Raw genomic sequence first — 57671 nt, forward strand, 5'->3', positions numbered from 1 at the left:
CTTCGACATCGGCGGCGACAGCATCCGGGCCATCCGGGTCGTCGGGAGCCTCCGCGACCAGGGGCTCGACCTCACACGTCGGCCGCGCCGGCCGGCGGGCCCGAGCCCGGGGAGGCGTCGTGACCGTGGACCGTGGCCTCGACGTGGTCGACTTCCACCTGCACTTCCGCATCGGCACCGACGAGACGATCCAGGCCTGCGAGCACGCCGCCGGCATGCACCCCGGCGGCGAGCACGAACGGGCGGTCCGCGCCGCCGGTTCCGCCCCGTACGCCCGGCAGTGGCGCCAGGCGTGGGGCTTCCCCGAGCCGGAGCCGCCCGCCGCGCGCTGGCAGGACGAGGCGGACCGGTGGGCCGAGGAGCTGCGCGCGGTGCACGTGCGCCGGGCGGTCTTCGTCACCGGCGGCGGCAACGACACCGTCGCCGACGTGGTCGACCGGCACCCCGACCTGCTGCTCGGCTTCGCCCACCACGACCCGTACGGCGCGGGCGCGGCGGCCGAGCTGGAGCGCGCGGTCGTCGAGCGCGGCCTGCGCGGGCTGAAGCTGTTCGCCCCGCTGCTGCGCGGCCCGCTCGACGACGAGGCCCTCGACCCGCTCTGGGGCACCGCCCAGCGCCTCGGCGTGCCGGTGCTGATCCATATCGGTCACTACGGCAGCGCCGGCGGCCTGTCCCACGGCCGGTACGGCGGCCCGGACGAGCTGGCCCGGATGGCCCGCCGCTTCCCGGAGCTGGCCGTGGTGGTGCCGCACTTCGGCGTCCAGCACGTGCAGGACCTGCTCTTCGCCGCCTGGGGCTGCCCGAACATCCACGTCGACACCTCCGGGTCGAACCAGTGGGTGCGCTGGATGCCGTACAAGTTGACCCTCGACGAGCTGTTCCGGCGCTGCTACGAGACCATCGGCCCGCACCGGATCGTGTACGGCAGCGACTCGTCGTGGTTCCCGCGTGGCTACGTCACCCGCTACCTCGACGACCAGCTGCGGATCTGCCGCGAGCTGGGGCTGCCCGACGACCACCTACGCGCGATCTTCGCCGGGAACGCCGAGCGCCTGCTCGGCCTGGACGACTGACCGGCTGACGCCCGGGTGCGGCACACGACGCCGCGCCCGGCACGGAAGGAAGTAGAGAACCGTCATGAGCACACCCGCGCTGACCACCTACCAGCGGCACCACCTCCGGCCGACCTACGACCACCACGTCGGGCACCTCTTCCCGGCGATGGTGCGGGCCAGCCAGGCGCACGTGGTGATGCTGGTCGAGCAGGGGCTGGTGCCCGCCGAGCGGGGCGCCCGGCTGCTGCGCGGGCTGGCCGAACTGCGCGCCGACACCGCCGGTGCGCCGGAGTTCGACGGCACCTTCGAGGACACCTACTACCTGCTGGAGAAGCGGCTGGCGCAGGCGTGCGGCATCCCCACCTCCGAGCTGGACGTGCAGATGGCCCGCAGCCGCAACGACCTCGACGCCGGGGTGTTCCGGATGCTGCTGCGCGACCAGGCGCTCGGCGTCCTCGACCGGGTGCTCGCCGCCGGCACGACCGCCCTGGACTCCGCGCACCGGTACGCCGACGTGGTGATCACCGGCTACACCCACCGTCGACCGGCCCAGCCCACCACCATCGGGCACGCGCTGGCCGGCTACGCCGAGGCCCTCGCCGGGCAGGCCGTCGCCTACGCCGACCTGATCGACAGCCTCAACGTCTCGCCGCTGGGCTCCTGCGCCTTCGCGGGCACCGACCTGGACATCGACCCCGCCCGGGTGGCCGAGCTGCTCGGCTTCGGCGGCCTGGTCACCAACTCGTACGAGGCGGTGGCCGGCGCCGACCACCTCGTCCGGGTCGGCACCCTCAACGCCCAGGCCCTGGCGACCGGCGCCCGGCTGGCCCGCACCCTGATGGACTGGCTGAGCTGGCGCTGGGTGACCACGCCCGGCGACTTCACCCAGGGCAGCAGCATCATGCCGCAGAAGCGCAACCCGGTCGTGCTGGAGCACCTCGTCTCGATGGCCGGCGCCACCGCCGCCGACGCCGCCTCGGTGCTCAACAACGTCGGCGCCGCCTGGTGGGAGGACTCCAACAACGCCACCACCGACGTGCAGGTGCGGCTCTGGGAGAGCAACGACCGCACCGACCGGTTCTTCGCCCTGCTCGGCGGCTTCCTCGCCGAGATCGAGCCGCTGGAGCCGCCGTCGGCCGGGGAGATCGTCGCCTCCGGCGCCACCACCACCGCCGCCGCGGACGCGCTGACCCGGCACGGGGTGCCCTTCCGGGCCGCCCACTCGGTGGTCGGCCGGCTGGTCCGGGGCGGCGCACCGGACACCTGGACCGCGCAGACCGTGCGGGAGGCGGCCGAGGGAATCACCGAGCGGCTCGACGACGCCGCCGTCACCGACCTGATCGCCGCCGCCGTACGCCCGGAACTGGTGCTCGACCGCGCCCAGGTCGACGGCCCCGGCACGGACGCGGTGCGCGCCCAGGTCGCGGTGCTGCGCGGCACCTTCGACACCGTCGCCGGCCGGCTGGCCGCCGTCCGCGACCGCCTGGCCGGCGCCGACGAGGCGCTGGACGCGGTCGCCGCGCAGTGGGCGGCCCGGTGAGCGCGCGGGGCGTGGCGGCCGGGCACGCGGGGGTGGACCGGTGAGCGTGCGGCTGGCCGGCCGGGTCGCCCAGCCCGCGTCGCCGGCCGGCGACGCGGGGGTGCTGCTCGGCATCGACTTCGGCGGCACCAAGATGGCGGTCGGGGTGGCCGACGGCGAGGGCCGGCTGCTGGCCCGCGAGCGGGTCCCGACACACGCCGAGCGGGGCGCCCCGCAGGCCCTGGACCGGGCGCTGGAGCTGGCCGCGAAGCTGCTGGGGGAGGTCGGCGCGCCGGTCGTGGCGGCCGGGATCGCCTCGCCCGGCGTGGTCCGCTCCGACGGCATCGACCTGGCCCCGAACGTGCCCGGCTGGGACGGGCTGCGGCTCGCCGACGCGGTCCGGGACCGGCTGGCCGTACCGGCGGTGGCGGTGGACAACGACCTGAACGCGGCGGCCCTGGCCGAGCTGCGGATCGGCGCCCTGCGTGACGCCGACCCCGGCCTGGTGGTCGGGCTGGGCACCGGGGTGGCGGCGGCGGTCACCGTCGGCGGGTCGGTGCTGCCCGGGCACCACGGTGCGGCCGGCGAGATCGGGTACGCCGTGGCCGGCGGCCCGTGGCCGGGCACGATGCTGGAGGCGGGCTTCTCCGGCCGGGCGCTGGACCGGCTCGCCGACTCGCTCGGGATACCGGGTGCCGCGCCCGCGCTGGCCGCCGCCGCCGAGCGCCCCGGCCCGGCCCGGGACGCCCTCACCGCCCAACTGGACGAGCTGGCCCGGCACCTGGTCACCTGCTGCCTGCTGCTGGACCCGCAGCGGATCGTGCTGGTCGGCGGGGTGGCCGGCAACGCGCTGATCCGTGGCCTGCTGGGGGAGCGGCTGGCGGCGGTGCTGCCGTACCCGCCGGAGGTGGTGCTGTCCCGGTTCGCCGACGACGCCGCGCTGCTCGGCGCGGTGATTCTCGCCCGGGAGGCGGTGCCGAGGCCCCGGTGACCGGCGGCGTGCCGCCCGCGCGGGGTGGCCGTCGAGTATTGCAAGGAGTTGCAGGCCGCGAAGCCGGCGATCCATCGTGGATCGCCGGCTTCGCGGCGTTTACGGGTGATGAGCCAGGTCCGTAGCGATCACGCGGCAATGTTGCCATGAAATTTCGAGAAGTTTGCTGCAAGGTATTGCAGAGCCTGCCGGCAATCGAGCATTGTCTTTGCTACCCGGACGGCCGTCCCTTCTCGCCAGTGCCTCTTCGTCCCGGAAGAAGGTCCTCCTGTCATGGCCCGATCGACACCACCCCTGCGCGCCCGCGTCCCCCGCCTGTTCCTCGCCGCCGCGCTCGTCGCGGCCGGTGCCACCCCGGCCGTGCTGACCACCGCCGCCCCCGCCAACGCCGCCGTCGCGCTCAACGACAGCGAGGTGACGGCCAACCTGTGGGAGTGGAACTGGACCTCGGTCGCGGCGGCCTGCACCAACCACCTCGGCCCGGCGGGCTTCGGCGCCGTCCAGGTCGCGCCGCCGCAGGAGTCGGTCAGCCTGCCCAACAGCGCTGACGGGGTCCACCCCTGGTACGAGGTGTACCAGCCGGTGTCGTACAAGCTGGAGAGCCGGTTCGGCAACCGCCAGCAGTTCGCCGCCATGGTCAACGCCTGCCACGCCGCCGGCGTACGCGTCTACGTCGACGCGGTCGTCAACCACATGGCCGGCGTCAACAACCCCGCCGGCACCGTCGGCTACGCCGGCACCACGTTCACCGGCTACGACTACCCGGCCGTGCCCTACGGCTACGGCGACTTCCACCACCCCGGCGACAACTGCCCGACCTCCGGCGGCATCACCGACTGGAACAACGAGTCCCAGGTGACCAGCTGCGAGCTGCTCGCCCTGTCGGACCTGTACACCGAGAAGGAGCAGGTCCGCAACAAGATCGCCGCCTACCTCAACGACCTGATCGGCCTGGGCGTCGACGGGTTCCGCGTCGACGCGGTCAAGCACGTCAAGAAGGACGACTTCGCGGCGATCCTCGGCAAGCTGAACAACACCGTCGCGGAGAACAAGCGCCCGTACGTCGCCCAGGAGATCTTCGACGGCGCCTCGAACGACGCGCTCAAGGCCCGCGCGTTCATCGGCAACGGCGACGTCCTGGACTTCGCGTACGCCAAGGGCCTGCGGTCCAGCTTCCAGGGCTCGATCTCGAACCTCGCGAACATCGGAAGCTGGAACCTCGACGCGCCCAGCGCCAACGTCTTCGCCATGGTCACCAACCACGACCTGGAGCGGGACGGGGTGGTGCTGTCCTACAAGAACGGCACCGACTACACCCTGGCCAACTACTTCGCGCTGGCGTACCCGCACGGCAAGCCCTCGGTCTACGACAGCTTCACCTGGTCCAACCGCAACCAGTCGCCCCCGGCCACCGGCAGCGGCCACGTGACCGACACCGTCTGCGGTGGCGCCTGGACGTGCCTGACCCAGTCCACCGGCATCAAGGGCATGGTTGGCTGGGCCAACACCGCCCGGTCCGTCAGGACCGTCTCGGACTTCACGACCGTCAACAGCAACGTCATCGGCTTCCACCGCGGCGACCGCGCGTGGATCGGCATCAACGACTCCGGCAGCGCCAGCACCGCCCAGTTCGTCACCGGCCTGGCCGACGGCGCGTACTGCGACGTCATCTCGGGTGCGGCCGGCACCGCCGGCTGCACCGGCGGCACGGTCACCGTGACGGGCGGCCGGGCCACCGTCACCATTCCCGCCAACGGTGCCGTCGCCATCCACGCCAACGCCCGGGGCGGCCCCGCCGTCAAGGTCGCCACCACGTTCACCGCCACCGCCGCGCTGCCCGCCGACCGGACGCTGCACCTGGTCGGCAACACCGCCGGGCTCGGCAACGGCGACCCGGCCGCCTCGGTGCCGCTCACCCGCAGCGGCACCGGCACCTGGACCACGACCGTCGACCTGCCCGCCGCCACCGCCGTCTCCTACCGGTACCTGGCCAAGAGCGGCACCACCGTGGTCGAGCAGGAGGCCGACGCCCGCTCCTTCACCACTCCGGCCGGCGGGACGGCCAGCCGGACGGACACCTACGTGCCCGGGCCCGTCAGTGACGACGTCGCCACCACCTTCACCGTCACCGCCACCGTGACCGCCGGCCAGGAGGTCTACGTGGTCGGCAGCATCCCGGCGCTGGGCTCCTGGGCGCCGGCGAACGCGGTGCGGCTGCCCGCCGACGGCGGGGTCCACCGCGGCGTGGTCGACCTGCCCAAGTCCACCGCCGTGGAGTACAAGTTCATCAAGAAAACCGCGACCGGGACCGTGACCTGGGAATCCGGCGCGAACCGCGCGTTCACCACCCCGGCCGGCGGCAGCTACGCGGTCACCGAGACCTTCCGCGGCGACACCGCCGGGCCGGTCGCCGCCGCCTTCCACGCCACCGCCACCACCAGCTTCGGCCAGAACGTGTACGTCGTCGGCAACCTGCCCGCCCTCGGCGGCTGGAACCCCGCGAACGCCGTCGCGCTCTCCCCGGCCGACTACCCGGTCTGGCGGGCGACCGTCAGCCTGCCGCCGAACACGGCTGTCGAGTACAAGTACCTGAAGAAGAACCCCGACGGCTCCGTCACCTGGGAGTCCGGCGGCAACCGGACCTTCACCACCGGATCGGGCGGCACCCACACCCGTACCGACACCTGGCGCTGACCTCCGGCGCCCCGACCGGGCGGCCGGCCCTCCACCCGGAGGCCGGCCGCCCGGCGGCGTCCGGGCTTGTCGGTGCCCGCCGGTAGCGTGCCGGCCGTGACGCACACCGACTGGTCCGACATTCCCGGGCGGCTCGCACGACTGGCCGTCGACCCCGTCGCCGAGAAGGTCTTCGGCGCCCACGCCCACGAGTGGGCGCTGGAACCGCCGCTGCGCGCCGAGGAGTTGGCCGAGTTGGAGGGGCAACTGCGGGTCGAGTTGCCCGAGGAGTACCGGTCGTTCCTGCTCGCGGCGGGCCGGGGCGGGGCCGGGCCCGCCTACGGGCTCTTTCCGCTGCGCCGGCTCGACGACCGCTGGGCCTGGGAGGGCGACGGCGCCGACCTCACCGACCGCGACACCCTCGCCCGGCCCTTCCCGCACACGGAGGCGTTCAACCCGGCCGACGGGCTGCCCGAGCAGCCCGACGAGGAGGACTTCGACACGGTCGAGGCCTTCAACGAGGCCGAGGACGCCTACTGGGAGCGCTACAACGAGGTGGTCTACACCCCCGAGCACTCGATCGGGCTGATCTACCTGTGCCACCTCGGCTGCGCGCTGCGGGAGGGCCTCGTGGTCAGCGGCCCGGCGCGCGGCCATATGTGGGCCGACGACACCGCCGACGGCGGCGGGTTCCGGCCGCTGCGCGACGACGACGGCACGCCGCTGGGCTTCGCCCGCTGGTACCGGCGTTGGCTGGACGCGGCGGAGGCGGCGGAGCCGGCCACGGTGCGGGGATGACCGCCCCCGGAGACGTGCCGCCCGAGTTCCTCGACCGCCTCCGGCCGATCTGTCGTGGCCTGCCGGAGAGCTACGAGGAACCGGCCTGGGTGGGCGTCCGCTGGCGGATCCGCAAGCGGACCTTCGCCCACGTGCTCACCGTCGACCCCGGCCACCAGATGGCGTACGCCCGGGCCGTCGCCGCCGACGAACCGACCTGCGTGCTGACGTTCCGGTCACCCGTCGACGAGGTCCACGCGCTGGTGGCCGGCGGTCACCCGTTCTACAAACCCGGCTGGGGTGCCGACGTGCTGGGCATGGTCCTCGACGACGGTGTCGACTGGGCGGAGGTCGGCGAGCTGCTCACCGAGAGCTACTGCCTTCTCGCCCCGAAGAAGCTGGCGGCCCAGGTGCCGGGGCCTGCCGGCGGGGGCGGTGGCTAGCATGGGCGCCCATGGACGAGACCTGGCACGCGCTGGGTGCCACTCCCATCCGGGAGGTGCGCCGGCGCGCCGCGATCATCAGCGAACTCACCTTCCACAAGCCGACGGTGGTCGACGGCGCGGAGCGGTTCGCCTGGGACGACCACGGCGGGCAGTCGACCGTCTGGCACTTCCTGCCGGACGGGCAGGCGCTGCTGCTGACCCTTGATCCCGAGGCGGACCTGAGCGTGGGCTGGGACGACTACGCGGGGCAGGAGGCCCTCTACGGCGACGTCCCCGAAGAGCTGGTTCGCCTGGTCCGCGACCGTCCGGCGACCAGCCGGTCGGGCAACGTCACGGATGTGCCCACCGGCCGGACGATCCAGTGGGCCTGCGGCGTGTTCTGGTTCGACGGCGAGCGGTGGCGGGTGGCCGAAGGGCTGCTGGACCACTGCGACGAGACGGGCATCGACCCGATGATCGGGTCCGGGTTCGCCTACTGCCTGGGCGCCTACCGCTTCGGGGAGGACTTCCTCACCCCGGAGGCCGTCGTGGCGGACACGGAGCACAGCTGGTGGATCGACGCCGACGAGGGCGACGAGCTGGCCGTCGTCCAGGAGATCTTCGCTCGCTACCGCTAGGCCGCCGATGCGGTCCGTGGGTGCGGCCGGGTGCGCTGCGCCGGGCCGGCGGCGGGCAGGCCGGAGCGGCCCCGGCCGTCGGCACGCCCCGCGGCGGGCGACGGCTGCCGGGGCTCGGCCTGGGCCATGCGCAGCGCACGCTGGGCGTTGTTCCAGGCGGGACACGGCCACGACTGGCCCGCGCAGAGCAGGTTGTGGCACCCGCCGTCGCCGTCCGGCTCGTGGGCGTCGGCCACGTCCAGGGCGAGCTTCCACAGCAACGGGTCGGTCACCTCGGCGGGCCGGTCGAAGGTGGTGTCGGACACGAGTTGATCCCCCTTGAGCGCAGGTGCAATCTCCACCTTCTCCAGTTTCCACGCAGGCGAAACCCGGCACGCCTTCCAGAGTGCGCAGCGGGCGTGCCGGGGACGGCTCGCGCTCAGGTCAGGTCGAGCTGCACCGTGGCGATCTCCCAGGCCCGCATCGGTAGGCGGACGACCCCGTCGGCCGCCACGGCCAGCGGATCACCCGGGCGGCCGAGGAGATCCGCGCGCCACGCCCCGCGCAGGCCGGGGGCGTCGATGACGGCGGTGGTGTCCGTGGGCGTCTGCGCGACCAGCCGGACCTCGGTGCGTCCGTCGCGGTCCCGGACGCTGGTCAGCGCGACTCCGGGGCCGTCGACCGCCAGCCCCACGGCCGGGGCCGGCAGCGGGACGGTCGGCTCGGCGGTGCCGGGGAAGGCCAGCGGCTCGTGCCGGTACGCCTCGGTGGCCGCCAGCACCCCGGCCTCGTGCCAGGCACCGTTGAACGGCAGCACCGCCAGCTCGACGGTGCGGACGCCGCGGCACTGCGCCAGGGGCGTGGGGAGCTGCGGGCCGGCCGGCTCGTCGCGCAGGGCGTGCCGGTTGCGGGACAGCATCCCGATCGCGCGCAGCAGCGTGACCGCCAGCTCCCGGCCGGAGTCGGTCAGCTCGTACTCGGTCGGCTGGGTCAGCAGGACGGCGAGCGAGCCGTCCGGGCCGCCCGCGGCCACGAAACCGGAGGCCGGGAACGTGGGCAGCGGGACCTCCCCGCCGCCGCCCTCCGCGCTCAGGCCCCGCGCCACGACGGCGAACTGGCCCTCGGCGTACGACGTGTCGGCCGGTGACGGCAGCGGCAGGTGCAGCCGGACCCGGTGGTCGTCGCAGCGGTTGTCGAACTCGACCCGAAGCCGGACGAACCGCTCGCCGGAGCGCACCTCGACCCGCGTGGTGACCACGGTCGGTTCGTGGTCCACGGCGCGCGAGCCCGCGTCGACGTCGGCGCCCGACGGCCAGCGGTACTCGCGGACCACGTCGAGGACGGCGACCAGCGGCCCGTCGTGGCGCACCACGGTCCGCACCGCCCGGGGCTTGTCGACCAGCTCGTCGGCGACCGGTGGGGCGTAGTTGTAGCTGTCACCCACGTCGCCGCCGTCGACGATCCGGCCCACCCCGTCCACGCCGACACCGTCGGGGGTGGACAGCCGCAGCGTGCCGTCCTCGGCGACCTCGACCCGCAGCAGCCCGTTGTCGACCGTGCGGCCGGTCACCGTGACCGGCGTGGGCACCGGGCCGGCGGCCGGCGGCAGCGCCACCGGCCGCACCGCGGCCTGCCCGAGCGCGGGCAGGTCCACCAGCGCGGCGACCGTGGCCCGGGGGGCGGCGACGATGCGCACCCGCCACCGCTCGTGCCGCCCGGCGGCGGCCAGCGCCAGCCGGACGTCCTCGACGTCGAAGGCCGGGTCGCCGTGCCGGGCCACCTCGAAGGTGAGCGTGGCATCGGCGGTGGACACCGACCAGGCGGTGATCTCCTGACCGTAGAGTTCGCGCCCGTGCACCCGGGCGAGGACGGCCGGCAGGCCGGCCGCCGGCAGCACGTCGTCGGCCAGCAGCGTCCGGTCCCGGTCGAGCACCTGCGCGGCGACCGTACGGCCGTCCGCGTCGGCCAGTGCCACCCCGGCGTCGGCCGGCAGTTCCACGTCCAGCCGCACCAGGGCGGTGCGGGGCGCCGGGGTGGGGTTGAACACCAGGTAGCCGTCGCGGGGCACTTCGGCGGCCCGCCGCGCGCCGACGAGGTCGCAGACCGCCCGGCCGAGCTGGTCGGCCTCGGCGAGCCGGGCGGACACCTGCTCGGCGGTCTCGTCGCAGCCGCACCCGGTCACCGAGTCGTGGCAGCTGGCGTCGATGAGCCGGGTCCAGGCCATGTCGAGGAAGCGCTGCACGGACGCGTCGTGCGCCAGCGCGGCGAGGGGCTCGGCGTACCGCTCGACCCGCCGTTCGGCCTGGCCCATCGCCTGCTTGAGGTGGCCGCGTACGGAGATCACGCCGGGCAGGATGTTGGCCCGGGCGTGTGAGCGCAGCTCGCCGGTCACGACGGGCAGCCCGTCGACGTCGGCCGGCTGGGTGGCGAAGTACTCGGCGAGCGTGCCGAGCCGCAGCCGCGTGCCGTCGACACCGGCGGCGGCGAGCAGGTCGGGCGCCTCCGGCGCCGGGGCGGCGTGGTCGGCGCCGTACATGGCCAGCACCGGGGTGTCGTCCCCGGCCGGCCGCCACCTTCCGAGCCGGTCGGCGAGGTCGGTGGCCCGCCGGTTGACCAGCGCGGCGTCGTCCATCAGGCCGGCCGCGTTGCCGTAGCCGCCCGGCATGTACTCGGTGCGTACGGCGGTGCCGTCCGGCGCCTGCCAGGCGAAGGCACGCGTGTGCACCCGCTCCGGGACGCCCCGGAACAGGCAGGCGTGGGCGAGCCCCGCGCCGGCCAGGATCTGCGGCATCTGGGCGATGTGCCCGAACATGTCGGGCAGGTAGCCGACGGGCATCGCGCCGCCCAGGCCGGCACTGCGGGCCAGCCCGCGTTCGAGGTTGCGCACGATGTTCTCGCCGGAGCAGAGGAACTCGTCGAGCAGGATCTGCCACGGGCCCACGGCCAGCCGCCCGGCGCGGACCAGGGCGACCACCTGCTCCCGCCGCTCGGGGCGGACCTCCAGGTAGTCGTCGACGGCGGCGAGCTGCCCGTCCAGGGTGAACCGTTGGCGCGGGTCGCCCTCCATCCGGTCGAACACCTCGTCGAGCAGCGCCACCAGCCGCAGGCGGAACCGCTGGAACGGCTCGTACCACTCCCGGTCCCAGTGGGTGTGTGGCACCACGATGATCTCGGTCGGTCGTGTCATCAGCCCGCCGCCTCTCCGCCGACAACCGCCCCGGTCAGCTCACCGTAGCGGCGTACCACCTGTTGGCTGGTCCTCAGATCGGTCGCGCCCCCGGCGATGCCGGTCAGCGGCGCCGCGCCCTCGGTGACCATGGCGTGGAACGCGACCAGTTCCTGCTCGAACGCCTCGGTCACCGACCGGTACGCCGCCCGCCGCTCGCCGCCGGCGTGGTAGTCCACCACGGTCAGCGTCGTGGGCGCGTTCATCAGGTACGGCGACGGGAACGCCAGCTCCAGCGACCCGCGCGCGTGGTGCAGGGTGACCGTCTCCCGGTAGGCCGGGTACTCGGGCAGGTTGAGCCACCGGATGCCGTACCGGGTGCCGCCGGGCAGCCGGCCGCTGATCTCCACCGACGGCTCGACCGGGCCGTCCGGGGCGAGCGGCCAGGTCGCGACGTGCTCCACGGTGGCCGGTGCGCCGGTGAACAGCCGCAGCAGCGACAGGTCGTGCGAGATGCTGTTGATCAGGATCTGGTAGAGGGTGCGGGCGCCGGGATCGGCGCCCACGGCCGCGTCGAGCAGGCGCGCGCCGGCACCGGAGAGCCGGGCCGCCTCGTCGGGCGGCACGTCGGCCGGGGCCGGGGACAGGTTGGCGAAGCTGAGCTGCCGGTCACCGCCGGCGTGCAGCACGGTCACCTCGACCGCGTGCACCCGTTCCGGCCCGCCGAGTTCCGCCAGCAGCCGCGCCGCCTCCGCCACCGCCGGGTCGTACTGCTTCATGTAGCCGACCATGAGGGCCGCGTCCCCGGCACCCAGCTCGGCGAGCCGGGTCGTCTCGGCGAGGGTGACGGCGAGCGGCTTCTCGCACAGCACCGGCACGCCCGCCCGCAGCGCCAGCGCGGCGAGGTCGCCGTGCGAGCCGGAGGTCGCCAGCAGCACCGCGTCGCAGCCACCGTCGGTCACCATCCGGGCCGCGTCGGCGTACCGGCGCTGCGGGCCGACGCCGTAGTGCTCGCCCGCCCCGGCCAGCCGCGACGGCGACAGGTCGGCCAGCGCGACGATGTCGAACAGGTCCGCGCGCCGGCGCAGCAGCGGCAGGTGCGCCGTGTGGGCGATGATGCCCAGCCCGGCCACCGCGATCCTGATCCGCTTCGTCGGCCCGCTCATCGCAGCGCCTCGGCGAGCCACCGGTGGTTGGCCGACTGGTCGGCGCGGATCCGGTCGAGGTCCCGGTCGGTAGCGGGCGCGTCCTGCTCGATGAGCAGCCACCCGGTGTAGCCGGCGGCGTCGAGGCCGGCGAGCACCCCGGGCAGGTCGACGTCGCCCGCGCCGAGCGGACAGAAGCCGCCGGCGGCCACCACGTCGGTGAGGCCGCCGCCGGCCGCCCGCACCCGGTGGTGGACGGCGAGGTCGGCGTCCTTCAGGTGCACCTGGCCGATCCGCCCGGCCCACCGGCGGACCGCCGCGACCGGGTCGCCGCCGGCCAGCAGCAGGTGCCCGGTGTCCAGGCAGACCGAGATGTCGGTCAGCTCCAGCAGCCGGTCGGCCTCCGCCTCGGTCTCGACGTCGGTGCCCAGGTGGTAGTGGAACACCGGCTCCAGGCCGTGCTCGCGGCACCTGTCGGCGGCCTGCTGCACCCGGGCGGCGAAGGCCGGCCAGGCCGCGGCGGGCAGCGCCAGCTCCGGGGAAGGCGGGACACCCGGGCGGGCCATCCGGGCCGGGTTGGCGGGGCAGGCCAGCGTCGGCCGGGGCGCGAACCGGGGATCGTCCACCGGCACGGCGGCGAACACCTCCAGCGCCGCGTCGAGCGGGGCCAGGTCCTCGGCGAACCCGGCCGGGTCGGCGAAGCGCAGGTCCACCCAGCCGCCGGCGAGCCCGAGGCCCGCGTCGGCCAGCCGCCGGGTCAGGGCCGCACCGGTGCCGAGATAGCCCACCGGCCCGAAGTCGATCCCGGCGTACCCGTCGCGGGCCAGGTCCGCGAGCAGCTCGTCGGGCCCGACGGGCGCGCCGGCGGCCTGGTAGATGCCGTAGTTGACGGGTGCGCCGGCCACCCGGGTGCGTCCGGTCAGCTGCACAGTGCGATCACCTCCATGCGGTGGGACTCCAGGACGTGCAGCCCGTCGCCGGCCGGCAGCAGGCACCGGTCGCCGCGTACCAGCCGGTGCCGCCCGTCGGGATAGGCCAGCAGCGTGCCGTCGGCGTCGAGGGCCAGCAGCTCGTCGCCGAGCCGCAGCAGCAGCGGCCCGTCGCGGTCGGCGGAGACGGCGGTCCGGCCGCCGCGCAGCGCGTCCAGCGCGGCGGCCTCGGGCGGGCCGTCGCCGTCGGCGAGCAGCCAGGTCGTGGGGGCGCCGGGGAGCGCGTCGGCGTCGTGGTGGTGGAAGTCGCTGCCGCCGACCGGTACGACGTCCGGCCGCCACGCCCGCACCCAGGCCAGCGGGGCGCCCCAGGTGCGGTCCCACCAGCCGGAGTGCCACACCTCCACGAGGCGGGTACGGGCCGTCAGCGGCTGGCGCCACGCGCAGTCGGCGGCCAGCGGGTGGTTGACCGACATCAGCCCGCCGGCCCGTTCCGCCGTGGCCTGCCACTCGTCGGGCGGCCGGCGGAAGTCGACCCAGCCCACGGGGCCGAACACGTTGGCGTGACCCCGGTCGGTGGTCACCTCCTGGCCGGGCAGCAGCGTCACACCGTAGCGGGCCGAGGCGGCCGGCAGCCACGGGTGGTGGCTGACGGTGTTGTGGTCGGTCACGGCGAGGAAGTCCAGCCCCCGGCTGGCGGCGAGCGCGGCCAGCTCGTCGATGGTGAGCGCGCCGTCGCTGTGCACGGTGTGCGCGTGCAGGTCACCGGCGAGCCACCGCCGGCCGTCGACGTCGGGGAGGTCCCGGCGGGGCGGCCGGTCGGGGCGCGGCGGGGCCGCCGCCGTCTCGGGCGCCGGTGGCACGGTGGTGCTGGTGGTGGCGGTGACCTCGTAGTCCAGCCCGTCGGGCGGGATCCGGTGCAGCCGCAGCAGCACCTGCCACTCGCCGGGTTCCAGCTCGCCCGGCAGGTATCCGGGGGTGGCCCAGTCGGCGGCCACGGTGTAGCTGTCGCGGGCGCCGCCCGACCAGCCCCGGAAGCCGTCCGGCCCGAGGCAGCCGAGGTCCAGCACCCCGGCCTGCCGCGGGTAGTCGAGCCGTACGGTGAGCGCGGCCGTGCCGGGCGCGACGGTGACCGGCAGGGCCCGCAGCACGTCGTCGGCGCGGTCCCGCAGCGTCCACCTGCCCCGGTGCGTGACCACCGTCATCCCCCGAGGACGGCGCCGGCGCGGGGGGCCGGTGCGGTGGTCGCGGCGGCGGTGACCAGGTTCCCGTCGCGGTAGAGCAGGGACCGGCCCGGACGGGGCACCACCCAGCCGGTCTCGCCCGGCTCCGGTTCGCCGCCCTCGGGCACGACGACCTGGAGGCTGGTCCCCGGCCCGGCCGGGTCGTCGCCGGCACCGCCGGTCGCGTCCGCACCGGATCTCGGGGCTGTCGCGTCGTCACCGTCGCTCGGGTCGGTCGCCTGCGCCATGTCCAGGGAGACCAGCGAGAAGCTGCCCAGGTTCTCCACGACGACGACCTGCCCGGTCAGCGCGCCGTCGACCGGGGCGGGGGAGTAGTCGAGGTATTCGGGGCGGACGCCGTAGACGAGGCTCTCCCCGTCCGTGACCTGGCCGTCGGTGCCCTCGGGCAGGGGCAGCCGCGCGCCCGCCACGGCCAGTTCCCCGCCCCGGACCGTGGCGGCGACCAGGTTCATCGGGGTGGAGCCGATGAACCCGGCGACGAAGGTGTTGGCCGGGCGGCGGAACACCTCGGTGGGCGTGCCGACCTGGCGGATCCGGCCGCCCTCCATCACGGCGATCCGGTCCGCGAGGGCCAGCGCCTCGGCCTGGTCGTGGGTGACGAAGACGGTGGTGACGCCGAGTTCGCGTTGCAGCCGCTTGAGGAAGGTCCGCGCCTCCAGCCGCAGCCGGGCGTCCAGGTTGGACAATGGCTCGTCGAGCAGGAACACCTGCGGGTGGCAGGCCATCGCCCGGGCGAGCGCCACGCGCTGCTGCTGGCCGCCCGAGAGCTGCCCGGGGCGCCGCTCCAACAGCGCCGACAGGCCCAGCTCGTCGGCGGTCTCGGCGGCCTTCCCGGCCCGGCTGCGGCGGTCCACCTTCTTGATCCGCAGCGGGTAGGCGATGTTCTCCTGCACGGTCATGTGCGGGAAGAGCGCGTAGTCCTGGAAGACCATCGCCACGTCCCGCTTGCCCGGCGGCAGGTTGGTGACGTCGCGGTCGCCGATGCGTACGCTGCCGCCGGAGGAGACCTCCAGCCCGGCGATGGTGCGCAGCAGGGTGGTCTTTCCGCAGCCGGACGGGCCCAGCAGGGCGAAGAACTCGCCGTCGGCGATCTCCAGGTCGAGGGCGTCCAGGGCCCGCACCCCGCCGGGGTAGACCTTGGTCAGCTCGCGCATCGTGATGGCGGACATCAGCGCTTGATCCCTCCGTGGAAGCGGAATCCGTACCGGCTGCTGACGAAGACGAACATGAGCGCCACCGGCAGCGAGTAGAGCAGCGAGAAGGTGGAGAGCAGCCGCAGGTCGGCCTGCCCGCCCTCGGTGTAGAGGGTGTACATGATCACCGCGGCGGGCGCCTTCTCGGGGCCGCGCAGCAGCAGGAACGGCACCAGGAAGTTGCCCCAGACGTTGGCGACCGCCCACACGCCGACGGTGGCCAGGCCGGGGCGCACCACCGGCACCACGATGTGCCACATGATCTGCAACGGGCTGGCGCCGAAGACCCGCGCCGACTCCTCGTAGGACGTCGGGGTGGAGTCCATGAAGTCCTTGAGGATGAAGATCGCCGCGGGCAGCAGGCCGCCGCTGAGGATCAGGATGACGCCGAGCCGGGAGTCGATCAGGTTGAGCCGGAAGGCCAGCTCGAACAGGGGCACCATGGTGGCCGTGCCGGTCACGATCGACGACAGCAGCAGCAGCCCGTAGAGCAGCGCGTCGCGCCCTGGCACCCGGACCCGGCTCAGCGCGTACGCGGCCAGCGCCGCGAACGTGACCACCAGCGCCGCGGTGCCGCCGGCCAGGTAGACGGAGTTGAGCAGCGACTTCAGCGCGTACGGGTTGTCCAGCAGGGCGCGGAAGTTGTCGAGGGTGAACTGCGGCAGCGACGCGGCGATGGTCGGGGTGTCGTCGAAGGGTGCCGTCGCGAGCCACAGCAGCGGCAGCGCGAAGAACCCGAGGACGGCGCAGAGGAAGGTGTAGCGGCCGATCCGGGCCAGCATGTGGCGTACCGCGACGGCGGGCCGCTCGCCGGCCGGGTCGGTGGTGGGCGCGGGCCTCGCGGCGGTGGTGGTCACGCCGGCTCCTTCCGCCGGCCCAGCATGCGCAGGTAGACCAGCGCGATGACCAGGTTGATCAGCAGCATGATGAACGAGATCGCGGCGCCGAAGCCCAGTTCGCCGCCGGAGAGCGCCACCTTGTAGACGTAGACCGGCAGGATCTCGGAGCGCTGCTCGGGGCCGCCGGCGGTGATCAGGAACGGCGCGAAGTCGTTGAACGTCCACAGGCTGATCAGCAGCAGGTTGGTCAGCACGTGCCCCCGGATCCGGGGGAAGACCACGTCGCGCAACTGCTGCCAGGTGGACGCGCCGGCCAGCCGGGCGGTCTCCAGGTGCGAACGGGGCACGTTCTCCAGCGCGGCGGCGTAGAGCATCATCGAGAACGCGGTGCCCCGCCAGGTGTTGAAGATGATGATCGACAGCATCGGGTAGTCGAGCAGCCAGGCCATCCCAGGGATGCCGAGCATCGCGTTGAGCGTGCCGCCGTCGCGGTCGAGCAGGGCGATCCACAGGAAGGCGACCACCGAGCTGGGCAGGATCCAGGACAGCAGCACGAATCCCTCGACCAGCCGGCGCAGCGGGCCACGGCGGTCGCGCAGCGCGAAGGCGATGGCGAAGCCCAGCCCGGCCTGGCCGATGACCGCCGAGCCGAGGACGAACTGGAGGGTCAGCACGAGGGAGGTGCGGAACCGTTCGTCGCCCAGCGCCCGGGTGTAGTTGTCGAGGCCGACGATCTCCGGGTGGGCGGCGGCGAGGCCGGTCAGCCGGTAGTTGGTGACGCCCAGGTAGAGCGTCCAGGCGGCCGGCACCACGAGGAAGACCAGGATCAGCACCATGGCGGGGACGAGGAATCCGGCCGCCCGGGCCCGGCCGAGCCCGGCGGCGTCGGGGGCCGGGGAGGCGCCCGTGACCGGGCGCGCCCCCTCGACCACCTCGTCAGGAGATGACGTTGCCTGGACCACCGACGAACCCTTCGACCTTCTTCTGGTACGCCGTGGCCGCCGCGTCCGCGCCCTTGCCCGACGCCGCGTCGGCGGTGGCCTCCTGGAGTGCCACGGAGACCTGCGGGTAGACCGCCAGCGGCGGCCGGTACGCGGTGATCGGCAGCACCTTCTCGGCGACGAAGTTGAGCATCGGGTCGCCGGCGAGGACCTCCTTGTTGACGTCCGTGCGGGCGGTGATCCGGGCGGCGCCCGCGAGTTCGGCCTTGACCGCCTCCGCCGAGTGCATGAACGCCAGCAGCTCGAACGCCTGGGACGGGTACTTGGAGTTGGGGTTCAGCACCCGTACGCCGCCGCCGGACATGCTGACGAAGTCCTGCCCGCGGATGCCGGCGCCCGGCTGCTTGGCGGGGATCAGCGCGTACCCGACGGTGGTGTCCCGGTCGGCCATCTTGGCGATGCCGTCCTTGGGGTGCACGACGCTGCGCCAGAAGTAGTCGCCCTCGGCGAGAATGCCGATCTTGCCGGCGGCGAACTCCTGGAACGACTTGTCGCGCCCCTTCGCCTCCTGCTGGAGCTTGGGGTCGCCCAGCCCGCCACCGTAGATCTTGGCGTAGAGGTCGAGGGTGTCGCGCACCGGCTGGCTGGCGCCGGCCCACTTGCCGTCGGCGAAGATCTCACCACCGGCACCGGCCAGCAGCGGCAGCGCGCCCTGCATCGACGTCGCCTCGCCCATCGCCGTGCCGGCGTTGAGCTGGATCGGGGTCACCCCGGGCAGCGCCTTGAGCTTGGCGCCGGCGTCGAGGATCTCCTGCCAGCTCTTCGGCTGCCACTCGGCGGGCAGCCCGGCCTGCGCGAAGAGCTTCTTGTTGTAGTAGAGGACGCGGCCGTCGGTGCCGAGCGGGATGCCGTACCGCTTGTCCTCGAAGGACCCGAGGCCCTGCACGGTCTCGGGGATCTGCGACCAGCCCTCCCAGGAGTCCACCTCGGCGCCGGCCACGTCCGACAGCGGCTTGAGGTATCCGGCCTGGACGAACTCGCCGACCCAGATGCCGTCCACGGCGATGACGTCGGCGCCGCCCTTGGACCGCAGGTCGAGGGCGAGCTTGGTCTTGTACTGCTCGTCGTCGACGCCGCTGGGCACGAACGACACCTTGGCGGTGACGCCCTTGGCCTTCTGGGCCTCGACGAACCGGGGGATGACCCACTTCTCGATCCACTCCGCCCCGGCGGCGTTCTTGCCGCCGGCGATGGCGTTGGCGGAGATGGTGAGGGTGATGTTCTTGGCGTCCTTGCCGGCGGGCTCGTCCGAGCCGCCGCAGGCCGTGGCGGTGAGGGCGACGGCGGTGAGCGCGGCGAGCACGCCCGCCGCGTGTCTCGGTCTGGCTGACATGGGCTGTTTCCCTTCGCAAGGAGAGACTTCGAAGAGACTCGCGGGGTCGCCCGCCGGCCGCACGTCCGCTGCCGGCGGTGCTTGCGGCCACAATGTCATGACAGCCTGACGACGTAAATACCTGTCAGTGAAATGGGCGTGAAACATTCATCGTGGCCGTCGCCGTCATCGTTCGGCGACGGTCACCTCGAGCGAGTACCGGCTGGCCCGGTAGATGTGCGCGCCGTGCTCGACGTGGCGTCCCTCGTCGTCGTACGCGGTGCGCGTCATCGTGAGCAGCGGCGCGCCCCGTCGCTCGCCGAGCATCTGGGCCTCGGCGCTGGTGGCGGCCCGCGCCCCGATCCGCTGGTGCGCGCCCCGGATCCGGCGGCCGCCGGCGCGCAGGATCGCGTAGAGACCGCCGGCCTGCAACGCCTCCAGGCTCAGGCGCACCAGGTCCGCCGGGAGCCAGTTCTCCATCACCGCCAGCGGCTCCCCGTCGGAGAGCCGCAGCCGGCGCAGGTGCTGCACCTCGCTGCCAACCGGCACGCCGAGCGCGGCGGCCACGTCGGCGGGGCACGGCACGGTGGTCAGCTCCAGCACCGATGTGGACGGTCGCTGCCCGGCCCGCAGCAGGTCGTCGTGCAGGCTGGTCAGCTCGACCGCCCGCCGGACCTCGCCGCGCGCGACCTGGGTCCCCACGCCCCGGCGACGCACGATCAGTCCCTTGTCGACCAGGTGCTGGATCGCCTGCCGCACGGTCGGGCGGGACAACCCCAGCCGGTCGGCGAGTTGCAGCTCGCTGTCCAGGCGGTCGCCGGGGGTGAGCTCGCCGCGTTCGATCGCCGCGGCGAACTGCTCCGCGACCTGGAAGTAGAGCGGGACGGGACTGCTGCGGTCGACCGCGATCTCGGGGCCGGTCACGGAAACCTCCTCGCTTCGGCGACGCGGGATCGGGCGTGCTGGTGCGCGCCACTGTACCGAAGTCGTCACCGAGCGCAGAGCGAGGATGTCATGACAACACATTGACACAACTCACAGGGCACTGTTACCAATCATGGGCAGGACCGAGTCGGCGGGTACGCCGACGCCGGCCGGGACGAAGGGCGCCGCATGCTCGACGTGCTCACCATCGGCCGCATCGGGGTGGACATCTACCCGTTGCAGGTCGCCACCCCGCTGGCCGACGTCGAGACCTTCGGCAGGTTCCTCGGCGGCAGCCCGACCAACGTCGCCGTCGCGGCGGCCCGCCTGGGCCTGCGCTCCGGCGTCATCACCCGCACCGGCACCGACGCCTTCGCCGGCTACGTGCACAAGGCGCTGCGCGAATACGGTGTGGACGACAGCCACGTCCACCCCGTCGACGGCCTGCCCACCCCGGTGACGTTCTGCGAGATCTTCCCGCCGGACCACTTCCCGCTCTGGTTCTACCGCACGCCCACGGCGCCCGACCTGCAGATCCGTGCCGAGGAGCTGGACCTGGCCGCGATCGTCGCCGCCCGGATCTTCTGGCTCACCGGGACCGGCCTGTGCCAGCAGCCCAGCCGGGACGCGCACGCCGCCGCGCTGGCCGCCCGGGCCGGCCGCGCGCACACCGTGCTCGACCTGGATCACCGGCCGATGTTCTGGCCCGACGCACGCGCCGCCACGGCCGCGGTGGCCGAGGCGCTGCCCGGGGTCACCGTCGCCGTCGGCAACCTCGACGAGGTGGAGATCGCGGTCGGCACCCGCGACCCGGAGCGGGCCGCCGACCTCCTGCTGGAGCGGGGTCCAGGGCTGGCGGTGGTGAAGCTCGGCCCCGAGGGGGTGCTCGCCCGCACCGCAACGGAGTGCGTCCGGGTGCCACCGGTGCCCGTGGAGGTGGTCAACGGTCTCGGCGCGGGCGACGCGTTCGGTGGCGCGCTCTGCCTGGGGCTGCTGCGCGACTGGCCGCTGGAACGGACGCTGCGCTTCGCCAACGCCGCCGGCGCCATCGTCGCCTCCCGGCTGGCCTGCTCCGCCGCCATGCCCGACTACGCCGAGACCGCGGCCCTGGCCCGGGACGTGCCGCCGGACCCCGTCCCCGCGACCCCCGCACCGGGAGGAGAAGACCGGTGAGCACCGACTACGAGACGTTGACCCGCACCCGCGCCCACCGGCCGCAGGCGATCGCCGAGGCCGCCGCCGGCCGCGTCCGCCGGCCCTGGCCCGAGCCCGGGCGCCCGCTGTTCATCATCGCCGCCGATCACCCCGCCCGCGGCTCCCTGGGCGTACGCGACAAGCCGATGGCCATGGCCGGGCGGGCCGACCTGCTGGACCGCCTGCGCCTGGCGCTGTCCCGGCCCGGCGTCGACGGCGTGCTCGGCACCCCCGACGTCCTGGAGGACCTGCTGCTGCTCGGCGCGCTGGAGAACCGCCTGGCGATCGGCTCGATGAACCGCGGCGGCCTCGCCGGTGCCGCGTTCGAACTCGACGACCGGTTCACCGCGTACGACGCCGACAGCATCGCCGCGATGCGCTACGACGGCGGCAAGATGCTGTGCCGCATCGACCCGGCCGACCCGGGCAGCGTGTCGACCCTCCAGGCGTGCGCCCAGGCCGTCACCGGGCTGGCCGCGCACCGCACCGTGGCCATGGTCGAGCCGCTGTGGGTGGCGCGCAGCGGCGGGCGGGTCGCCGTCGACCTGCGCCCCGAGGCGATCATCCGGGGCGTCAGCGTCGGGCAGGCCCTCGGCGCCACCTCCGCGTACACCTGGTTGAAGTTGCCGGCGATCGACGAGATGGAGCGGGTGATGGCCGCGACCACCCTGCCGGTGCTGCTGCTCGGCGGCGATCCGGTGGAGGACCCGGACGTGGTCTACGCGCGGTGGGCGCGGGCCCTGCGACTGCCCGGCGTGCGCGGCCTGGTCGTCGGCCGGGCCCTGCTCTACCCACCCGACGACGACGTGGCCGCCGCCGTGGACCTCGCCGGCTCGCTGCTGCCGACCGGGCAGGCCGCGTGAGGACGGCCGACGCCCACCTGCCGTGGGGCGGCACCGCCCGGGGGCCGTGGGCGCTGGAGGTCACCCCCGAGCGGGCCGGCTGGACGTACGCCGGCCTGCGGGTGCTCACCCTGCCCGCCGACGGCGAGGTCAGCTTCGCCACCGGCGACGAGGAGATGCTGGTACTGCCGCTGGCCGGCGCCGGCACGGTGCGCTGCGACGGGGTGCTGTTCACCCTGACCGGGCGCCCGTCGGTCTTCGCCGCGGTCACCGACTTCGCCTACCTGCCCCGCGACGCCACCGTGACGATCCGGGGCGAGGGACGCTTCGCCCTGCCGTCGGCCCGGGCCACCCGCCGGCTCCCGCCCCGCTACGGCGCGGCCCGGGACGTGCCCGTCGAGCTGCGCGGCGCCGGCCCGGCCAGCCGGCAGCTCAACAACTTCTGCGCGCCGGAGGCCTTCGACTGCGACCGGCTGGTCGCCGTGGAGGTGCTCACCCCCGGCGGGAACTGGTCGTCGTACCCGCCGCACAAGCACGAGGAGGACCGCACGCACCACGACGGCCGGGTGGAGGCGGCACTGGAGGAGATCTACCACTTCGAGGTCGCCGGCGGGGCGCCCGGCGCGGGGCCGGTGGGCTACCAGCGGGTCTACGGCACCGTCGACCGGCCGATCGACGTGCTGGCCGAGGTGCGTACCGGCGACACGGTGCTGGTCCCGTACGGCTATCACGGCCCGTCGATGGCCGCGCCCGGCTACGACCTCTACTACCTCAACGTGCTGGCCGGCCCCGGTGCCGCCCGGAGCATGGCCTGTGTGGACGATCCCCGGCACGGTTGGATCCGCGCCGGCTGGACCGACCAGCCCGTCGACCCGCGACTGCCGTTGACCGGCCCCACCACCCGGGAGGCGTGATGCCCAGACTCACCGTGGCCCAGGCGACCGTGACGTTCCTGGCCCGGCAGTTCTCCGAGCGCGACGGGATACGCCGCCGGCTGGTCCCCGCCTGCTTCGGCATCTTCGGCCACGGCAACGTCGCCGGGATCGGCGAGGCGCTGGCCAGCACGGGCGCGGACCTGCCGTACCACCTGTGCCGCACCGAGCAGGGCATGGTGCACACGGCGGCGGCGTACGCCCGGATGACCGACCGGCTGAGCACCCTGGCCTGCACCACCTCGATCGGCCCGGGCGCGACGAACCTGGTCACCGGCGCGGCCGGCGCCACCGTCAACCGGCTGCCGGTGCTGCTGCTGCCCGGCGACATCTTCGCCACCCGGCCGGCCAACCCGGTGCTGCAGGAGCTGGAGGACCCGCGCTCCTACGACGTCAGCGTCACCGACGCCCTGCGGCCGGTCTCCCGCTACTGGGACCGGATCAACCGGCCCGAGCAGTTGCCGGCGGCGCTGCTGGCGGCCATGCGGGTGCTCACCGACCCGGCGGAGACCGGCGCGGTCACCCTCGCCCTGCCGCAGGACGTGCAGGCCGAGGCGTACGACTGGCCCGACGAGCTGTTCGCCGAGCGGACCTGGCACGTGCCGCGCCCCCGGCCCGACGACGCGGCGCTGGCCCGGGCCGCCGGCATCGTGCGGGCGGCCCGCCGGCCGCTGGTGGTGGCCGGCGGCGGCGTGATCTACAGCGGGGCCACCGAGGCGCTGCGCCGGTTCGCGGAGGAGCACGGCGTGCCGGTCGCCGAGACCCAGGCCGGCACGGGCGCGATGCCGTACGACCATCCGCTCGCCCTCGGCGCGGTCGGCGTCACCGGCACCACCGCCGCCAACGAGATCGCGGCCGGCGCGGACGTGGTGATCGGGGTAGGCACCCGCTACAGCGACTTCACCACCGCCTCCGGCACCCTGTTCGACGCCGCCGCGCGCTTCGTCAATCTCAACGTCACCGGATTCGACGCCGCCAAGCTCTCCGGCGCGCAGGTCGTCGGCGACGCCCGGGAGAGCCTCGCCGCCCTCGACGCGGCCTGCGCCGGCTGGGCCGCCGACCCGGGGCACCGGGCGGCGGTGGGGCGGCTGCGCGAGCGGTGGGCGGCCGTGGCGGACGCCGCCCGGCACGCCGAGCCCGACGCGCGGCCCACCCAGACGGCCGTCATCGGCGCGGTCAACGACGCCGCCGGGGAGCGCGGCGTGGTGGTCTGCGCGGCCGGGTCGATGCCCGGCGACCTGCACCGGCTGTGGCGCAGTGCCGACCCGAAGAGCTACCACGTCGAGTACGGCTACTCGTGCATGGGCTACGAGATCGCCGGCGGGATCGGCGTCCGGCTGGCCGCGCCCGACCGCGAGGTGTTCGTGCTGGTCGGCGACGGGTCCTACCTGATGCTGCCGAGCGAGCTGGCCACGGCCGTCGCCGAGGGCGTCAAGCTGGTCGTGGTGCTGGTCGACAACTCCGGCTTCGCCTCCATCGGCCGGCTCTCGGAGAGCGTCGGCGCGCACCGGCTCGGCACCGCCTACGCCGACCGGGCCGGGGCGCCGCTGCCGATCGACCTCGGCGCCAACGCGGCCAGCCTCGGCGCGGAGGTGATCCGGGTGTCGACCACCCGGGAGCTGCGCGCGGCGCTCGACGCGGCGAAGGCGTCGACCCGCACCACCGTGCTGCACGTGCTCACCGACCGGTTCGAGGCCGGCCCGGACGGCGGCGCGTGGTGGGACGTGCCCGTCGCCGAGGTCTCCAGCACCGCGCAGGGGCGGGCCGCCCGGGCCGCGTACGAGGAGGGCCGCAAGGGCCGGCACACCCGCCTGCGTCCCGCCTGACCGTATGGCGGCGGTGGTGCGGCCAGCGCGGGCGGCGCCGCCTGTCGGAAGCAGGACATGCCGGTCCTGCGGCGGCCGCAGCCGGGTGCGGTTGCGGATCTGGGCCAGGGACAGGAACGGCATGGTGATGTTCACACCAGCCCGAGGCCGATGGCGAGTTGGGTGATCGTCGTGGGGGCGTCCGGCTCGCGGGCGACCTGGGCGACCACCTTTCGTACCGCCGGCCGGTGCCGGACTTCGGCGGGTGCGGTGCTGTCGGCCTGCATCAGCAGCCGGGCGGCGTTTGCGGCGTCGCCGGTCTGAAGGTACGCGCGAGCCGCGTCGACCAGATGCGCCGCGCGGTGCTCGATCGGCAGGCACCGCCACCCGTCCCGCCCGACTGCCCTCTCATGCCGGGCGACCGCCGCCGGTCCGTCGCCCAGCTCGACCGCGGCGGCGACCCGAGCCAACTCGACGGCGGTCGGCCCGAACGAGGTGCGGTGATGGTCATGTCCGTCACCGACTCGGGCGGCCATCTCGGCAGCCTCGTCCAACAGATCGTCAGCCGCACGGTCGTTGCCGGATCTGGCTGCGATCAGTGCGGCCTGCACGAGCAGCGAGCCGCACAGCGCCAATCTCTGTGGTTCGCCCGACGTGAGGTCGGGCAGGGCGATCTCGTGGGCGGCGGCGAGCATGACCGCCCGCGTCCGTGCCGATGCCCTGAGCGCCTGGCCGAGTTGCACCGCCGCGCACGCCAGCGCTGTCCGGTCACCGGTCGCGGCGAACATCGCCCGGTCGGCGGCCAGCCAGGCGAGGCTGGCTTCGTTCAGCTTGACCAGCAGCGCCGCCGTGACGCGGTACGCCTCCACCACGGGCATCCGCACTGCTCCCGGGTCGTGGACGTGTACGCGTTGGACCTCGGTCAACAGTGTCGGTAACGACTCGATCAGGTGCGGGTAGCGGGCATGCTGGTAGGTGGTCCACGCGTGTTCCACCTCCCGGGCGAGCAGATCCGGCGGCATGGCCTCTCGACGGGCCGCCGGCTGGCCGTGTGCCATCGCGTACGTCGACAACGCCGCGCGAATTCGAGCGACACCCGCACAACGGACGGACATCCCGGCGGCGGGCTGGGCGTCGCCTCCGAGCAGGGTTGCGGCGTCGACCCGCAGCACGGCGGCGATGTCGCGGATGGTCGACACCCGCTCCAACGAGCGCACCCCACGCTCGACCTTGTCCACCCAGCTCTTCGACTTCCCAAGTCTGTCCGCGAACGACTGCTGCGACAGTCTCCGCCGCACCCGCAGATACGCCACCCGCCGACCGAGTGGCACCGGTTCATCGCCCACGACGCCACCGCCGATCCGGCACCGCCCGGGTCGTCTCCTCCGTTGGTATTCGTTCCGCCTCGGCCTGCGCGAGAATCCGCTGCTTTGCGGCCTCCCGCTCCGCCGCTTCCGCCTGCTCGCCCCGGCCGTTGCCCCGATCGAGTTCCGTACCGCCCACGTGTGACCCCTCGTCCGACAGGGCGCGACGGTGTCGTCGGGAGATCTCACCCACCGTCGGGCCGGCTCAACGGTGCGACCGCAGCAGATCGAGAAGGGACGAACGTGCGGCCGCGCTGTAATCAGGACGCTACGGACCGCACATCTGCAGGCTGGAACGCTTACGCACCACTACTGTGTGGTCAGGCTCATCCGCTCGCAAAGCCCTCGCAACTCCGGCGACGTCGCCCCCTTGCGCAGCAACGAGCGCGCCGTCTCCCGAGCCGACACCGAGGATCGGGAATGCTGTGGACCGACCCGTTCCGCGGCGAGCAGCATCCGCACAGCGTCACGATCGCGTCCGACCGCCTCTGCGGCACGGCCCATGTCGAGCCAGAAATACACCTGCCGCACCGCCGGCAGACCAGTCAACTCCACGCCCGCCGCCGTCTCCAATGCCGCCTCCGGACGGCCCGTGTCGAGCAGGAACGCCATACGCCACAGCGCGACGTTCCGTGGCCCCCAGGCGAGATCCCAACTGTCGGTCTCCCCGGTGCGGGCCGCGATCCGAGCCGCCTCCGAGAGATGCTCCTCCGCACCGATTTGATCGCGTAGGCCGGCGAGGTGATGGGCCCGCGCCAGGTGCAGGAACCCCAGCACGTCCAACGCCCCGGCCGCCCCGCTACCTGCAAGATCGGCCCCCGCCACCTCGCACAACTCCCGCGCCGGACCGTACGCACCCGAGTAGGCCGACACGCGCGCCCGGTTGGCTGCCGCAACCCCGGCTGCCACCGGGTCGTCAAGCAACTCGGCCGCCTCAGCACAGCGCTCCGCGGCGAGCCAGGCATGTGCCGGGTAACTGACGTTCAGCAGCGACCCCATCGCCACGCCATACACGGGCACCATCTCCGTCAACGCAGCCTGTCGATCGTCGAGTCCGTGCATCGCCGGCACGAGGTCCACGAGCCGCCGCAAGGCACCCGCGTAGTCGCACCGCCCGTACAGGCCACGCACGAGCGCCGCCTCCCGACGCACCTGCTCGACAGTCGCCGCCGCGTCGGAGCGCCGGGCCGTCGGCGTGTCCATCATGATCCGCCACACCCGTTCGGCATCAATGCGGGCGGCATCAAGCTGCCGATCAGCGGGGGTGTACGCCTGCCCGGTCAAGTCAACCACCGAACACTCGAGAGCGGCTGCAAGATCCACCACCATGTACCGGTCAGTGCGCTGCTGACCCCGCTCGATCCGCGACCACGACGTGTGGGAGATGCCCGCCCGGCTGGCTGCATACCGCACACTCCAGCCACGCAACTCCCGACGGGCACGAATGCGATCACCAATCGACGGATCAGCAGGTATGGGCCGGCGAGGCATGAGCGGCGCTCCCAGATGACATGAGATTCCTGCGGGCTTCTTTCGGCAGGCTGCCACATCGGACGGTACACGGTTGTGCACCGACGGTGCCTTCTGTGCCGATTGGTTCAGGGGCTGCGTCGCCATCGCGTCAGACCGATTCGCTAACCTCCGCTGCCGACCGACATCGGGGCATCCAACACCGCAATAGAGCGGCCTCCCTGGTCTGCGTGGGGGCGGTTCGGGAGCCAGACCGGGCCCAACCAGCGTCCAGGCTTCGTAGAGGGGCAAGGTGTGGCCGGTCAGCGTTGGTCAGGCATATCGCGAGGGGTCGGGCGGCGAGCGCGGTTGTCCGCTGCTCGATCCCTCGCTTGTCAGTCGCGTGCTTGTCTGGCGGAATCAAATCCGCCAATGTCGCCGATGCTCAGCTTGGCGTCGGGCACCGGCGTCGGTCGGGTTAGGCCCGGCCCAGGTGACGGGACAGGAACGTGTCGTCCACCCCGACCCACCGAGCGCTGTGGTGGTCGCCCGGCCTTGCGTGCAACGTCTTCTCCGCGTCCAGCGTCGCCTGCCATTCCGACACGGACTGTTCCGCGAGCGAGGCCGTGAAGCGGACGCTGGCCGCCGCGAACCGCGAGGTGTCACCCGACACCACGGCTTCCCGGATCTCCGTACGGGCCCGCTCCTGAAAGTCCGTACGCGGACGGTCGCCGTGTCGTGGGGCGTCGATCGCGGCGACGTTGAACCCCCAGGTGGTCACGGCGCGCAGGGCGCTGGCCAGGAGCCCCGACGCCTTCTTGTGCATGCCGCCGTTATGCCCCGAGAGCACGATCGGGGCATGGTCGGCGCCGGATGCGGGTGCCCAGAGCGCACCCGGGATCTCGCACACGAGGAAGTCCCGTTCGACGACACCGCCGGACGAGGTCTCGGCGGTGAAACGCACAGAATGCATGGTCTGGTGCCTTTCAGGAGTGCCATCCTGATGGGCGCTCCCGGCGGCGTTAGCGTCAGCCGCCCGCCCGCCCGCCCGCCCGGAAGGGAGCACCACGTGCGAACTGCGTTCACGGGGCTCACCTCCTCGGTCGGGTCGTTCACCCGGAGCCGTACGGGCGTCGCGGCGCCCGGTTCCCGCGCAGCCGCAGCGCGGCGACGGCAGCAACCGTCAGCAGGATCGCCAGGGCCGGCCCACCCGCCATGAGCATCAGGCCCGCTCCGATGTTGGCGCCGATCCCGCCGGCGGTCAGCACCCGCCAGGCGAAACCGACGAGGACGCCGGCCGCGACGAGCGGCAGCAGCACCCGCCACCACCGGCGATCGAGACGGCGGCGTGCCATGGCCCGGAGCAGCACCGCGAACGCGGCGACGGCGCCGACGCACGCCAGCGCGCCGACGATGCGGTCCCCGGCGGCGCCGAGGCTCACCGGCCGGACCGCGTAGTCCAAGTCGACGCCCTCGGCCGCGAGTCGGCGGGCCTCGTCGCCGGTGAGGTCGCCGATGAGCCACCAGGACGCCACCGGGACGCACAGGACCAGGACGAGCGCGGTGATCGGGATCGTCATCCGGCGCCGCCCCGTCATGTCTGCCGCCTTCTTCCCGCGATCCGCCCACCTTGCCTGCGTGAGTATGCGGCCGGAACGCCGACGCCCGCCACCGCGCACCACCGACCGATCGACAGGCGTGCCGGGGCCAGGCATCGACGGGGATTGACAGATGACTTTGTGCGCGCTGAGGATGACCCCAGCTCACGGACCCGACCGGAACAGCCGATCGTCCACCAGCCGGAGGGCGCTTCCGCGATCCGGCGGCGTCGGTCCGCCGCCCACACCAGAAGGGTCGACCCATGCGTGATCCCCTAGGTACCCGGTGGCGACGCCGCCTTCCCGTCCCGGCCGCGCTGGCCGCCGCCACCGCCGTGGTGCTGCTGGTCAACCCGGCCTCGGCCGTCGTACCCGCCGCCGAGCCTCCCATGGAGCTGGTGCGGGTCGCCGACGAGGAGGCGAACGTCGTGGAGGTGCTGCTGACCGGCACCGCCCAGCTCGACGCCCTCGTCGCCACCGGCGTCGACCTCGACCACCACGTCGAGCGCACCGCGGACGGCGTGGTGGCGCACGCGGTCGTCACCGCCAGCGAGGCCGCGGCGTTGACCAAGGCCGGTTTCACCCTGGGCGAGGTGCTGCACCGCCCCGCCGACGCCCGCGCCCGGGTCGCGGAGCGCGCGGCGACCATCGCCGGGCACGTGGCGCGCAACCGGGAGTTCGCCGCCACCACGGCCGGCCCGACCGCGTCCGCCGTCTCCGATGTCAAGATCATCCGGGCGGACTACTACACGTCCGGAACGAGCCAGGTCCTCTCGGTCGAGGCGAAGTGGGCGCAGGGACAGAGCGCCGCCGACGCGCTCACCGTCGAGCGGGACAGCGGCCCCGGCACCGAGTTCGGCTCCGGCGGCACGCAGACCATCTCCCGCTTCGTCGACGCCGGCGTCTACCTCTACCACCGGGGCGCCGCGACGGTGACCAGCCGGCCCGACCGGATCCGGATCACCAGCCCGACCGGCGACGTCGCCGTGGCCGAGGTCCAGGAGTGGCTGCCGACCCCGGGCGACGGCCCGGAGGGCCCGGGCTACCAGAAGGACTTCGTCACCAGCTACCTGACGCCCACCGAGCTGTACGCGCGGATCCACCAGCTCGCGGCCCAGTTCCCGCGCCTGGCCGAGATCGTCGAGCTGCCGTACCGGACCAACGGCTACCGGCGGCACGCCCAGGCGGTGCTCGGCACCGCCGCCGACAGCCGGGTCGCGGTGGACTCCCGGGCCTGGGGGCACGAGGGCGGCAACGACGTCTCCGTGGAACTCGCCGACCCTGGCGCGGCGGACAGCCCGCTGGCGGTGACCGTCGCCGGTTCCGCCGTGCGGGTCACCCTCGGCACCGGCGGCGCCGGGGCGGTGACCAGCACCGCCGCCCAGGTCGTCGCCGCGCTTAACGCCGGGGCCGGGGCGCTGCTGCGGGCGTACACCTATCGGGGCAGCCCGGGCACCGGCGTGGTCGCGCCGGCCGCGCGGACCCCGCTCAGCGACGGCCTGAGCGCCCCCGCGAGCGTCTCCCGCGACCCGCATCCGGTGTACGCCATCCGGATCGGCAAGCACCGCGACGGCTCGAAGCTCGGCGTGCTCGCGTACGCCCAGGAACATGCTCGTGAATGGGTGCCGCCGCTGGTCACGGTCGAGACCGCCGAGCGGCTGCTGCGCAACTACGCCCACGACGGCCGGACCCGGCAACTGCTGGACAACCTCGACATCTGGATCGCCCCGTCGATCAACCCCGACGGCGGTCACTACTCCTTCTACGACTTCAACTCGCAGCGCAAGAACATGACCAACCACTGCGACCCGTCGGTCGGGCCGGCCGACTTCCTGGCCCGCAACTCCTGGGGCGTGGACAACAACCGCAACTACACGGAGTACAGCCTCTTCGACGGCTACTCGGGCGCGTCGACGAGCTGCACCAGCGGCACGTACGCCGGGCCGAGCGAGCTGTCCGAGCCGGAGAACCGCAACCTCGACTGGCTGGCCGCCCGCCCGAACATCCGGTTCTCGATGAACCTGCACTCCTCGGGCAACTACTTCATGTGGTCGCCTGGGGCGTACGCGCTGCCCGACCGGGTCTCCGCGCCCCGCCCGACGCTCGCCGAGGAGTCGGCCTTCTGGGGCGCGTCGTCGCGGATCCTGGCCGCCATCAAGCGGCACCGCAACATGGCGGTCACCCCGGCGCGCACCGGGCCGATCTCCGACGTGCTCTACTCGGCGGCCGGCAACTCCGGCGACATGCTCTGGTACAAGTACGGCATCTACGCCTGGAACTTCGAGGTCGGCACCTCCTTCCAACCCGAGTGGGACGAGGCGCACGACGAGACGATGGAGTTCGCCAACGGCCTGGTCGAGCTGATGCGGGTGGCCCGCGACTTCGCCGAGGACAGGACCCGCCCGCGCAGCACGCTGACGGTCGCGCCCAGCGCGACGCCGGGCATGGTGGACGTGACCTTCTCCACGAGCGAACCGGCGGCGGTCTTCTACACCCTGGACCGGGCCGCCCCGACGTACGCGTCGAAGCTCTACGGCTCGGCCGGCATCCGGGAGGGCGGCGAGACGCTGACCGTCCCGGCAGGCACCCGGGTCCACTGGTTCTCGGTGGACTCGGCGGGCAACGTCGAGAACAACTACCGCCCCGACGGCAACGGCCGCAACTACCGCAAGGAGACGGCCGCGCTGCCGAGACGCTGACGGCCGAAGCGCGAACGGGGGTGCGTCGGGTTCCCTCCTCCCGGCGCACCCCCGCCGCGTGCGGCCCCGCCCCGCGTGTGTCCTCCGGGCCCCGGCAGGCGCGCCCCGACCAGCACCGGCGCATGATCGGCTACGGTGGTGCTCGAGGTTGCTGCCGACAGGGGAGGGACCAGCGGAGATGGGCGCGCTGCTGGCTCTGGCCCTCGGCGGCCTGGCCGTGGTCGTCCTGGCCAACGCGCTGGCCCGCCGCACCAACCTGCCGGCGTCGGTGCTGCTGGTCCTCGCCGGGATCGGCTACGGCTACCTGCCCGGCCCGAACCTGGAACTCGACCCCGAGGTCGTGCTCTACCTGGTCATCCCCCCACTGCTCTACGCCGCCGCCCTGCAGTCCAGCCTGACCGCGCTGCGCCGCAACGCCCGGACCGTGGTCGGCCTGTCGGTCGCGCTCGTCCTGGTCACGGCGCTGGCCGTGGGTTACGGGCTGCACGCGGTGGTGGCTGCCGTCCCGCTGAGCTTCGCCATCGCGGTGGGCGCGGCGGTCTCCCCGCCGGACCCGGTGGCGGCGCTGTCGATCGGCCGGCGGGCCGGCATGTCGCCCCGGCTGACCACGCTGGTCGAGGGGGAGGGGCTGCTGAACGACGCGACGGCCCTGACGATCCTGCAGGTCGCCGTGGCGACGGCGGTCGGCGGCCGGTTCTCCGTCGGGCACGCGGTGGGCGACTTCGTGTTCGTCGCCGCCGGTGGGCTGGGCATCGGCCTGGCCGTGGCGTGGGTCATCGCGCGCCTGCGGAAGATGTCCTCCGATCCGCTGACCGACAACGCCCTGTCCCTGGGCACCCCGTTCGCCGCCTACGCGGCGGCCGAGAGCCTGCACGTCTCCGGCGTCCTGGCGGTCGTGGTGGCCGGCCTCTGGTTGGGCCACCGCAGCGCGTCCCTGCAGTCCAGCGGCGCGCGGTTGCAGACCCGTTCGGTCTGGCACCTGGTGGAGTACCTCCTTGAGGGCTACGTGTTCCTGCTCATCGGCCAGCAGCTGCCCGCCGTCGTCCGCGGGCTGGCCGCCTACGACCTCGGCACCGTCGTCGCGGCGGGGGCCGTCACCGTCGGCACCGTGCTGCTGGTACGTCCGCTGTGGCTGCTGGCCGTCGCGCATCTGCCCGCCCGGATGCACGCCCGCCTGGGCGGGGATCCCCGGCCGGACAACCCGCCGCTGTCCGGCCGGGAACTGCTTGCGCTGAGCTGGGCGGGCACCCGGGGTGTCATCACCCTCGCGGCGGCCTTCACGCTGCCCGCGAGCACGCCCGCCCGGGACCTGCTGCTGTTCTGCGCGTACCTGGTGGTGCTGGTCACCCTGGTCGGCCAGGGGCTGACCTTCGCCCCGCTGCTGCGCCGGCTGCGGCTGCCGGGCACCGACGTCAGCCGGGCGCTCACCCGCAACCAGGCCCGTGCCGCGGCGGTGCAGGCCGCCCTCGACCGGCTGACCGCCCTCGCCGAGGCCGATCCGGGCGTACGCGAGGTCGCCGACCCGCTGCGTCGGGCGGCCGAGGGCCGCCACCGGCGCTACACCGAACGGGTGGCGCTGCTCTCCCACGTCGAGGACCAGGTGCTGCCGGTGGACGACCGGTACCGTGCCGCCCTGCGGGCCCGCCGGGAGATGATCGCCGCCCAGCGGGACGAGCTGCTCGCCTGGCGGGACGCCGGTCGCCTCGCCGACGCCGACATGCGCACCCTGGAGCGCGAACTGGACCACGAGGAGAGCATCCTGCCGGCGCCGCCCCCGTCCTGACCCGGCTGCGCCGGGAGCCGGGTGACGGCAAGGCGTTCAGTCCGGCAGCAGCGGCATCTCCAGGCCGGGGGCACGGCCGAGCAGCACCGCCCGGGTGAGCGCCGCCGAGCCGAACCGGTCGCGCACCGCGTCCACCGCCGCGTCCAGGTCGGCCCCCGGGTCGCGGTCGAACGGCAGCGGCGGCTGCACGGGCGAGTCGTCCAGGTTGCCGACGGACACGCCGATGAGGGTCACCCCGCGCCGCTCGATCTCCGGCAGGGCCGCGCGCAGCAGCGCCCGGGCCGCGCCGAGCAGCGGGACCGTGTCCGCGGTCGCCTTGGCCACGGTGCGGGAACGGGTCGCGCGGGTGTAGTCGCCGAAGCGCAGGCGCAGCGTCACCGTCCGGCCCGCCCGCGACGCCGCCCGCATCCGCCGGGTCACCCGGTCGACCAGGCCGCCGAGGATCGCCGCCAACTCGGCGGGGGAGTGCGGCCCGGCGCCTAGGGCGTGCTGCGCGCCCATCGAGGAGCGCCGGCGGCCGACCTGCACCGGCCGGGGGTCGCGGTTGTGCGCCAGGGCGTGCAGGTGCCGGCCGGCGCCCGCGCCGAGCAGCGAGACCAGGGTCGCCTCGCCGAGCCGGGCGACCTGCCCGACGGTACGCACGCCCCGCTCACGCAGCTTCGCCGAGGTCACCGGACCGACGCCCCACAGCCGCTCCACCGGCAGCGGATGCAGGAACGCCAACTCCCCGTCGGGCGGCACGACCAGCAGACCGTCGGGCTTGGCGACGCCGCTGGCCACCTTGGCGAGGAACTTCGTCCGGGCCACACCCACGGTGATCGGCAGGCCGACCCGCGTGCGCACCTCCCGGCGCAGCCGGGCGGCGATGTCGGCGGGCGGCCCGACCAGGCGCCACAGGCCACCGACGTCGAGAAAGGCCTCGTCGATGGAGAGACCCTCGACGACCGGGGTGGCCTGCCGGAAGATCTCGAACACCGCCCGGCTGGCCGCCGTGTAGGCCGCCATCCTCGGCGGCACGACGAGCGCCTCCGGGCAGAGCCGGCGGGCCTGCCGGCCGCCCATCGCGCTGCGTACGCCCCGGGCCTTCGCCTCGTAGCTGCACGCGAGGACCACACCGCCACCGACGATCACCGGCCGGCCCCGCAGGCGCGGGTCGTCGCGCTGCTCGACCGACGCGTAGAACGCGTCCAGGTCGGCGTGCAGGATGTGGGCTTCGCGCGACACGAACATATGTTCGCACGGAAGTCTGGCGTAGCGGCACTGACCTGCCCGAACAGCGCCGGTAAGGGCTACGGTTCGTCGAGCGGGCAGCCGTAGGCGAACTCCCCTGCGGGACCGGCGGCCGCCGGGCGTTCATCCCCGTCGTGCCGCCGAGGCGGCCTCGACGGGCGACCACCCGCCCGTCGAGGCCGCCCCGGCCGGTCCGGTTCCTTCCGCCGAGATCACCGCGGGGTTGCTCCGGGTGACGCCGTGACCCGTCGAAGCACCTCCGCCCGCAGGCGTCGGAGTTGGTCGAGCTGCCCCCGTCTGGACGTGTCCAGGACCGCGGCCTGCGCACGCCCCTGGGCCGCGCGGACGGCGGCGGTCATGCCGACCTCGTCCTGACAGTCGGCGTCGGCGGCGGCCGTGGCAAGCTCCTGTCTGACGACCGGCATCAGGTCGGAGCGGTTCTCGGCCGCCCTGGTGAAGGCGCCCTCGATGCGACCGCGCGCCTCGTCGAACGTCCGGGCCGGTTGCCCTGCTCGTTCCATGCATGCCGACCAGACGGACTGGGCGCCGCGGAACTCCGCATCCTGGCTCACCGTCTCGACCACCCGGTTGGCCAGCACCTGGAAGGTGTCGTACAACCGTTGCCAGTCGTCGCCGTACAGCGCGGCGGTGGCCTGGTAGGTGCATCCGTCGCTGTTGTAGTACATCTCGTGGTCTTCCGGAAGTTGCACGGTCACGCGGTGGGCTTCGGTGCCGAGAAGCGCCTCGTCCCAGCCCGGCGTCGACGTCGGCGCCTGAGCTGGTCGCGGCCGGGCCTGCGCGTCCCCTGCGAGGGAGCTGGTGATCCGGTACCCGTCGATCCTGGCCTCTTCCCTGCTGAGCAGCCCGTACGGATTGATGTCGCGCAGACGCGTCGCCGAGGAGAGCGGGGTCGGCCGGTACGCGAACCCCCTGTCCCTCATGCATCGCGTGACGAGCTCCTCGTACGCGTCGTGCAGGGCCGAGCTTTCGGCGCTGGTGAAGTAGGTGACACCGTCCAGTGGCTGGGGAAGGTCGACCGTGGCGGTGCGGCCGGGTGCGGCAGCGCACCCGACCACCCCCAGCAGGACGGGAAGCAGGACCACCTGCGCCCACCTCTGCGGATTCATCGGACGCCTCTCAGTAGAGGCACCACCGGTTGGAGCCGACGTGGTGATACAGGTTGCTGCCCAGGCGCTTCCAGCCGGTGCCCCGGTTCAGGTTGTAGGCCGGCGCCCGGTATCCGGTGTTGTAGTAGACGGTGACGTTGCACGAATTACCGTTGTTGTAGAGCGACGCGGCGTTGGCGAACTTCGTGTACTGCAGCAGGTTGGTGTTGTCGCCGTAGACCGTGCCGGGCGCGCCGCCCCAGTCGTACTGGGTGTACGCGCACAGCGCGCCACCGGGGCAGGGGTCCGCGCTGGCGGGCGCGGCCGTGAGCATGCTGCCGATCACGGCGGCCGCCGTGAGCGCGGCGAGCGAGGAACCGACTCGCGCGACCCGTCGTACCGGGTTGTGGGCCTCTTGTCGCATTGATGACTCCCTTTCGGACTCGCACCGGCGGTGCCGGCTGCTGTCCACTTGATGATGTGGTTCAGTCCTGGGTGTCGCGCTTGGTGCGTTCTTGGCGCGGGCTGGGGCGTCACAGGGCGTAGTGGATGCGCGGTGTGGTCGGACGGGGGCTTTGATGGACATTCGACTGCTCGGGCCGGTGGAGGTCTGGGCCGGCACGCGCGGGCTGGACCCCGGGCCACCGCAGCGGCGCGTCGCCCTCGCTGCCCTGGCGGTCGACGCCGGCCGCCCGGTGTTGACCGAGACCTTGATCGAGAGGATCTGGGGCGACCGGCCACCCGCACAGCCACGCGCGGCGATCCACGCCCACGTCACCCTGATTCGCCGCCTGCTCGACGAGGCCCACGCCGTCGACGGGCAGCGGCCACCGGTGAGCCTGGTACACCGCGGCAACGGCTACGTGTTACAGGCCGACCCGCGACAGGTGGACCTACTGCGATTCCGGTCCCTCGTCAGCGAGGCCCGGCGGCACCCCGACGGCGAGCGGGTCGGTCTGCTGCGCGCCGCCCTGGACATGTGGCGGGGCCCGGCCCTGGCGGACATCTCCGGCGAGTGGCCGGCGCGGATGCGGGACGGCTGGGGCCTGGAACGACTGGACGCGGCGGTGGAGTGGGCCCGGACCGCGCTCAGGCTGGACCACCACGCCCGGATAATCAGCCGGGTACGCGCCCTGCTGGACGACTATCCGGCCGCCGAGCCGCTGGTGGCGGTGCTGATGCAGGCGCTGGCGAAGACCGGTCGGCTGTCCGAGGTGTTCGACTGCTACGCGACGCTCCGGCAGCGGCTGGCCGAACAGTTCGGGGTCGACCCCGGCCCGGAGTTGCAGCGGTTGTACCAGGCGGTCCTGCACGGCGACCTCGACCAGGCGGCGCCCGCGGCCGCACCGCGGGAACGAACGGTGCCCGCCCAACTGCCGGCCGACGTACGCGGCTTCAGCGGCCGGGGCGACGCCATCACACAGCTCGACCGGATCCTGGACACGGCCGAGCAGCAGGTGACCTCCGGTGTCATCGCCGCGATATCGGGCACCGCGGGGGTCGGCAAGACCGCGCTCGCGGTGCGGTGGGCCCACCGGGTCGCGGACCGGTTCCCCGATGGCCAGCTCTTCGTGAATCTGCGGGGATTCGCCCCGGGCGGGCTGTTGGACTCCGCCGAGGCGGTGCGTGGTTTCCTCGACGCCCTCTGTGTGCCGCCCGAACGGATTCCGCTGGACCCCGATGCGCAGGCCGCCCTGTACCGCACTCTGCTGGCGCAGAAACGCGTCCTGGTCGTGCTGGACAATGCCCGCGACGCCGACCACGTGCGCCCCCTGTTGCCCGGCACCTCCACCGCCATGGTCGTGGTCACCAGCCGCAGACGGCTCACCGGCCTGGTCGCCGCCGAAGGCGCCCATCCACTGACCGTCGACCTGTTGTCCACACCGGACGCCAGCCGGCTGCTCACCCGACGACTCGGGTCGGACCGGATCGCGGCGGAGCCCGAAGCCGTCGGGCGGATCATCGACGCCTGCGCGCGGTTGCCACTCGCCCTGGCCATCGCCGCGGCCCGCGCTCACGAGACCGGCTTTCCGCTCGGGGCCATCGCCGATGAACTCGACCAGGCCGATCAACGGCTGGACTTCCTCGACACGGGGGATCCGGCGAGCCGTGTCCGGGCGGTCTTCTCCTGGTCGTACCAGGCGCTCCGGTCGCCAGCGGCCCGGCTCTTCCGGCTGCTCGGGGTGCACCCCGGCCCGGACGTCACCGTGTCCGCCGCAGCCAGCCTCGCCGGCATCCCGGTGCAGCAGGCGCGAGCCCTGCTGGCCGACCTGACCCGTGCGCACATGGTCGCCGAGCACTCCCCGGGCCGGTACACCCTGCACGACCTGCTGCGCGTCTACGCGTCCGAACAGGCCTCCGCACAGGATTCGGGCACCGAGCAGAGCGCGGCGATCCTCCGGATGCTCGACCACTACCTCCACACCGCCCACGCCATGGACCTGGCGTTGGATCCGCACCGGGACGCCATCGCCCTCGATCCGTGCCGAGCCGGGGTGACGGCCGACGTTCCTGCCGACGCCGCCCGGGCACTCGCCTGGTTCGAGGCGGAGCGACCCGCGATACTCGCCGCCGTCCGACAAGCTGTGGCGGCCGGCGAACACACGCACACCTGGTCGTTGGCGTGGGCTCTCGCGACATTCCTCGACCGCCAGGGGCACTGGCACGACCTGCTCGCGACTCAGCGCGCCGCCCAGAAAGCCGCGCGTCGCCTGGCCGACGGATCCAGGCAGGAGGCGTACGCGCACCGCAACCTGGGTCGGGCGTTCACCCGACTCGGTGACTACGACCGGGCGGATCGCCACCTCCGGAGCGCCCTCAAGACATACGCGGATTCCGGCGATGCGGTGGGCCAGGCCCACACCTATCGAGGGCTGAGCTGGGCCGCCGAGGGAGCGGGGAAGCTCCGCGACGCGCTGCGCAACTCCGAACGCGCCCTGGAACTGTTCCGGGCGGCCGACCACCGGGCGGGGCAGGCGGACACCCTCAACGCCGTCGGCTGGTACCGGGGGCTGCTCGGCGACTGCCATGGCACCCTCAGCTATTGCGGGAAGGCCCTCACGCTGCTTCGCGAACTCGACGACCGGTACAGCCAGGCGGCCACCCTGGACAGCCTCGGCTACGCCCACCACCACCTCGGGCACTACCCGCAGGCCGCGGAGTGCTACCAGGCAGCCGTCGATCTGCTGAGAGAGGCCGGCGATCGGCACCACGAGGCCGAGGTGCTCGTCCACCTGGGCGACACCCGGCAGGCCGGTGGTGCGGCCACCGCCGCCCGCGAGGCCTGGCGGGCGGCACTGGACATCCTTGTCGACCTTGGGCACTCCGACGCCGATGACGTGCGCGCCAAGCTCCGTCTTCTGCCGGGGGAGGACAACGGCCGCAACTACCGCAAGGGCTCCGCCGTCCTGCCGCGCTGATCGCCGGTACGTAGGCGCCGCCGAGCCGACCCGCGGGGAAGGCGGCCAGGAGCCGCCATATCGGTGCCGATCGGAGTCACGCCGATGGCAGCCGACGCCGCGCGCGGACGAGGGCGATCCGGTGCGCCGCCACCAGCGGCAGCACCCCGACGGGGTACCAGGCGAGATCGACGGGATCGAACTGCACCCCGAGCACGAGCCGGGCCAGCAGGCTGCGCGCCGACAGCGCCGCCGGTATCCCGGTCAGCTGTGCCGCCTCGACCGCCCAGCAGAAGGCGATCGCGCCCGCGCCCGCCACCGGCGGTGAGAGGCGCGGCCAGAGGAACAGCGTGCCGGCCCAGACCATGGCCGCGTACAGCGCGGTGCCGGAGTGCTGTTCGAGTCCGCCGTCAGCCAGTGCGCGGACGACGAGGGCGACGGCCAGGAAGAGGGCGGCTGCGGCGAGCAGCAGGATCCGGATCCGCCGAGGGGTGGTGGACATCCCGGCGATGGTAGCCCGACGGAGGGTCAGGACATCGCGGTCGGCGAGGGTGGTGCGGTGCCGCCCCGCGGGGCCTCCGCCGTCATCAGCCGGGCGATCTCCGCCCGGTCGGCGGCGGACGGCAGCCCCCACCCGGGCGGTAGCCGTACACCTCGTGCAGCGGGCGGGAGGTGGTACGGCCGCCGAGGATCTCGATCGCGTCCGCGTCGATCAGCCCCGGGTGCTCGACGCCGCACGCCTCGGCGACCTTGACCAGGTCCCGGCGCAGCGTCCGGACGTAGTTGGCCGCGCGCACCGACTTCGAGGCGGGGTCCACGCCCCGGACGAGCCACGGGTTCTGCGTGGCGACGCCGGTGGGGCAGGTGTCGGTGTGGCACTTCTGCGCCTGGATGCAACCGATTGCCAGCATCGCCTCCCGGCCGACGTTGACCATGTCGCAGCCGAGCGCGAACGCCACCACCGCGTTGTCCGGCAGGCCGAGCTTGCCGGACCCGACGAACACCACCTGCTCGTGCAGGTCACGCTCGGCGAAGATCCTGTAGACCCGGGCGAAGCCCTGCTGGAACGGTAGCGACACGGAGTCGGTGAAGATCAGCGGGGCGGCGCCGGTGCCGCCCTCGCCGCCGTCGACGGTGACGAAGTCGACCCCACGCCCGGTGTCCCGCATCAGGGTGGTCAGCTCCTCCCAGAAGCCCAGGTCGCCCACGGCGGACTTGATGCCGACCGGCAGGCCGGTCTCGGCGGCGAGCAGTTCCACCCAGTCGAGCAGGCTGTCGCAGTCGGAGAACTCGGCGTGCCGGGACGGGCTGACGCAGTCCCGCCCCTGCGGGATGCCCCGGGTCGCCGCGATCTCCGCGGACACCTTGGCGGCCGGGAGCAGGCCGCCGAGGCTGGGTTTCGCGCCCTGGCTGAGCTTGATCTCCAGCGCCCGCACCGGCGCGCCGGCGACCAGGTCCCGGAGCCGGTCCAGGCTGAACCGGCCGTGCTCGTCCCGGCAGCCGAAGTACGCGGTGCCGATCTGGAAGACCAGGTCACCGCCCTTGCGGTGGTACGGGGACAGCCCGCCCTCGCCGGTGTTCTGCAGGCAGCCCGCCAGCGCGGCGCCCCGGTTGAGCGCCTCGACGGCGTTGCCGGAGAGCGACCCGTAGCTCATCCCGGAGATGTTCACCACCGATTCGGGACGGAACGCGCGGGCGCGGCCCCGGGCGGCGCCGAGCACCTTCGCGCCCGGCAGTCGCACGTCGTGTCCCGCGCCGGGTGCCGACGGCGGCACGGCCGGGCCGAAGGTGCGGTGTTTGATGATCGGATAGCCGGGGGTGAACTCGATGTCGTTGTCGGTGCCGAAGCCGAAGTAGTTGTTCTGCTGCTTCGCCGAGGCGTACACCCAGCGGCGCTGGTCGCGGGTGAACGGCCGCTCCTCGTTGTTGCCCGCGACGATGTACTGGCGCAGCTCCGGCCCGATGGACTCCAGCAGGTACCGGGCCCGGCCGAGGACCGGGAAGGTGCGCAGCAGCGCGTGGTCGCGTTGGATCAGGTCCCGCGCGGCGAGGGCGGCGACGGCGGCGACGGCGGCGGGTACGACTCGGCTGGCCCACTTCATGCCCGCCACTCTTTCCGCGATCGTCGGGCGCCAAACGGACCGGCGTACGGATTCCCGGCGGATCGGCGCGAACCTTCCGCTCACCCCGCCGACGGGTGGCCGACGCCTGGAACGTGACACCTTTCCCATCCGCCACTGATGCCGGACGATCGACAGGTGGGGAAGGCCGCAGGTGGACCGCCTACAACTCGTCGAACGGGCGGGCGTAGGTGAACCCGCCCCGGATCGACGGCTGCCAGGCGGTCAGCGGGCGTGCCATGAAGTACTGCGGCCCCCACGGCTGCGGTGGGGTGACGCCGAGGTCGACGGCCGGGCGGAACCCGAAGCGCGGGTAGTAGTCGGGGTGCCCGAGCAGCACCACGAGGGGCTCGTCGCGCGCGTCGGCCGCGCCGAGCACCGCGTGCATCAGCGCGCAGCCGACGCCGCGCCGCTGCCGGTCCGGCAGTACGCCGAGCGGGCCCAGCCCCAGCGCGACGGGTTCGCCGGCCACCCGGGCCCGGGTGGCCACCACGTGCCCCACGACCTGCCCGCCGTCGACCGCCACGAGGGAGAAAGCGGGCAGCCAGCCGTCGTCCGCGCGCAGCGCGTCCACCAGCCCGGCTTCGACGGGTACGGCGTCCGGCTTGGCCGGGTCGGCGAAGGCGGCGAGGTGCACCGCCCGGATCGCGTCGGTGTCGGCGGGGGTCTCACGTCTGATCAGCACCGGGCGAGGATAGGTGAGCCGGGGCACGTACGCTCGCCAATATCAGCGCTCTCCGGCCCGCCGGGTCACCACCTCGCCGATCATGGCCAGGGCGAACTCGAACTCGTCGTCGTGGTCGCACCTGGCGAGACCTGGCGCTGCCTCCGCGAGGGTGGGCCACGGCGCGATCACGCACGGCCGGTGACCCACGCCGACCAGGAAGTACGCCACCCTCACGCCTGCCACAGGGAGCACCCGTGAAGCAGTTCGACATCCCCGCCACCGAGATCCTGAGGACGCGGCAGAAGCTCGTTCTCGACCACTTCCACGACGAGGTGGTCCAGCGGTGGGACGACGTGCTGGCAACGTTCCCGCACCCGCACTATGAGCTCGTCGCCACCCTGACCGTCCACGACGGAGACTCCGCGGTGCGCGGCTACTACCACGACACGCGTGTCGCGTTCCCCGACCAGCATCACGAGATCATCGCGCTGCGGCACAGCCACGACGCGGTCATCGTCGAGTTCTGGCTCATGGGCACCCACCTGGGACCGCTGGGGAAGATTCCGCCGACGGGGCAGACGTTCCGGGTGCGGATGACGGCGTACTTCCTCTTCGACGAGCAGGAGAACCTGGTCTGCGAGCGGATCTACTTCGACACCCTGACCATGCTCAAACAACTGCTCGGCGGCCTCGACCTGCGCAACCCCCGACACTGGCCGACGGCGGTCAGAGCCGTCCGCGGCCTGCTGTCCATGGCGGGTGAACCCGACCCCCGCCTGCTCGCCACCACGCCACCGGACCTGGGCACCCGGCCCTGAACACGGACAGTCTGGCTCAGCACCGCCGGCGGGTGGCCGACGCCTGGAGCGTGGGCCGGCGGACCACCGCGATCCGGTCGCCCCGGGCGCGCAGCGACGTCCGCCCGCCGCGCCCGCGGCGTACGGTCAGGTCGACCGTGCGACCGCCGACCCGTACGCCCTCCAGCACGAGGTCCGGCAGCCACTCGGGCAGATGCGGGTCGACGAAGATCGTCCGAAGCGGGGCGGCCGGGCGCAGCGCCAGCAGTGCCTGGACCAGCGCGACGACGGCGCTGGCCGACCACGCCTGCGGCGAGCAGGAATCCGGATAGACGCCGGGATGCGGGTGGGCGGCGTCGCGGGGCAGCCCGCTGAGCACCTCCGGCAGGCGGTGCTCGGCGAAGATCGCCGCCCCGGCGAACATCCCCTCGGCGAGCCGGTGCAGGTGCTCCCAGCAGCCGTAGCGGGCCAACCCCAGCCCGATCGTGCCCGCCTCCACCGGCCAGACGCTGCCCCGGTGGTAGCTGAACGGGTTGTACGCCGGGTGGGCCGAGGACAGGGTGCGGACCCCCCAGCCGCTGAACATGTCGGGGGCCAGCAGCCGGTCGGCGACGAGCGGGGCGATGCGGGCGGGCACGATCCCGGTGGCCAGCAGGTGACCGTCGTTGGAGTTGACCGAGCGGACCTGCCGCTTGTCGGGCCCGAGGGCCATGGCGTGGCAGCCCTCGTCCGGCATCCAGTAGGCGCGGTGGAAGCGGCGGCGCAGGGCGGCGGCCCTGCGGACCAGCCCGGCGCCGAAGGCGGGATGGCCGGTCGCGGCGAACACCGCTCCGGCGTGCCGCAGCGCCGCGTACCAGTACGCCTGCAACTCGCTGCTCGCGATCGGGTTCGGCACCACCACGCCGTGCTCGTCGACGACGGCGCTCTCCGAGTCCTTCCACCCCTGGTTCTTCAGGCCGACGGGGGACCGGCGGTGGTATTCGAGGAAGCCGTCCCGGTCGAGGTCGCCGAACCGGTCGATCCAGCCGAGGACGCGCCGCGCGGTCGGCAGCAGGTCCCGTACGGTGTCGAGGTCGCCGGTCCAGGCCAGGTACTGGCCGAGGAAGATCAGGAAGTCGGGCGCGGTCGACCAGTCGCCGTAGTAGCCGTCGAACGGGTCGATCCCGAGCGTGGACACCGGGCCCCGCCGGGCCTCGTGCAACGGCTTGCCGGGTTCCTCGTCGCGCCAGTCGTCGATGCGCCGCCCGATGTGGTGGGCGTTGAGCCGCAGGCTGTCGGCCAGCATCGTCGGCCCGGCGAGCAGCGCCTGCCACGACGCGGTCATCGTGTCGCGGCCGAAGATCTCCTGGTAGATCGGCAGGCCCGCCATCGGCGCCGTCGGGCCCTCCGGTTCGCCAAGCGGCAGCACGGCCAGGTCGTCGACCGCGCACCGCCAGGCGGCGGTGACGTCGAAGTTGCTGCTGTGCAGGCGGGCGAGTTCCCGGGCCAGCGTGCCGCGGGCGCGGGCGGCGGCGTCGTCCGGCTCGTCGAAGGCCGGCGGCGGTGCGGTGAGGCGCCGCCCGTCGAAGACGGGTTCGACGAGGAGTTCCACCCGGCGGGATCCACCGGGCGGCACCGCGACGTCGACGGTCAGGGTGCCGTCGGCGTACCGGACGGGCGAGTCGGCCCGTACGCCGATCGCCACCGCTCGGTCGAGGCCGTCGCACCGGTAGGTCAGGCGCAGCTCCCGGCTCCCGTCGTCCCAGCTCGCGTCCACGGCGCCGGACTGCACCCGGTGCCCGGACTCGGCCTCGCTGGTGTCGGCGAAGTCGGCGTCGAGCTGGATCCGCAGCCGCGGCTCGATCGGCGTCGCCGCGTAGCTGGACACGGTCAGCCGGGTGCGCAGCCCCTCGCCGACGAAACGCTCCACCAGCAGGTACGCCGCCTGCGACGGCAGCGTCTCACCGTCGCCGAGGGCGGCGTACGAGAGCTGGGCGTGCCCCGCCACGTTGGCCGTGCTGAACGGGACCGGCTCCCGGCCGTCGACGCTGAGGCGTTCCGTGCTGAGCACCCGCGTGTTGCGGGCGAAGAAGCCCTGCGGATCGGCGCCGGTGATCCGCCCCCGGACGTCGGTGACCAGCGTGCTCCAGCCGCTCGCCACGTAGAGCAGGTCCGGGCGGACACGCAGGTTGCGGACCCGGGTCATCGCGGCCGGGGTGCGCTCGCCCTTGGGCGGGCGCACCGGGCGGGCCGGGCGGGCACAGGCGTTGACAGCATCGGGCGCACCCCCTGGCCGGCGGCTGCGGGCCAGGGCACACCGTGGGCGTGGCCCGGGCCCGCCGGACAGCGGTCCCTACCCGCTGGTGGCCGGCGTACACCTGCGGCTGCGCCGCGTCTCCCGCGTCGGGGGCCGCCCGGCAAGGCTCAGCCCTGGGCCGGGCTGATGTTCACCATCCAGCCGATGCCGAACCGGTCGATGCACATGCCGAACTCGTCGCCCCACATCTGCTTGTCCAGCGGCACCGTCACCGTGCCGCCGTCTGCGAGCCGCTCCCAGAAGCCGCGCAGCTCGTCGGAGTCGTCGCCGCTGAGGCTCACCGCGACGTTGTTGCCGGGGTCGTGCTCCATGCCGGGCGCGGTGTCCGAGCCCATCAGGGCGAAACCCTGGTCGGTCTCCAGCAGCGCGTGCATGATCTTGTCGGCGAGCGTCGGGTCGTCGGTACCGAACTCGCCGAAGGTGCTCGTCGACAGCGAACCGCCGAACACCCGCTGGTAGAACTCCATCGCCTCGCGGGCGTTGCCGGGGAAGCTGAAGTACGGGTTGAGTCGAGACGCCACAGCACCCTCCTCCGCTCGTGACCGCCTCATCGTCGCAGATCAGGCGGTTGGTGCGGGTCAGGTGCGACCGCGTTTCGCCGGCCCGTGGGGCGAGGGCTCCCACGGGCCGGCGACGATGGTCAGTCCCGGAACGACCGGCGTACGACGCCGCCGACGACCGCGCACCAGGTGTCGAGGTCGAGCTTGCCGTGGGCGGGCAGGCGGTGCAGACGCTGGACGTCCTTGACGGCCGTCCTGGTCGCGTGGTCGTACTCGCCGGTGACCGCGACCTCGGGGTAGCCCCGGAAGTTGAGCAGGAACTGCGCGGCGGTGACCGGCGCGCCGCTGGCGTCGGTGCCCAGCTCCGGCACCAGGGTCTCCCAGGTGGGCGTCGTGACGGTGGCGTCGACGTCTACCGGGATGCCGTTGCGGTACTGCCAGTCCTGCACGGCGGCGACGGTGGCGGCGTCGAAGACGCTGTTGACCGGCACGGCGTAGCCCCGGTGGGCCAGCAGGTACTGCACCACCCGGACGGACGGGGAGCCGACGAACCGCCACAGGTCCGGCCAGCGGCGGGCCGGCACGTCGGCGAGGTCGGTGCCGAGCGAGTCGAAGACCCGGCGGCGCAGCGTGGGGAACTGCCGGTAGAAGGCGGCGCCGGGGCACAGCGTGGTGCGGAAGTCCCAGTGGCCGAAGATGTCGTGGGCGTGCAGCCCGTACTGCCGGCAGATGGTCGTGCAGAGCTTGACCAGCGAGTCGAGCAGGGCCTCCGGCGGCGTCTCGGTGACGTACGTGCCCTCGTTCTCGATGCCGATGGCCCGGCCGTTCTCGCCCGGGCAGTGGGCCGAGATCATCTGCCGGTCGCCGGCCTGTAGCCGCTCCAGGCTGCCCCGGCGTCCCTCCAGGACGTGGCCGCCCCGGCTGACGGTGAAGTGCTGGCCGGTGTCGGACCAGCCGTTGCCGTCCATGTGCAGGTTCTGGCAGTCGCGGGCCAGCTTGATCGCCTGCGCCTCGGAGTAGTCGGTGACGTTCGGGAACGCCATGTGGTGCACGATGATCTTGTTGGTGGGGATGGCGCTGACCGCCAGTGGGTCCTTGGGCGGGCGCGCGCCCCACTCGTCGCAGCTGTAGATCCAGTCCAGGTCGGCGCCGGGGTCCGCCTGCGCGGCGGACGGGAAGGCGAGTTCGCTCCCGACGACCGCGACCGTGGCGGCGCCGAGGCCGGCTCGCAGCAGCGTCCGGCGGTCCAGTGCGGATTGTTCGACGTGCACGACATCTCCTCTGTGGCCAGGGCACCCAGGTGAAAATGACCTTCATGGGTGCGGGCGTGCACTGGAGGATATTGCCAAGTCTCGGCGCTGCGCCAGGGGTTGCGCGTCCTTGATCAGGCCGGAATGCCGGGCGCGGTTGACATGAAGTCCGCTTCAGCTCCTACGGTCGCGGCGTAGCCCAAGGAAGAGAAGACACCTTCTTCCGTCGAAAGGAACCTGATGCGACTGCCCAGCCTGCTCCGCCCGCGTACCGCCGCGAGCGCCCACTGCGACCTCCCCTGCGGGGTATACGACCCCGCGCAGGCCCGGATCGAGGCCGAGTCACTCCGGGCGATCTGCGAGAAGTACCAGGCCAGCGAGGACCCGGAGTTCCGGACGCGAGCGCTGGTCATCAAGGAGCAGCGGGCCGAGCTGGTCAAACACCACCTGTGGGTACTGTGGACCGACTACTTCAAGGCGCCGCACTTCGAGCGGTACCCGCACCTGCACGGCCTGTTCAACGAGGCCACCAAGCTGGCCGGCGCGGGTGGCGCGAAGGGCTCCGCGGACCCGGCCGTGGCGGAGCAGCTCCTCGCGAGGATCGAGGAGATCTCGAAGATCTTCTGGGAGACCAAGCAGAACTGAGCCGTGGGCGCCGGGTGGTGCCCGGCCGCCGAGCCTCCTGCCGGCCGGGCACCACCCGGGCGTCGTCGCCCCCGCTCAGAGCACCTGGGACAGGAACCGGCGCAGCCGGGGATGCCGGGCCCCTTCGAAGATCGCGGCCGGTTCGCCCGCCTCCAGCACGACGCCACGGTCCATGAACGCGACGGTGTCGGCGACCTCGCGCGCGAAGCCCATCTCGTGGGTGACCACCACCATCGTCATGCCGCCGGCGGACAGCTCGGCCATCAGCCCCAGCACGCCCTTCACCAGCTCCGGGTCCAGGGCCGAGGTCGCCTCGTCAAAGAGCATCACCTGCGGCCGCAACGCCAGCGCGCGGGCGATCGCGACCCGCTGCTGCTGCCCGCCGGACAGGTGCGCCGGCCGGGCGTCGGCCTTGGCGGCGAGCCCCACCAGCTCCAGGTGGCCGCGGGCGACCGACACCGCCTCGTCCTCACCGAGCTTGCGGGTGCGGCGCAGCGCGAGGGTGACGTTGCGCAGCACGCTCATGTGCGGGAAGAGGTTGAACTGCTGGAAGACCATGCCGACCCGCTGCCGCAGGGCGTCCGGGTCGTCGCGCAGCACGCTGCGCCCGTCGAGCAGCACGTCACCCTGGTCGGGCTCGATCAGGCGGTTGATCGTGCGCAGCAGGGTGGACTTCCCCGACCCGGAGGGGCCGATCACGCAGGCCGTCGCCCCGCGCGCCACGTCCAGGTCCACGCCGCGCAGCACCCGGTGCGCCCCGAAGGCCAGGTGCACGTCGCGGACGCTCAGGCTCACCGAGGTGGCCGTGTCGATGCTCATCGCTGGTTGCCTCCCGCCGCCCCCGGCAGCGCCAGGTCGAGGTCGTCGTCGGTGTCGGCGGCGGACGCGGCGGCCTGCCGACCGTGCCGCAGCCGCCGGTCGATCCAGTTCACGGTGTGCGTCAGCGGCACGGTCAGCGCCAGGTAGAACAGCCCGGCCAACAGCAGCGCCGACTGGTTGCCGGTGTTCGCCGCGTAGTCCTGCCCGATCCGGAACAGCTCCCGCTGGCTGGCCAGCAGGCCCAGGAAGTAGACCAGGCTGGAGTCCTTGATCAGCGCGATCAGCTGGTTCACCCAGGCCGGCAGCACCCGCCGGATCCCCTGCGGGACGATCACCAGGCGCATCGCCTCGCCCCAGGACAGCCCCAGGGCCCGGGCCCCCTCCAGCTGGGTGGCCTCCACCGACTGGATGCCGGAGCGGAAGATCTCGCCGATGTAGGCCGCCGCGATCAGCGACAGCGCCAGGATGCCCAGCGGATACGGGTTGGGGCCCCACACCCGCATCCCCAGCGGCGCCAGGCCGACGCCGATGAGCAGGATCGTCGCCGCGGCCGGCAGGCCGCGGAACACGTCGGTGTAGACCCGGGCCGGCCAGCGCAACCAGCGGGTACGCGAGATGCCGGCGACGGCCAGCCCCATGCCCAGCACCGAGCCGAGCAGGGCGGCGGAGAACGCCAGGATCAGCGTGTTGGGCAGCCCGACGGTCACCATCTCGGGTAGCGCCTCGCGCATGGAGTCCCAGTCGAAGAAGGTCTCCCACAGGGTGCTCAACGGATCCATCGGTCGCCTCTCCTACCGCCCCGCTCGCTCGTCATCCGTACGTCTCAGGAACTCGCCGACGGCGACGGCGCCACCACCGCGCCGCTGCCCGGCCTGAAGTCGGCCGGGATCGGCCGGCCCGGGTAGTACTGGGCCTGCAGCCGGCTCCATGTGCCGTCCGCGATCACCTCGTCGAGGCCCTTGTCCAGCGCCTCGCGCAGCTTGTCGTTGCCCTTGGCGAACGCGTACGCCGTGGGAGCCGGGCTGAGCAGCTTTGCCGCCACCTTGATCTTGCCGGCGCTGTCGGCGGCCGACTTGTCACCGATCTCGGCGGGGGCGATCCAGGCGTCGGCGGTGCCGGCCTTGAGCTGGTTGATCGCGCCGTTGTAGTCGGGTACCCGGACCGGGTCGAGCCCCTCGCCGGTGGCGTAGTCGTCCTGGACGGTGCCCTGCACGACGACCACCCGCTTGCCGGCGAGCTGGTCGAAACCGGTGATGGACGAGCCGGCCGGCACGTCGAGCCCGAAGTGGCCGAAGTCGTAGCCGTTGCCGAAGTCGACGGTCTTCTTCCGGGCCTCGGTGATGGTGATCGAGGAACTGCCGATGTCGAACTTGCGGTTGTTGACCTGGGCGAGCAGGGCGGAGAAGTCGGTGCCGACGAACTCCACCTTCAGGCCGACCTTCGCGGCGACCGCAGTGAGCAGGTCGTTGTCGAAGCCGGTGAATTTGCCGTCCTTGAGATAGACGTTCGGCGGCGCGTCGGTGAGCGTGCCGGCGCGCAGCACGCCCGGCTGGAGCAGGCCGTACGGGTTGTCGGCCGAGGCGGTGGACGCGTCCTCGCCGCCGCAGGCGGCCAGCGCGGTGGCGGCGAGGACGGCGGCCACGCCGAGGGCGGCGGCCCGGGTGAGGGCAGGAAGAATTCGCACAGGTGTCTCCGAATGGGTGTTCCGGCGGCGGGAACGGGCGTGCGCCGCCGACGGTGCGCCCGGTGGGCGTACCGCTGGGATGGTCCGGGGAAAGAAGAGGTGCCGCGCCTAGCGCGGGGCGCCGGGGCGACAGGAGGTGGCGCAGACCCGCATCATGTCGACGTGGCGACGGCGGGTCAGGGCCGGCGACGCCGGACCCACGGCGGGAACCGCCGGTGGGGCACCGCTGCAGATGATCATGGCTCTCCTCGGTCGGGATCGACCTGGGAACCAGGCCGCACTTGCACCGGAGCAACTCCGGTGCCTGGTCTTCACCCGGGGCACCCCTGCGCGGACGAGGGTTGCCGGCCAGCGAGCCGGGGCTTGACGCTGACGCTCATGACCTGCCGCCGAGGCTAGCAGCCCGCCGGGGTGGGCCGTCCAGCCGCTATGACGACCCTCACCCGGGGCCGACGGACCCGCGGCCGGGCGTCACTCCTCGATCGCCCCACCGACGTGCCGCAGGTGCCGCCGGAAGGTGTAGGCCGGATCGGCGGCCCGGCGGGCCAGGTAGTCGGCGAAGGCCGTCTGCTCCCGCAGCGTCTCCCCGGCGCGGATCCGCCGCGCCTGCACCCGCTCGACGTCCCGGATGCGTTCCGCCGCCGCGCACAGCTCGGCGGCGCGCCCGGCCGGGAGGAAGAGCACCCCGTCGTCGTCGGCGACGACCAGGTCGTCGGGGCCCACCGGATGCGGCCCGACCCGGGCGCTGGTGAGCGTCTCCGGCTCCCGAGGGTCGAGCCGGGTCGGGCCGAGGGGGAGGCTGCCGTAGCTGAACACGGGCAGGCCGATCTCCACCAGCTCGGGCGTGTCCCGGTGCAGGCCCCAGACCACGAGGCCGGCGATCCCGGCCGCGACGCCCTCCAGCACCGCCAGGTCCCCGACGCACGCCTCGTCGGTCCGGCCGCCGTTGTCGATCACGAGCACGTCGCCCGGGGCCGCGCCCGCGTACGCCTCCAGGAACACGTCCACGCTGCCGTGGTGGCGTACGGGCAGCACCCGGCCCGCGAGGCGGTGACCGGGCACGACCGCCCGGATCCCGGCCGGCGCGGCGCGCGGCGGCACACCGAGGCGTACGCAGGCGTCGGCGATCAGCGGCGTGGACAGGTCGGCGAAGCGCTCCCGCATGACGTCCTCCCGGCGGTTGCCCGAGTCGTGGGCGGTCATCGTAGGGAGGGCGGTCGGCCCGGTGGCGAGGGCCAATCCGGCGCGGCTGGCCCCGCGCGGTGGCGGCGTCCGGGTCTAGACTGTCCACCGTGATCCCGTCGCACGCCGTCGCCGCCGCGCACGGCCGCTGGATCACCCCGGACGTTCCGCTGTACGGCGACGGCCACGAGCGGTCCGACTACATTCCCTGACCAGGCTGGTGCTCCGCCCTCATCCGGTCCATCTCCGCCCTGATCTGGGAGCGCCGAACCATGCCCATTTCCGACGACACCAGAGCCGTGCCGCCCGCCGACCGTCCATCCGCCGACGGGCCGCCCACCGACTCCACCGATCCCACCGATCCCACCGATCCCACCGAAACCTCCGCCCTCGCGGTGCTGCGGGTGCCGCAGGTCGCCCGGGTCCTGGCCGCCAGCCTGCTCGGCCGGATCCCGCTCGGCGCGGCCCCGCTGGCCCTGCTCGTCTTCGCCCGGGAGACGATGACGCTGACCGTGGCGGGCCTGCTGGTCGGCGCGTTCACCGCCGGCACGGCCGTGGGCCAGCCGCTGCTCGCCCGGATGGCGGACCGGTGGCGGCAACCGCCGGTGCTGTGGCTGGCCGTGGCGGCCTCGACGATCGGCTTCGCGCTCACCGCCGCGCACGTCAACCTGCCGGTGACCGTGTTCGCCGCCGTCCTGGCCGGACTGGGCGCGCCGCCGTTCGAGTCGTGCCTGCGGGTGCTCTGGCGCGACCTGCTCCCCGCGCACCGGGTGCAGACCGCGTACACCCTGGACATCGCCGTACAGGAGGCGATCTTCATCCTCGGGCCGGTGGTCACGCTCGCCGCCGTGGGCCTGGTCGGACCGACCGGCGGGCTGGCCGCCGCCGCGCTCTTCCAGGCCGCCGGCACCGTCTGGTTCGCCACGACCGACGCGGTCCGGCGCTGGCGGGGCGAGCACGCGGCACGGCACTGGGCCGGGCCGCTGCGCGCCGGCCGGCTCCGGCTGGTGCTCGCGGCACTGCTGCTGGTCGGCGCGGCCGTGGGCAGCGTGACCGTCGCCGCGACCGCGTACGCCGAGTCGGCCGGGGCCCGGTCCTGGGCGGGCTGGCTGCTCGCCGCGCAGGCCACCGGGGCGCTGGTCGGCGGCCTGCTCCTCGTCCGCTTCGGCGGGCTGCGCCGGTACGCCACCCTGCCCCGGGCGGTCGCGGTCTTCGCCGTCGGCTACCTGCCGCTGCTGCTCACCCCCGCCCCGCCGGTGATGCTGGTGCTGATGGCGGTCAGCGGGCTCGCGCTGCCGACGGTGCTGACCATCGCCTTCGTCGCGCTCGACGACCTGGCACCCGCGGGCACGGCCGCCGAGGCGTTCGCCTGGGCGGCGACGGCCTTCTCGGCCGGCAGCGCGGGTGGCGCGGCGGCGGCCGGGGCGCTGCTGGACGCCGCCGGCGAGGTGACCGTCGGTTTCCTGATCGCCCCGCTGAGTGCCCTCGCGGCCTGCGGGATCGCGCTGCTGGGCGCCCGCGGCGCCGCCCGGGCCGGCGCCGGACGATAGCCCCGGCGCAGGTCGCCCGACCTGCCACCCCGGCCGGACGTCGGGATCCGGCTTTCCCGGCCGGGGGTCGGGTCTCTCCCGGCCCGGGGTCGGGCTTTCCCGGCCCGGGGTCGGGCTTTCCCGGCCCGGGGTCGGGCTTTTCCGTCCCGGGCGGGCCCTCCCGCTCCGCCCGGCTCACGGCCCGCGCGGTCCAGGACGCGCTGATCGCCGATCCTGGGACTACTTCCCGCCGGGACGGGAAAGGGCCGGCCCGGGGAGCCGCGCGGAGTCGGGGGTGCCGTGGAAGCCGTGGTGATCGGCCTGGTGATCGTGATCGTGTTCGTGGCGCTCGTCGGCGCGTTGAGTGTCCGGCTGGTGCAGCAGTACCAGCGCGGCATCGTCTTCCGGTTCGGCCGGGTGCTGACGCCGGTCCGGGAGCCCGGCCTGCGGCTGATCGTCCCGGTCGCCGACCGGATGGTGCGGGTCAGCATGCAGACGACCGTGATCGGGGTGCCCCCGCAGGGGGCGATCACCCGGGACAACGTCACCCTCACCGTCGACGCGGTGGTCTACTACCGGGTCGTCGACCCGGTGAAGGCGCTGGTCAACGTCCGCGACTACCCCTCGGCCGTGCTCCAGGTGGCGCAGACCGCGTTGCGTTCGGTGATCGGCAAGGCCGACCTGGACACCCTGCTGGGCGACCGGGAACGGATCAACGCCGAGTTGAAGGCCGTCATCGACGCGCCGACCGAGAAGCCGTGGGGGCTGCTGATCGAGCGGGTGGAGGTCAAGGACGTCGCGCTGCCCGAGGGGATGAAACGGTCGATGTCCCGCCAGGCCGAGGCGGAACGCGAACGCCGCGCCCGGGTGATCGCCGCCGACGGCGAGTACCAGGCGTCCCGCCGGCTCGCCGACGCGTCCCGGGCGATGGCGGGCACGCCGGGGGCGTACCAGCTGCGGCTGTTGCAGACCGTGGTGGACGTGGCGGCGGAGAAGAACAGCACCCTGGTGATGCCGTTCCCGGTGGAGCTGCTGCGCTTCTTCGACAAGTTCACCCGCGGCACCGAGCCGCTGGCCGCCGAGCAGCCGCAGTCCGAGCGTCCGCAGACCGAGCAGCCACCGGCCGGGCGTACGGAAGCCGCGGTGCCCGCCTCCGGCGACGGCCACCGGCACCCGCCGGCCTGACCCACGGCGGCGTGGCCGCCCCACACCCGACTTGCCTGCGGGTGGTACGAGTGGCGTGTGTCCGTAACCGACCATGTCCCCGTTCGCCGGGACGACCCCGGACGTCCAGGGGCCGGAAGCAACCGTTGCGCCGATTGCCCCACCGGCCTCCGTGACCACAATGGCCACCGGAGGCGGCTTCACCGTCCCAGCGACGGGGAGGTGGACGCGTGACGGGCTGGCAGGTCTCCGGCTACCGCGCGGTGCGGCAGCTCGGTGCCGGCGCGTCCGGTCGGGTGGACCTCGCCGTGCACGACGCGACGGGCACCCCGGTCGCGATCAAGTACCTCACCGGCGGCATCGGCGACGACCCGTCGTTTCGTACCGCGTTCCGCGCCGAGGCCAGGCTGCTGGCCGAGATCGACGATCAGCACGTCTCCCGTCTCTACGAGTACGTCGAGTCGCCCACCGGCGCGGCGATCGTCATGGAGCTGGTCAACGGGGTGTCGCTGCGGCAGATGCTGCGGGCGCACGGGCCGACCGCCCCGGAGTCGGCGCTCTGCGTCCTCAAGGGATCCCTGGCCGGGCTCGGCGCGGCACACGCCCGGGGCGTCGTGCACCGCGACTACAAGCCGGAGAACGTGCTGGTCACCGCCGAGGGCACCAGCAAACTCGCCGACTTCGGCATCGCCATGCCGGTGGGCGGCAGCTCGGGGGTCAGCGTCACCGGCACTCCCCGGTACATGGCACCCGAGCAGTGGACGGGCGCGCCGGCCAACCCGGCCTGCGACATCTACGCCGCCACCGCCACCTTCTACGAGTGCCTGACGGGCCGGCCACCCTACGACGGGCGGGACCTGCTGACCCTGCGCCAGCAGCACGCCCACGCGCCGATCCCCACCGAGGCCGCCCCCGAGCCGGTGCACGACCTGCTGCGGCACGGCATGGCCAAGCAGCCGGCCGAGCGGCCGCAACCCGCCCAGGTCTTCCTCGCCCTCCTGGAACAGGTCGCGGCCGAGGCGTACGGGCAGCGGTGGGAGGAACGCGGCCTGCGCGAGCTGGCCCGGCGGGCGGCACTGCTCGCCGCTCTCTTCCCGTTCCCGGACGGCACCGGGGGTGCCACCAGCCTGGCCAGCACCGCGTTCGACGAGGGCAGCAACCGCTGGACGTGGCTGCGTGCCGGAAAGGCCCGCGCGGTGCTGGTCGGCGGCGGGTTGGCCGCCGTGCTGGTCGTCGGTGGCGCCGGGCTGAGCTACGCCGGTCGCGACGAGCCGTTGCCCGCCGCCGGACCGGCCGCGCCGGAGGTGACGACGGCCCCGACCGGCGAGCCGTCCCCGTCGGTCGCCGCCCAGTCCCCGACGCCCGCGTCGACCCCGACGCCCTCGGCCGCGCCGACCGGGACGACGGCGGCACCGGACCCCGACGACACCGGGGCGCCACCGTCGTCGACTCCCGTCACGCCGACCGCGTCGGCCAGCACCAGCCCGCCGCCACCGGGCGACACCGTCGCGCCGTCCGTCGGCAGGGTCGCGGCCAGCCCGACCAGCCTGGACCCCGGGGGCTGCCGGTACGGGCCGACGTCCAGCACCGTCTCCGCGGTCGCCTCCGACGACCTGACGCCGGTCGAGAAGCTGCGGGTGAGCCTCCGGTACACCCTGGACGGTCGCACCGTCGAGGTGGCGATGCGCGCGGGTGGGCGCGGGGTGTTCCAGGGCGTCCTCGGCGACCTGCCCCGGCCGGAGGGACCGACCGAGATCCCGGTCCGGGTCGTCGCCGTCGACGAGGCCGGCAACGCCTCCTCCAAGGGCTCGACGGTGTACGTGATGCTGCGCGACGACTGCACGCCGGGCTGAGCCCGGACAACCGGATGACGACCACGACGACGGAGGGCGGGCCGCCGTGACCCAGCCGAACGACCCGACCGAGGCACTGCCCACCCACCGGCCGCCGGCCGACGGCGCGGCGAGCGCCCACCACCCGCACCCCTCGGCCGACCCCACGGTGCACCTGACCCCGGGCGACGCCACCGTTCACCTGGCCTCGGCCGACGCCACCGTCCACCTGGCCTCGGGCGACGCCACCGTGTATTTGGCTGCCGACGAGTCGACGGCACCTCTGGCCACCGCCGACCAGACCGTCCACCTGGCCGCCAGCGAGCCCACGACGACCCTGGCCTCCGGCGAGCCCACGACGACCCTGGCCTCCGGCGAGCCCACGACGACCCTGGCTTCCGCCGACGCCACGGTGCACCTGGCGACCGGTGAGCCGACGGTGCCGTTGCCCGCTGGCGAGGCGACCGTGTACCTGGCCGCCGGTGCGCCGCCGGCCCACCCTGCCACGGGGGAGCCGACCGTCTACCTGGGCGCCGGCGAGTCGACCGCGCCCCTGCCGGGGGCGGCGGTGGTGGCCGGGGCGATGGCCACTGCCGACGAGACCGTCCGCCTGGCCACCGGGGAGCCCACGACGCGCCTGACCCCTGGCGGGCCGACGACACCGGGGCATCCGATGGGCGGGCCGACGACGCCGCGGCATCCGATGGGCGGGCCGACGACGCCGCGGCACCCGGCGGGCGGGCCGACCGGGTCGTGGCAGCCGGCGCAGACCGCCACGGGGGACCGGACCACCCCGATGGCGGCCGTCGAGACCGGGCACACCGCCGGCGCCGGCTTCACCACCACGGTGGGGCCCACCGCCGGAGCCAGGCCGTTCGCCGGGGCAGGGTCCTCCGCCGTGGCTGGGCCTTTCACCGGGGGCGGGCCCACCGCCGGGGGCGGGACGGGAACCCCCTTCGCCGGGCCAACGGGCGGGGAGCTGCGGTTCGGGCCGGGCGTACCGACGACACCGCCGCCGGCACCCGCGTGGCCGGCACCGGCCGCGCGAATGCCGGCACCCCGGCGGCGCTCGACGTGGCGGATGGTGACCTCGGTGCTGTCGACCCTGCTGACCATCGCGCTGCTCGCCGCCGTGGGCCTCTATCTCTGGCAGCGGATCAGCCCGCTGGAGGTCACCGGGGTGGCGGTGGCGGTACCCCGGCCGGCCGGGGACCGGTGCGACGTCACCGTCGACGTGGTGGCCACCGTGTCGACGAACGGCCGGGCGGGGGAGATCCGTTACCAGTGGCTGCGCAGCGGCAGCGCGCCCGGCAGCCCGCTGACCGAGCGGGTCGGACGGGGGCAGCGCACCGTCGAGCTGACGCTGCGCTGGACCTTCAGCGGCGTGGGACGCACGACCGAGACCGCCACGGTCACCATCACCTCCCCGTCCCCGGTGCAGGCCCAGGCCCCGGTGTCCTACGACTGCCGGCGCCGCTGACCGGTGTTTCCCCGCGCGCCGTGGGGGGTAGGTCGGCCCGGACGAACCAGATCCGGTGTGGAGGACTACCGATGAGAGACAACTTCGGCGACGCGGTGGGGGACGCCCTCGGGTCGGTGATGCTTTTCCTGCCGAAGGCCGTCGCCTTCGTGGCCATCCTGGTGGCCGGATGGCTGATCGCCAAGGCCGTGCTGAAGATCGTGGACAAGGTGCTGGAGCGGGTCGGCTTCGACCGCGCCGTGGAACGCGGCGGGATCCGCCGGGCCCTGGCCCGCTCCCGGTACGACGCCAGCGACATCGTCGCCAAGCTCGCCTACTACGGGGTGCTGCTGGTGACCCTCCAGTTGGCCTTCGGCATCTGGGGGCCGAACCCGATCTCGGACCTGATCGCCGGCGTGATTGCCTGGCTGCCCCGCGCCTTCGTCGCGATCGTCATCGTCGTGGTCGCCGCGGCCATCGCCAACGCGGTGAAGGACATCGTCAGCGGCGCCCTGGG

General features: G+C 73.7%; 49 protein-coding genes and 1 riboswitch (1 of these 50 running past the window's edge). Of the genes, 21 read left to right on the forward strand and 28 right to left on the reverse strand.

What is annotated here, in order from left to right; all coding sequences use genetic code 11:
* Positions 1-119: 119 nt before the first annotated feature.
* The 7 genes from ABZ809_RS21220 to ABZ809_RS21250 all read left to right on the forward strand — a co-directional run bounded on the left by ABZ809_RS21220 (position 120) and on the right by ABZ809_RS21250 (position 8078).
* The gene (locus ABZ809_RS21220; RefSeq protein WP_357564289.1) at positions 120-1073 is read left to right on the forward strand and encodes an amidohydrolase family protein; all 954 of its coding nucleotides are present in this window, start codon (positions 120-122) and stop codon (positions 1071-1073) included.
* A gap of 64 nt (positions 1074-1137) precedes the next feature.
* A complete protein-coding gene (locus tag ABZ809_RS21225; RefSeq protein WP_357564290.1) occupies positions 1138-2595 on the forward strand; it encodes a lyase family protein in 1458 nt (485 codons plus the stop codon).
* A 40-nt stretch (positions 2596-2635) separates the two neighbouring features.
* Positions 2636-3565, forward strand: a complete 930-nt coding sequence (locus tag ABZ809_RS21230) for an ROK family protein (protein ID WP_357564291.1) — start codon at positions 2636-2638, stop codon at positions 3563-3565.
* Positions 3566-3838: 273 nt separating this feature from the next.
* Positions 3839-6259: a carbohydrate-binding module family 20 domain-containing protein gene (locus ABZ809_RS21235; protein WP_357564292.1), complete on the forward strand. Its 2421-nt coding sequence runs from the start codon at positions 3839-3841 to the stop codon at positions 6257-6259.
* A 96-nt stretch (positions 6260-6355) separates the two neighbouring features.
* Positions 6356-7036: an SMI1/KNR4 family protein gene (locus ABZ809_RS21240; protein ID WP_357564293.1), complete on the forward strand. Its 681-nt coding sequence runs from the start codon at positions 6356-6358 to the stop codon at positions 7034-7036.
* Positions 7033-7458: an MmcQ/YjbR family DNA-binding protein gene (locus ABZ809_RS21245; RefSeq protein ID WP_357564294.1), complete on the forward strand. Its 426-nt coding sequence runs from the start codon at positions 7033-7035 to the stop codon at positions 7456-7458. The genes ABZ809_RS21240 and ABZ809_RS21245 overlap by 4 nt, the downstream gene beginning before the upstream one ends.
* Before the next feature lie 11 nt (positions 7459-7469).
* Positions 7470-8078 (forward strand): hypothetical protein, encoded by a 609-nt coding sequence (locus ABZ809_RS21250; RefSeq protein ID WP_357564295.1) that lies wholly within the window; start codon positions 7470-7472, stop codon positions 8076-8078.
* Here ABZ809_RS21250 and ABZ809_RS21255 read toward each other — a convergent pair.
* The 10 genes from ABZ809_RS21255 to ABZ809_RS21300 form a co-directional block, all read right to left on the reverse strand.
* A complete protein-coding gene (locus tag ABZ809_RS21255) occupies positions 8075-8383 on the reverse strand; it encodes a hypothetical protein (protein WP_357564296.1) in 309 nt (102 codons plus the stop codon). The two genes, ABZ809_RS21250 and ABZ809_RS21255, sit on opposite strands and share 4 nt — an antisense overlap.
* A gap of 113 nt (positions 8384-8496) precedes the next feature.
* Positions 8497-11244, reverse strand: a complete 2748-nt coding sequence (locus ABZ809_RS21260; protein WP_357564297.1) for a hypothetical protein — start codon at positions 11242-11244, stop codon at positions 8497-8499.
* On the reverse strand, positions 11244-12389 hold the full coding sequence (locus ABZ809_RS21265) for a Gfo/Idh/MocA family oxidoreductase (protein WP_357564298.1): 1146 nt from the start codon (positions 12387-12389) through the stop codon (positions 11244-11246). Before ABZ809_RS21265 ends, ABZ809_RS21260 begins: the two co-directional genes overlap by 1 nt.
* Entirely contained in the window at positions 12386-13297 is a 912-nt protein-coding gene (locus ABZ809_RS21270) for a sugar phosphate isomerase/epimerase (RefSeq protein WP_357564299.1), read from the reverse strand. The genes ABZ809_RS21265 and ABZ809_RS21270 overlap by 4 nt, the downstream gene beginning before the upstream one ends.
* The gene (locus tag ABZ809_RS21275; protein WP_357564300.1) at positions 13288-14502 is read right to left on the reverse strand and encodes a CehA/McbA family metallohydrolase; all 1215 of its coding nucleotides are present in this window, start codon (positions 14500-14502) and stop codon (positions 13288-13290) included. Before ABZ809_RS21275 ends, ABZ809_RS21270 begins: the two co-directional genes overlap by 10 nt.
* The gene (locus ABZ809_RS21280; protein ID WP_357564301.1) at positions 14499-15710 is read right to left on the reverse strand and encodes an ABC transporter ATP-binding protein; all 1212 of its coding nucleotides are present in this window, start codon (positions 15708-15710) and stop codon (positions 14499-14501) included. The genes ABZ809_RS21275 and ABZ809_RS21280 overlap by 4 nt, the downstream gene beginning before the upstream one ends.
* Positions 15710-16591 carry a carbohydrate ABC transporter permease gene (locus ABZ809_RS21285; RefSeq protein ID WP_357564302.1) on the reverse strand — a complete coding sequence of 294 codons (882 nt, stop codon included), beginning with the start codon at positions 16589-16591 and terminating at the stop codon, positions 15710-15712. Before ABZ809_RS21285 ends, ABZ809_RS21280 begins: the two co-directional genes overlap by 1 nt.
* Positions 16588-17535 carry a sugar ABC transporter permease gene (locus tag ABZ809_RS21290; protein ID WP_357564303.1) on the reverse strand — a complete coding sequence of 316 codons (948 nt, stop codon included), beginning with the start codon at positions 17533-17535 and terminating at the stop codon, positions 16588-16590. Before ABZ809_RS21290 ends, ABZ809_RS21285 begins: the two co-directional genes overlap by 4 nt.
* A complete protein-coding gene (locus ABZ809_RS21295) occupies positions 17510-18907 on the reverse strand; it encodes an extracellular solute-binding protein (protein ID WP_357564304.1) in 1398 nt (465 codons plus the stop codon). The genes ABZ809_RS21290 and ABZ809_RS21295 overlap by 26 nt, the downstream gene beginning before the upstream one ends.
* 165 nt (positions 18908-19072) lie before the next feature.
* On the reverse strand, positions 19073-19810 hold the full coding sequence (locus ABZ809_RS21300) for a GntR family transcriptional regulator (protein WP_357564305.1): 738 nt from the start codon (positions 19808-19810) through the stop codon (positions 19073-19075).
* A 189-nt stretch (positions 19811-19999) separates the two neighbouring features.
* On the opposite strand from ABZ809_RS21300, the gene iolC reads away from it, so the two are divergent.
* The 4 genes from iolC to iolD are packed head-to-tail and all read left to right on the forward strand — an operon-like array spanning position 20000 to position 24604.
* A complete protein-coding gene (iolC, locus tag ABZ809_RS21305) occupies positions 20000-20983 on the forward strand; it encodes a 5-dehydro-2-deoxygluconokinase (protein WP_357564306.1) in 984 nt (327 codons plus the stop codon).
* Positions 20980-21867 carry an aldolase gene (locus tag ABZ809_RS21310; protein ID WP_357564307.1) on the forward strand — a complete coding sequence of 296 codons (888 nt, stop codon included), beginning with the start codon at positions 20980-20982 and terminating at the stop codon, positions 21865-21867. The genes iolC and ABZ809_RS21310 overlap by 4 nt, the downstream gene beginning before the upstream one ends.
* Positions 21864-22760 carry a 5-deoxy-glucuronate isomerase gene (gene iolB, locus ABZ809_RS21315; protein ID WP_357564308.1) on the forward strand — a complete coding sequence of 299 codons (897 nt, stop codon included), beginning with the start codon at positions 21864-21866 and terminating at the stop codon, positions 22758-22760. Before ABZ809_RS21310 ends, iolB begins: the two co-directional genes overlap by 4 nt.
* Positions 22760-24604 (forward strand): 3D-(3,5/4)-trihydroxycyclohexane-1,2-dione acylhydrolase (decyclizing), encoded by a 1845-nt coding sequence (gene iolD, locus ABZ809_RS21320; protein WP_357564309.1) that lies wholly within the window; start codon positions 22760-22762, stop codon positions 24602-24604. Before iolB ends, iolD begins: the two co-directional genes overlap by 1 nt.
* Before the next feature lie 131 nt (positions 24605-24735).
* On the opposite strand, the gene ABZ809_RS21325 is transcribed toward iolD, so the two are convergent.
* The 4 genes from ABZ809_RS21325 to ABZ809_RS21340 form a co-directional block, all read right to left on the reverse strand.
* Positions 24736-25929 (reverse strand): helix-turn-helix domain-containing protein, encoded by a 1194-nt coding sequence (locus tag ABZ809_RS21325; RefSeq protein ID WP_357564310.1) that lies wholly within the window; start codon positions 25927-25929, stop codon positions 24736-24738.
* A gap of 327 nt (positions 25930-26256) precedes the next feature.
* The gene (locus tag ABZ809_RS21330; RefSeq protein WP_357564385.1) at positions 26257-27405 is read right to left on the reverse strand and encodes a helix-turn-helix transcriptional regulator; all 1149 of its coding nucleotides are present in this window, start codon (positions 27403-27405) and stop codon (positions 26257-26259) included.
* Between the two features lie 469 nt (positions 27406-27874).
* Positions 27875-28369 carry a hypothetical protein gene (locus ABZ809_RS21335; protein WP_357564311.1) on the reverse strand — a complete coding sequence of 165 codons (495 nt, stop codon included), beginning with the start codon at positions 28367-28369 and terminating at the stop codon, positions 27875-27877.
* A 139-nt stretch (positions 28370-28508) separates the two neighbouring features.
* Positions 28509-28994 (reverse strand): hypothetical protein, encoded by a 486-nt coding sequence (locus tag ABZ809_RS21340; RefSeq protein ID WP_357564312.1) that lies wholly within the window; start codon positions 28992-28994, stop codon positions 28509-28511.
* A 263-nt stretch (positions 28995-29257) separates the two neighbouring features.
* Here ABZ809_RS21340 and ABZ809_RS21345 point away from each other — a divergent pair, with 263 nt between their 5' ends.
* Together ABZ809_RS21345 and ABZ809_RS21350 are read left to right on the forward strand one after the other, a co-directional pair.
* Positions 29258-31693, forward strand: coding sequence for a M14 family metallopeptidase (locus tag ABZ809_RS21345; RefSeq protein ID WP_357564313.1), 2436 nt, complete (start codon positions 29258-29260; stop codon positions 31691-31693).
* 178 nt (positions 31694-31871) lie between these two features.
* Positions 31872-33476, forward strand: coding sequence for a Na+/H+ antiporter (locus tag ABZ809_RS21350; RefSeq protein ID WP_357564314.1), 1605 nt, complete (start codon positions 31872-31874; stop codon positions 33474-33476).
* 36 nt (positions 33477-33512) lie between these two features.
* Here ABZ809_RS21350 and dinB read toward each other — a convergent pair whose 3' ends face one another.
* The 3 genes from dinB to ABZ809_RS21365 all read right to left on the reverse strand — a co-directional run bounded on the left by dinB (position 33513) and on the right by ABZ809_RS21365 (position 36236).
* A complete protein-coding gene (dinB, locus tag ABZ809_RS21355) occupies positions 33513-34700 on the reverse strand; it encodes a DNA polymerase IV (protein WP_357564315.1) in 1188 nt (395 codons plus the stop codon).
* Between the two features lie 218 nt (positions 34701-34918).
* Positions 34919-35833 carry a hypothetical protein gene (locus tag ABZ809_RS21360; protein WP_357564316.1) on the reverse strand — a complete coding sequence of 305 codons (915 nt, stop codon included), beginning with the start codon at positions 35831-35833 and terminating at the stop codon, positions 34919-34921.
* Positions 35834-35843: 10 nt separating this feature from the next.
* Complete coding sequence (locus ABZ809_RS21365) at positions 35844-36236, reverse strand: peptidase inhibitor family I36 protein (RefSeq protein WP_357564317.1); 393 nt, start codon at positions 36234-36236, stop codon at positions 35844-35846.
* A gap of 154 nt (positions 36237-36390) precedes the next feature.
* On the opposite strand from ABZ809_RS21365, the gene ABZ809_RS21370 reads away from it, so the two are divergent.
* Complete coding sequence (locus ABZ809_RS21370) at positions 36391-39231, forward strand: BTAD domain-containing putative transcriptional regulator (protein WP_357564318.1); 2841 nt, start codon at positions 36391-36393, stop codon at positions 39229-39231.
* A 76-nt stretch (positions 39232-39307) separates the two neighbouring features.
* Here the strand turns inward: ABZ809_RS21370 and ABZ809_RS21375 are convergent, their stop codons facing one another.
* The 4 genes from ABZ809_RS21375 to ABZ809_RS21390 form a co-directional block, all read right to left on the reverse strand.
* Complete coding sequence (locus ABZ809_RS21375) at positions 39308-39712, reverse strand: DUF2809 domain-containing protein (RefSeq protein WP_357564319.1); 405 nt, start codon at positions 39710-39712, stop codon at positions 39308-39310.
* Positions 39713-39797: 85 nt separating this feature from the next.
* Entirely contained in the window at positions 39798-41312 is a 1515-nt protein-coding gene (locus ABZ809_RS21380; RefSeq protein WP_357564320.1) for an FMN-binding glutamate synthase family protein, read from the reverse strand.
* 181 nt (positions 41313-41493) lie between these two features.
* On the reverse strand, positions 41494-42015 hold the full coding sequence (locus ABZ809_RS21385) for an N-acetyltransferase (protein ID WP_357564321.1): 522 nt from the start codon (positions 42013-42015) through the stop codon (positions 41494-41496).
* Between the two features lie 42 nt (positions 42016-42057).
* Positions 42058-42240 (reverse strand): hypothetical protein, encoded by a 183-nt coding sequence (locus tag ABZ809_RS21390; RefSeq protein ID WP_357564322.1) that lies wholly within the window; start codon positions 42238-42240, stop codon positions 42058-42060.
* Between the two features lie 11 nt (positions 42241-42251).
* Between ABZ809_RS21390 and ABZ809_RS21395 the strand changes: the two genes are divergently transcribed.
* Positions 42252-42815 (forward strand): ester cyclase, encoded by a 564-nt coding sequence (locus tag ABZ809_RS21395; RefSeq protein ID WP_357564323.1) that lies wholly within the window; start codon positions 42252-42254, stop codon positions 42813-42815.
* Positions 42816-42831: 16 nt separating this feature from the next.
* Here ABZ809_RS21395 and ABZ809_RS21400 read toward each other — a convergent pair whose 3' ends face one another.
* From ABZ809_RS21400 to ABZ809_RS21410, 3 genes are all read right to left on the reverse strand, one after another.
* The gene (locus tag ABZ809_RS21400) at positions 42832-45015 is read right to left on the reverse strand and encodes a glycogen debranching N-terminal domain-containing protein (protein WP_357564324.1); all 2184 of its coding nucleotides are present in this window, start codon (positions 45013-45015) and stop codon (positions 42832-42834) included.
* 182 nt (positions 45016-45197) lie between these two features.
* On the reverse strand, positions 45198-45611 hold the full coding sequence (locus ABZ809_RS21405; protein ID WP_357564325.1) for a VOC family protein: 414 nt from the start codon (positions 45609-45611) through the stop codon (positions 45198-45200).
* 119 nt (positions 45612-45730) lie between these two features.
* Positions 45731-46861, reverse strand: a complete 1131-nt coding sequence (locus ABZ809_RS21410; protein ID WP_357564326.1) for an N-acetylmuramoyl-L-alanine amidase — start codon at positions 46859-46861, stop codon at positions 45731-45733.
* Positions 46862-47080: 219 nt separating this feature from the next.
* On the opposite strand from ABZ809_RS21410, the gene sodN reads away from it, so the two are divergent.
* The gene (sodN, locus tag ABZ809_RS21415; protein WP_357564327.1) at positions 47081-47485 is read left to right on the forward strand and encodes a superoxide dismutase, Ni; all 405 of its coding nucleotides are present in this window, start codon (positions 47081-47083) and stop codon (positions 47483-47485) included.
* Between the two features lie 75 nt (positions 47486-47560).
* Here sodN and ABZ809_RS21420 read toward each other — a convergent pair whose 3' ends face one another.
* From ABZ809_RS21420 to ABZ809_RS21435, 4 genes are all read right to left on the reverse strand, one after another.
* Positions 47561-48298: an amino acid ABC transporter ATP-binding protein gene (locus tag ABZ809_RS21420; protein ID WP_357564386.1), complete on the reverse strand. Its 738-nt coding sequence runs from the start codon at positions 48296-48298 to the stop codon at positions 47561-47563.
* A gap of 2 nt (positions 48299-48300) precedes the next feature.
* Entirely contained in the window at positions 48301-49083 is a 783-nt protein-coding gene (locus ABZ809_RS21425; protein ID WP_357564328.1) for an amino acid ABC transporter permease, read from the reverse strand.
* A 44-nt stretch (positions 49084-49127) separates the two neighbouring features.
* A complete protein-coding gene (locus tag ABZ809_RS21430) occupies positions 49128-49988 on the reverse strand; it encodes an ABC transporter substrate-binding protein (RefSeq protein ID WP_357564329.1) in 861 nt (286 codons plus the stop codon).
* A 272-nt stretch (positions 49989-50260) separates the two neighbouring features.
* Positions 50261-50372: riboswitch (SAM riboswitch) on the reverse strand.
* 87 nt (positions 50373-50459) lie between these two features.
* Complete coding sequence (locus tag ABZ809_RS21435; RefSeq protein ID WP_357564330.1) at positions 50460-51191, reverse strand: RraA family protein; 732 nt, start codon at positions 51189-51191, stop codon at positions 50460-50462.
* Positions 51192-51442: 251 nt separating this feature from the next.
* Between ABZ809_RS21435 and ABZ809_RS21440 the strand changes: the two genes are divergently transcribed.
* From ABZ809_RS21440 to ABZ809_RS21460, 5 genes are all read left to right on the forward strand, one after another.
* Positions 51443-52720 (forward strand): MFS transporter, encoded by a 1278-nt coding sequence (locus ABZ809_RS21440; protein WP_357564331.1) that lies wholly within the window; start codon positions 51443-51445, stop codon positions 52718-52720.
* Between the two features lie 279 nt (positions 52721-52999).
* Positions 53000-53884 (forward strand): SPFH domain-containing protein, encoded by an 885-nt coding sequence (locus ABZ809_RS21445; protein WP_357564332.1) that lies wholly within the window; start codon positions 53000-53002, stop codon positions 53882-53884.
* Positions 53885-54093: 209 nt separating this feature from the next.
* On the forward strand, positions 54094-55716 hold the full coding sequence (locus ABZ809_RS21450; protein WP_357564333.1) for a protein kinase: 1623 nt from the start codon (positions 54094-54096) through the stop codon (positions 55714-55716).
* A 46-nt stretch (positions 55717-55762) separates the two neighbouring features.
* Positions 55763-57175: a hypothetical protein gene (locus ABZ809_RS21455; protein ID WP_357564334.1), complete on the forward strand. Its 1413-nt coding sequence runs from the start codon at positions 55763-55765 to the stop codon at positions 57173-57175.
* 71 nt (positions 57176-57246) lie between these two features.
* On the forward strand, positions 57247-57671 hold the start of the coding sequence (locus tag ABZ809_RS21460; protein ID WP_357564335.1) for a hypothetical protein. It continues 574 nt past the right edge of the window; only the first 425 of its 999 coding nucleotides appear in the window; it begins with the start codon at positions 57247-57249; the stop codon falls past the right edge of the window.

The organism is Micromonospora sp. NPDC047074, from assembly GCF_040643815.1.
In the GTDB taxonomy this organism is placed as follows: Bacteria; Actinomycetota; Actinomycetes; order Mycobacteriales; family Micromonosporaceae; genus Micromonospora.

Coding starts and splice junctions, on each gene's coding strand:
- ABZ809_RS21345 (WP_357564313.1), top strand. CDS start 29,258: ATGCGTGATCCCCTAGGTACCCGGTGGCGACGCCGCCTTCCCGTCCCG.
- ABZ809_RS21380 (WP_357564320.1), bottom strand. CDS start 41,312: ATGAAGTGGGCCAGCCGAGTCGTACCCGCCGCCGTCGCCGCCGTCGCC.
- ABZ809_RS21365 (WP_357564317.1), bottom strand. CDS start 36,236: ATGCGACAAGAGGCCCACAACCCGGTACGACGGGTCGCGCGAGTCGGT.
- ABZ809_RS21375 (WP_357564319.1), bottom strand. CDS start 39,712: ATGTCCACCACCCCTCGGCGGATCCGGATCCTGCTGCTCGCCGCAGCC.
- ABZ809_RS21275 (WP_357564300.1), bottom strand. CDS start 14,502: ATGACGGTGGTCACGCACCGGGGCAGGTGGACGCTGCGGGACCGCGCC.
- iolC (WP_357564306.1), top strand. CDS start 20,000: ATGCTCGACGTGCTCACCATCGGCCGCATCGGGGTGGACATCTACCCG.
- ABZ809_RS21225 (WP_357564290.1), top strand. CDS start 1,138: ATGAGCACACCCGCGCTGACCACCTACCAGCGGCACCACCTCCGGCCG.
- ABZ809_RS21245 (WP_357564294.1), top strand. CDS start 7,033: ATGACCGCCCCCGGAGACGTGCCGCCCGAGTTCCTCGACCGCCTCCGG.
- ABZ809_RS21350 (WP_357564314.1), top strand. CDS start 31,872: ATGGGCGCGCTGCTGGCTCTGGCCCTCGGCGGCCTGGCCGTGGTCGTC.
- ABZ809_RS21360 (WP_357564316.1), bottom strand. CDS start 35,833: ATGAATCCGCAGAGGTGGGCGCAGGTGGTCCTGCTTCCCGTCCTGCTG.
- ABZ809_RS21335 (WP_357564311.1), bottom strand. CDS start 28,369: ATGCATTCTGTGCGTTTCACCGCCGAGACCTCGTCCGGCGGTGTCGTC.
- iolD (WP_357564309.1), top strand. CDS start 22,760: ATGCCCAGACTCACCGTGGCCCAGGCGACCGTGACGTTCCTGGCCCGG.
- ABZ809_RS21250 (WP_357564295.1), top strand. CDS start 7,470: ATGGACGAGACCTGGCACGCGCTGGGTGCCACTCCCATCCGGGAGGTG.
- ABZ809_RS21235 (WP_357564292.1), top strand. CDS start 3,839: ATGGCCCGATCGACACCACCCCTGCGCGCCCGCGTCCCCCGCCTGTTC.
- ABZ809_RS21340 (WP_357564312.1), bottom strand. CDS start 28,994: ATGACGGGGCGGCGCCGGATGACGATCCCGATCACCGCGCTCGTCCTG.
- sodN (WP_357564327.1), top strand. CDS start 47,081: ATGCGACTGCCCAGCCTGCTCCGCCCGCGTACCGCCGCGAGCGCCCAC.
- ABZ809_RS21370 (WP_357564318.1), top strand. CDS start 36,391: ATGGACATTCGACTGCTCGGGCCGGTGGAGGTCTGGGCCGGCACGCGC.
- ABZ809_RS21265 (WP_357564298.1), bottom strand. CDS start 12,389: ATGAGCGGGCCGACGAAGCGGATCAGGATCGCGGTGGCCGGGCTGGGC.
- ABZ809_RS21425 (WP_357564328.1), bottom strand. CDS start 49,083: ATGGATCCGTTGAGCACCCTGTGGGAGACCTTCTTCGACTGGGACTCC.
- ABZ809_RS21260 (WP_357564297.1), bottom strand. CDS start 11,244: ATGACACGACCGACCGAGATCATCGTGGTGCCACACACCCACTGGGAC.
- ABZ809_RS21280 (WP_357564301.1), bottom strand. CDS start 15,710: ATGTCCGCCATCACGATGCGCGAGCTGACCAAGGTCTACCCCGGCGGG.
- ABZ809_RS21435 (WP_357564330.1), bottom strand. CDS start 51,191: ATGACCGCCCACGACTCGGGCAACCGCCGGGAGGACGTCATGCGGGAG.
- ABZ809_RS21440 (WP_357564331.1), top strand. CDS start 51,443: ATGCCCATTTCCGACGACACCAGAGCCGTGCCGCCCGCCGACCGTCCA.
- ABZ809_RS21295 (WP_357564304.1), bottom strand. CDS start 18,907: ATGTCAGCCAGACCGAGACACGCGGCGGGCGTGCTCGCCGCGCTCACC.